Raw genomic sequence first — 55,131 nt, forward strand, 5'->3', positions numbered from 1 at the left:
TGGGTCGCGGCCGGCGTCCTGCTGACGATGATGGTCAACCGCTCCCACGACCTGCCCTGGCCGAAGGCGCTGGGCGCGTCCGCGATCCAGCTGGTGGCACTGCTGTCGATCGTGAAGCTGGGCACGTTCTAGCTCTCGGCACGAGGAAGGGGCTCCCGGCGCTGTGCAGCGCCGGGAGCCCCTTCCTTCTGCTGCCCTGATGGCTACTGGACGTCCACGTAGTCGCCCGCGGCGGCGACGGCCGGCGTGGTCGTCGTGCCGGCGAAGTGGAAGCGGTAGTAACCGTCGGCGGATGCGGTGACCGTCGTCTTCAGGGTGCCCGTCGAGGAGGTCGTGAGGCCCTTGACGTTGGTGTATGTGCTGGAGCCCTTCTTGCGGTACTGCAGCGTCACCTTCTGCCCGGCGTAGCCCGCGTACACGTTCGTGTCCCAGTTGGCCCGGGACAGCTTGCCGGTGACCGTGATGGTCCTGCCCTTCTTGACCGGCTCGGGCGAGGCGTTCACGGTGAGCTTGGACAGGCGCTGCACCTTGAAGGTGCCGGCCGCGTCCCGGTGGATGTAGTCGACGTCGTTGGCGGCGACCAGCGTGGCAAGACGCCAGTTGCCGGCCGCGCTGTTGCCGTTGATGGCGGAGCTCCACCCTTCCGGGTCGAACGTCAGCGTGCCGGTGCAGGTCGAGGTGGTCGCGCTCACCTCGGCGCAGGTGATCTCACCCTCGTCGTACCAGAGCTGGTCGTAGTTCGGGTTCGGGCCGTACGCGCTCATGTACGTGGTCTCTTCGATGCCCGAGTCGTCCGACGCGGTCACGGTGACCTTGGCCTTGACCACGTTGGAGATGCCGACGACGACCGGCTTGCCGCCGTTGATGACGACCTTGTCGATCGTGATGTCGCCACTGCCGCCGTCCTCAGCCTGAGCGGTGCCGGCACCGACACCGGTGGCGACGAGCGCGGCGCTGGTGGCGAGCAGGGCGAGGCGCATGGGTGTGCGCATGAAGTGTGTCCCCCCACGGGATGTAGTGCGCGACTGAAGACCGATCGAATACGACCGTCAGTTGATCGAAAAGGATCGTACGTGAGCCTCGATCAGAGCGCTTCCTTATTTGCCTTGGCCGCTTCCCCGGTCTTGTGGACGGGCGGAAGGACGGACCAGGGGAAGTTGATCCAGTCGTCGGTGCGCTTCCACACGTACTCGCACTTCACGAGGGAGTGGGACTTCTCGTAGATGACGGCGGAGCGGACCTCGGCGACGTGGTCGAGGCAGAAGTCGTGCACCAGCTTGAGCGTCTTGCCCGTGTCGGCGACGTCGTCGCAGATCAGGACCTTCTTGTCGGAGAAGTCGATGGCGTTGGGGACGGGCGCGAGCATGACGGGCATGTCGAGGGTGGTCCCGACGCCGGTGTAGAACTCGACGTTCACCAGGTGGATGTTCTTGCAGTCGAGGGCGTAGGCGAGCCCGCCGGCGACGAAGACACCGCCACGGGCGATGGACAGCACGATGTCGGGCGCGTACCCGTCATCGGCGATCGTCTGGGCCAGCTCACGTACGGCGGTGCCGAACCGCTCGTAGGTGAGGTTCTCGCGTACGGCGCTCATACCTGGGTCCTGTGGAAATTGAGGAAGGACCGGGAGGCGGTCGGCCCCCGCTGCCCCTGGTACCGGGATCCGTACCGCTCACTGCCGTAGGGGGACTCGGCGGGCGAGCTGAGCCGGAACATGCACAGCTGGCCGATCTTCATGCCGGGCCACAGCTTGATGGGGAGCGTGGCGAGGTTGCTCAGCTCCAGCGTGACGTGACCGGAGAACCCGGGGTCGATGAACCCGGCGGTGGAGTGGGTGACGAGCCCGAGCCGCCCGAGGGAGGACTTGCCCTCGAGCCGGGAGGCGAGATCGTCGGGCAGGGTGATGACCTCGTAGGTGGAGGCGAGGACGAACTCCCCGGGGTGGAGGATGAAGGGCTCGTCGCCCTCGGGCTCCACGAGCCGCGTCAGATCGACCTGCTCGACGGAGGGGTCGATGTGCGGGTACCGGTGATTCTCGAACACCCGGAAGTACCGGTCCAGCCGTACGTCGATGCTGGACGGCTGCACCATGGATTCGTCGTAGGGATCGATCCGTACCCGCCCGGCGTCGATCTCGGCCCGGATGTCCTTGTCTGAGAGAAGCACGTCCCGAGGATACGCAAGGCGCGCGGACCGACCACCATCGGACGGCACCGCGCGCCTGGCTGTCTTCGCCTGAGACCGCTCTACTGCTTCACCGATTCACCGCTTGACCGCTTCACCGGTTCGCAAGGTCACGGGAACGACACTGCGAAGCCGGGCACAGCGCGGACACCGGACGAGGCGTCCGGGACCGAGCCGCTCGGCCTGCTGCATCGGGAACGAAGCGGTGCTGAACACGTGCCCATCGGCACATCGGACGACGGTGCGCTCCATCAAGTCCTCTGAGTCCCTTCCCCAAGAGCCGCACCCGGCTGCTGCCCGCCGGGCGACGAAAGGCCACATTACGGGATGAAAGGGACGGCGCTCCAGGCGGCACTCCGGTCCCACCCGGACCCTCTCTCACCCCTCCACCGTACGCCCCAACTCCGGCCCCCCGCAGCCGCATCCCACCCCTGAAACACAGTCAGGCCCCCGGGCCTTGAACACCGGGGGCCTGCCATGAGGTACAGTGAGCGAGCATTCGGACACCGACTCCGGTCGGCGTCTTACGCGGGTGTAGTTTAATGGTAGAACATCAGCTTCCCAAGCTGAGAGCGCGAGTTCGATTCTCGTCACCCGCTCCAACACGAACCCCCAGGTCATGGACCCGGGGGTTGTTTGTTGTCTAGACCGGTGGGCGGGAAGCGCACCACAACCGCACCATTAGCTCTCGGCGACCTCCTTGCTGTGGTGCGCGGGGTCTCCCTTGTGGTGCTTCGCACGCTCGGCGCGGACCAGGTCGTCGAGGCCGGCGGCGACCTCGCGCTGCCGCTCTTGGTCGGAGTGCTGATAGATCAGCGCGGCTTTCTCGGAGGACTGTCCCGCGCGGACCATCGTGTCTTTGAGGGTGGCCCCGGACCGGGTCGAGAGGGTGTGTCCGGTGTGACGAAGGTCGTAGAAACGGAAGCCCTCCGGGAGACCGGCGGCGGCACGAGCGCGGCGCCACTTCCGGCCGAAGGAGGTGCGGCGGAAGGGCGCTCCCTTCTCACCGACGAACACCAGGCCATCAGGCCCCGTCTCGGCGTACCAGGCGAGGTGCCGCTTCACCTCCTTGTGGAGGAAGGCGGGGAGGACGACGGTACGAACGCCCGCATCGGACTTGGTCTCGCCGGGGGCGCGCTTGCCGTTGGTGCGTTCCGGCTCGGCAACGCGGACGCGGATGACGAGGTTGTCGGGGTCGACGTCTCGGCGGCGGAGGCCCGCGAGTTCTTCGGGGCGCATCGGGCCGTAGGCGCCGAGGTAGACCATCAGGCGCCAGCGGATGCCGATCGCGTCCGCGAGGGCGTCGACCTGGGCGACGGTGGCGATACGACGTTCGGCGGCTGACTCCTTCCCCGCGCCCTTGATACGGCACCCGCATTTCGTCGGCCGGCGTCGGTCTCCTCCTGGTCCAACACGAGTGCTTTCTCCAGGGGGCCATGCTGCCTGAGCGTCGCGGCGATGCTTCCGTCCCGCTCCCGGTGGTCGTACTTGGCGACCTCCTCCACCAGAGCCGACTGGTTGGCCAACTCGCGCCGCACGGCATCGTCCTGCGCCGGAGTGCCGTGTGCCCCGATCAGATGTCTGAGCAATGCGCTCGGCCTGAAGCGGGGCATGAGGCCAGGCGGGAACAACCAGCGCGCCTCGGCTCAGACCTTTTCCGCTCTCACGCGTGGATGCTCGGCGGTGAGCAGCCCGACGTCTTCTACATCGGAAGTCAGGATGGTCACCCGGCCGGGGTGCTGCAGGGCGGTCGCGCACAGCATGGCGTCGATGGCGTACTTGTGGCCGTGTAGCCCCGCTGCGCGCAGCAGGGCGGCAGCGGCTTGCGCGACGGCCTGGGTCACCGGCTCGACGCTCAGGCGGGACAGGGTCCACTTCAGTGCGGCTTCGTTGATGTTCGGGTGGATCACCTCGACCAGCACGGCGGCCGAGGTGATCACTGGCAGGTCCGCGTCTCGAGCCGCCGTCAGCCACTCGTGGATTTCCCGGTCACGCTGTACAGCCTTCGCCAGGCCCTCGCTGTCCAGGACCAGGGCACCGCTCACGCGGCTGCCCCAGCATTCGAAGCGCCACCGGTCAGCCGGGCACGCTTGGCCGCCACGGCCTCGGGGTCGGCCGGGCCGTGCACCTTGTCGAAGTCCGCGATCAGCTCGTCCAGGTTGTCCCGCTCGATCTGCCGCTGGGCCGCCTTCTCCAGGTACGCCGAGACGCCCCGCTTGCCGACCCGCTCACGGATCGCCTGCAGAGTTCCGGCAGTCAGGGTGACGGAGATACCGCTGGTCGGGCCGTCGCCTGGCGGGAAGTCAACGTCGTCATCAGCCACACCCCGAGTATGCCATTGAAAATGGCATAGCGGGCGGCAAGTGCACCACGAAGCTCTGGCCGGATGACAGAGGTACCCGGTGCCGGCGGCTCGTGGGTACGAAGCAGCCGCAACGCCCCTTCAACATCTGATCTCCGCACCGGGCGGACCGTGCGCAGTTGTCCCCTCAGCGGCGCCGGCCTCTGCCTTCCCGAGATTCCGTGGCCTCTGCGTGCCCGTAAGAGCGGGAAACCACGGTCAACATCGGTGCGATCCGACGCACAGGACCACCCCAAGGGCCAGGTATCCGGGCTGGTCTGAGAGCGCGAGTTCGATTATCGTCACCCGCTCCAACACGGACCCACAGGTCATGGACCCGGGGGTTGTTTGTTGTCTAGACCGGTGGGCGGGACGCGCACCACAACCGCACCATTAGCTCTCGGCGACCTGCAGCGCGGCCAACCTGCGCATGTGTTTCTCGCTGCGCTGTCGGGCCTTGTCGTCGTAGTAGTTCTCAAGAATGTCAAGGAACAGGTCACCTCCGGCATAGGCGGCGAAGCGCAGGGCAGGGCAGGGCAAATGCGAAGTCGCCGTGGAGGGTGGCCTCTTGAGCCACGTCCTCCAAGGCGTTCATCAACGGCTGCCCTTGCCGTACGACCCACCCAAGCCGCCCACGATGTGCAGCACCGCGTCGACGCGCTCCCGGACACGCGCATCCTCAGTCAGTTCCCTTGCTGCCCCGACCAGTTTTCAGAGCGGGCCGGGCACTGACGACCACGCGATGCCGCGGTCACCCGCGCACGCACTTTGCCCACCAGACTTCGCGCCCCGTTCCCATCTAGGACCCAGTCAGCAACCTGGTCCTTGCGGTTTTCCTGAGGTGGTCGGGACGGTCATCGTTCGCGGCTCTTCGGGCACCGGCGTAGCGTCGGGGGAGGGGATGGTCTTCGTCTGGGAATCGAGGAGCCCGGTCATGAGTGTTCTGGTGCAGAACTACGCAGCCAACTGGAACCAGGAGCTTTACCAGCAGGCGTTCGACCGGGCCATCCCGGATCCCTCGAATCCGCCCGCCGGGCTCATCGCGCACTTCGCCGCGCCGGGAGAGACCGGGGGCTGGCAGGTGGTCGACGTATGGGAGTCGGAGGAGGCCTTCCGGCGGTTCCTGGAGGAGAAGGTCATCCCCGCGGCGAAGGAGATCGGCGCCCCTCCCTTCGATTCGTCGGTCGTCGAGGCGCACAACATCCTGATTCCGTAGCGGAGTTACGGCTCCAGGCCGAGTTCGCGGCGGGTTCGGGGCTCATCCGTGTGGACCCGCCACTCGGAGACCAGGTCGCCCGTGACATGGGCGACCCACAGTGCCGGTCCCGCGAGTACCGGCGTCGAGCAGACGGAGTGTCCGACCGCCGTGACTACGTCCTCCCGTGCGGTGACCTCGGCGAACACGTTCCGGTAGTCCGGGAAGGCCGCGAAGAACCCCCGCCATGCCTCCACGCAGGCCCGTTTCCCCTGTACCGCCGTGCCTTCGGTGTCGACGAAGGTGTGGTCCTCGGACATCAACGAGGTCAGGGCGACGAGGTCCTGGCTGTTGATCGCGGCGTTGAAGCGCGCCACCACATTCACCGCTTCCATGTGGGCAACTCTTACTCGTGACCCGTGGGAACGGGAAACCCCAGGCCGGCCGTGGCCTGGGGTTTCGTGGGCTGCTGTGTGGTGTCGGTGATGGTGTCGGTGTCAGTGGTCGGTTTCCAGGTGGAGCTTGAGGAGGTCCACGCCGTAGTCGTTGCCGTTGGGGGTGCGGATGATGGTGTGGATGTGTTGTTGGGTGGGGGTGCCGTTCGGGCCGCCCATGCCTCCGCCGCCCGGGCCCGCCGACGCCGACGCGGAGGCCGTCGCCGATGCCGTGGGGGAGGCCGAGCTGGAGTCTTCGTCCTCGTGGTACGCCAGGGGGGACTCGGCGTCGTATTCGATCAGGACCACCGGGGAGTGCACGCGGTAGTAGAACGCCGAGTCGTCCTCGGTCTCGCCGATCCAGTAGAAGTACGTGTCGTCCAGGTGCTTCTCGATGTCCCGCAGCCACACCCGGGAGTGGGCCTCGTCGATGGTGCCCGTGTAGACCTCGACCAGGTCGAGGAGCAGCTTCTGCTGTCGGCGGGTGAGTTCCGAGCCCTTCAGGCCCTTGTAGGGCAGGACCGCGTTGTCGTTGCCCGCGCCTACGGTCAGGTTGGTGCCCGTCTTCTCTTCCGTGCCCGGTACCGCCGTGGCCAGTTGGGTGGCGGTCAGCGAGCGGACCATCTCGAGGCCGGCGGTGGTCTCCTCGCGGAAGAGGTGGTAGTCCACGCCGTCGTACGTGATCTTCGTGGGCTCGGAGCCGCGGAAGGTCGGGGTCGCGACGACCTGGTCGCCGAGGACGAAGTAGTTGATGACCAGGTGGTGGCCCTCGAACTGGAAGCCCCAGGGGTCGGTCGCCGACGGGGTGCCCATGATCGTGAACCAGTAGGCGTCGTAGTTGAGCGCCTTGGAGGTGTCGCCGCTGTACTCGCCGAGGAAGTGGTTGAGCTTGCGGATCTGGGTGGCGTTCTCCAGGCCGCGCGCGGACAGCGCGGCCTTCAGCAGCTTGATCGCGAGCTTGTACTGCTTCTCGGTCATGTCGCGGAGGGCGATGCCCTCGCGGTCGTTGGAGTCGACGTTGGTCCAGTCGAGCCACTGGTCGGCGTCGATGTCGAAGAGCGTGGCCGCCTTCTGCTCGTCGGTCAGGGCGTTGACGAAGGCCGCCCCGGCACGGACCACCGGCGTGGTGGAGACGCCGGTGCGGTGGATCGCGTACAGGTCGCCCACGACGGTCCCGTCCGTGGTGACGCCCACGAAGTCGTCGTACGCGATCGTCTGGCCGAAGCCGCCGCCGGCGGGCGGGCCGGAGGGGGAGGCGCTCGCCGTGGCGTCGGCGGTGGACGTTTCCGCGCCGGCCTGGGTGGCGGCGTAACCGCCCATCACCGCGACGGCGGAGACGCCGCCGGCGAGCAGGGCCTTGTTCATGAACCAGCGGCGGGAACGGTGGGCCGCTCGGGTCCTCGGCTTGTGTCCGTGCGTTGAGTTGACCATGTCACTGACGATTTCGTTGACAATTAGGCCCCGCATGGCAGACGGCTGTGAGCGGGATAGGAGTTCAGCCGTGCAAGGCGCGGTACGCCGCCTGCGCACCGGGGTGCAGGGGGATGCCACCCGTGCCGATCAGGCTGCCGACGTCGAGGAACTGGGTGCCGACGGCGTTGCCGGGGACGAGGGCCGTCGCGCGGCGGACCAGGAGGCGGGTGAGGGCGTCGACGACCGGGCGGGGGAGGTCGGGGCGGCACACCAGCAGGTTGGACACGCCGATGGTGGCGACACCGCCCGCGCCGCGGTACGCGCCCGGCGGCAACGAGACCTCCTCCAGGCCCGAACCGGCCCGGGCGTCGCGGTCACCGAGTCGCGGCAGCAGGCCGGCGAGCGGCAGGAAACGCAGGCCGGGGCGGGTGTCGAGCTCGGCCAGGACGGGCAGGGGCACGCCTCCCGCGACGAGCAGGGCGTCGACCGAGCCCGCCCGCATCGCCTCCGCCGCGTCCGCCAGCGGGAGGTGGAGCACGGGGACGTCGGTGCCGGGGGACAGGCCCGCGGCGTGCAGGACGCGTTCGCCGAGTTCGGCCGCGCCCGATCCGGCCGCGCCGAGGGAGACGGTGTGTCCGGCCAGGTCGGAGACCTCCCGCAGGGGCGAGTCGGCACGGACGACGAACTGGAGATACGTCTCGTAGACCCGGCCGATCGCCCGCAGGGGCACCGGATGCGGGAACAGCTCGGTGCCCTGGGCCGCGCGCGCGGTGTCGGTGAGGACGAGGGCGAGATCGGCACGGCCCTCGCGCAGCAGCTCGATGTTGGCGACGCTGCCCGCGGTGGTGCGGACGCGGCAGTGCAGGCGGGGGTACGCCGCTTCCACCTCGGCGGCGAGAAGGCGGCCGAACGCCTCGTAGAACGCCGTCGGCTCCCCGGTCGCGAAGCGCAGCACGCCGCCCGGCCCCGGCCGCTGCCGGGAGACGTCCCCGGTGAGCGCACCGCCGAGCACGGCGACCGCCGCCGAGCCGAGGGCGGCACGCAGGGCGGTACGGCGGTCGACGGGGAGGGAGCGGCCTGGGCGGCCCAAGGGGAAGGGGCGACCGGTCATGACGTACCGCCGTAGGGCGTGGGCCGGGCAGCGCCGCCGTCGTCGTCGCCGCCGTCGTCGCCCCACGACGTACCGCCGAGCGCCGTGGGCCGGGCGGCGTGGTCGTCGCCGGTGTCGCCCCATGACGTACCGCCACGGGCCGCGGCCGGGGCAGTGTCGTCGGCGTCCCGCGATGTACCGGCCCGGGCCGTGGGCGGCGCCGCGCGGTCGTCGGCCCGCCACCTCGGCAGCACCGCCCTCGCTCGCAGGCCGTGCGGGCTCGCCGGGGTCAGTCGCAGGTGGCCGGAGCGGCCCGTCAGGAGTTGTTCGGCGATGGCCAGGCCCAGGCCCGTGCCCGGGGTGTCGTTCTGGTGTGGGTGGCGTGCGCGCCAGAAGCGGGTCGTGGCCAGGGGCAGTTCCTCCGTTCCGAGGCCGGGGCCGTCGTCGGTCACCGTGAGGAGGGCGTGCGGGCCCTCGGTGCTGCAGGCGAGCGTGATCCGCGCGCCCCGGCCGGCGTACTTGATGGCGTTGTCCAGCAGGATGTCGGTGATCTGGGCGAGTTCCCGGTCCGTGCACGCGGCCGGGACCGGGGCCTTGGCCGGCTGGAGCGTGAGGCGCGCTCCGGCGCGCCGCGCGACCGGCTCCCACAGCCGGTACTGGGCGACCGCCACCGCCGCCGCGTCGCAGTGGGCGTCCGAGCCGTCGGTCACCGTCAGCTCCCCGGCCCGGTGTTCCGCGGTGGCGAGGGCCAGCATGTCGTCGAGGAGGGTCTCCAGGCGGTCGAGCTCGGTGGTGACGCCCGCGTAGGTGCGGTGGGCGGAGTCGGGCAGGTGGGTGTGCAGGGCGTCGACGCGCAGCCGGAGTGCCGCCATGGGGTTGCGCATCTGGTGGGAGGTGTCGGCGACGAGCCTGCGCTGCTGCTCCAGGGCCGCCGTGACCGTACGGGCCATGCGGTTGAAGCCGGTCGCGAGCTGGCGCAGTTCGGGCGGGCCGCCGGCCCGGGTCTGTTCGGGCGGGAGCCCCGCGGCGAGCTGGCCGACCGCCCGGTCGAGCCGCCGCAGCGGGCTGACCACCCACCTCGTCGCGGCCCGGGCGAGGACCGTGCAGGCGACGGCGACCACGGCGGTGCCCGCGAGCACGAGCGCCCAGCGCCGGGTGATGTCGTCGGCCGCGGTGCCCACCGAGGCCCGCAGCACCACCGCCCCGGAGACCCGGGTGCCCGTGCCGGCCGGCTCGGCGAACATCCGGTACCCGCGTGACCAGGGACGCAGCGCTCCTCCGGGATGCTCGGTCTGGTTGCGCAGGGCCGCGTCCAGGAGCCGGGCCACGGCGGGATCGGCGGCCCGCATGCCACCGGTCTGGACGACGGGACGGCGCCGGGTGTCGACGACGACGAGCGGCTCGCCGTACAGCTGGGTGTAGCGCCGCGCCTCGGCGGTGACGGCCGAGGTGTCCCCGGTGGCCGCCGCCTGGTCCATGAGGGCCGCGAAGCGGTCGAGGTCGGCGCTGCGGGCGAGGACGAGCTGCTGGGTGCGGTCGGACGCGGTGAACAGCAGCAACGGTACGGCGAAGGCGGCCACCGCGATCACGACGAACAGCAGCAGTGCGGCCTGGACCCGGGTGCGCATGCGTCGGCCCCTCAGTCCCAGGGATCCACGACGTCCCCGAAGCGGTAGCCGAATCCGCGGATCGTCGTGAGCAGCTCGGGGCGGCGCAGTTTGGCGCGCAGCTGGGTGAGGTGGACGTCGAGGGAGCGGGACACGGCGTGGGAGGTGTCGCCCCACACCTCGTCCAGGATCTGCTCGCGGCTGACCGCGGTACCGGCCCGGCCGGCCAGTACGGCGAGAACGGCGAACTCCTTGGTGGTCAGCTCGACGTCCGCCCCGCCGGCCCGGACGCGGCGCGCGTCGAGGTCCACCTCGACGTCACCGGCCCGGACCGTCCGGGTGCCGGCGCCGCCCTTGGCCGTACCCCGCCGGGTGACCGCGTCGATCCGGGCCAGCAGCTCGGCCAGCCGTACCGGCTTGACCAGGTAGTCGTCGGCCCCGAGCCGCAGTCCGCGGACGACCGAACGCTCGTCGCCGCGGGCGGTGAGCACCACCACGGCCATGTCGCTCACGGCCCGCAGCGCGCGCAGCACGTCCAGGCCGTCGGTGTCGGGCAGGCCGAGGTCCAGAAGCAGCAGGTCGGAGCTGCGGTGGTAGGTGAGCACGTCCCTGCCGTACCGGACCCGGCGGGTGGTGTGGCCGTGGTCGTACAGGACCTCCACGAGCGCCGCGGCCACGCCGTCGTCGTCCTCGGCCAGCAGAATCTGCACCTCGCCCACCTCCTCCCGGGCTCGACTTTCGGCCACTTCCTGGCACGTCCAGCCGAATGTAGACCACACCGGCCGGAGGTCCGCCGGAGTGTTAAGGGGAGGTTAGTTCTGCGTCCGCGGCTTCCCGGCGGCCCCGTGGGCGGGGCCAGGCTGCACGGCACCCACAGCCCGAGAAGGATGCCGTACCCCGAAGGACGCCGTACATGATCATCGACTGTCACGGTCACTACACGACCGCCCCGCCGGCCCTGGCCGAATGGCGCGAGAAGCAGATCGCCGCCCTCACCGACCGGTCCGCCGCCCCCGCCCCCACGGACCTGCGGATCAGCGACGACGAGCTGCGCGAGTCCATCGAGCCGAACCAGTTGCGGCTGATGGACGAGCGCGGCATCGACGTGACGGTCTTCTCGCCGCGGGCGTCGTTCATGGCCCACCACATCGGGGACTTCGCCACGTCCGCCGCCTGGGCCGCCCTCTGCAACGAACTCTGCCACCGCGTCAGCGAGTTGTATCCGGAGCGCTTCGTGCCCGCCGCGATGCTCCCGCAGTCCCCCGGTGTCGACCCGGCCACCTGTGTCCCCGAACTCACCCGCTGCGTCGAGGAGTTCGGCGCCGTGGCCCTGAACCTGAACCCCGACCCCTCGGGCGGGCACTGGACCGCGCCGCCGCTGACCGACCGCTCGTGGTACCCCGTCTACGAGAAGATGGCCGAGTACGACATCCCGGCGATGATCCACGTCAGTACGAGCGTCAACCCGGCCTTCCACACCACCGGCGCGCACTACCTGAACGCCGACACCACCGCGTTCATGCAGCTGGTGCAGGGTGATCTGTTCGCCGACTTCCCGACGCTGCGGTTCGTGATCCCGCACGGCGGCGGTGCGGTGCCGTACCACTGGGGCCGCTTCCGGGGCCTCGCGATGGCGCTCGGCAAGCCGCCGCTGGAGGAACACGTCCTCGGCAACGTCTACTTCGACACCTGCGTCTACCACCAGCCCGGCTCGGACCTCCTCTACGAGGTCGTCCCGGCCCGGAACATCCTGTTCGCCTCGGAGATGATCGGCGCGGTGCGGGACATCGACCCGTGCACCGGCCACCACTTCGACGACACCCGTCGCTACGCGGAGGCGGCCGAGCTGTCCGCGGACGACCTCGCCGCGGTCCAGGAGCACAACGCCCGCGCGGTGTACCCCCGGCTCGACGCCCTGCTGAAGCGCCAGGGCCGGTGAGGCGGATGACCACGGTCGCCCCCAAGACCCCCGGCTGGCTGGACTGGTACCGCGGCCCGTCCGAACCCGCCTTCCGGCTGCCGCCGGGGACCGTCGACGCGCACTGTCATGTCTTCGGCCCGCAGGCCGAGTTCCCCTTCGCTCCGGAACGGAAGTACACGCCCTGCGACGGCGGCAAGGAGGACCTGTTCGCGCTCCGCGACCACCTTGGCGTCGCCCGCAACGTCATCGTGCAGGCCACCTGCCACGGCGCGGACAACAGCGCCATGACCGACGCCGTCCGGGCGGCCGGCGGCAGGGCGCGCGGCATCGCGACCGTACGGCCGGACGTCGACGAGGGCGAGGTGCTGGCCCTCGACGCGGCGGGGGTGCGTGGGGTCCGTTTTAACTTCGTACGGCGGCTGGTCGACGCCTCGCCCGAGGACGACCTGCGCACGATCGCGAGGAAGGTCGCCCCGCTGGGCTGGCACGTCGTCCTCTACTTCGAGAGCGCCGACCTGCCCGAACTGGAGGACTTCTTCGCCTCGTTGCCCGTCCCGCTGGTCGTCGACCACATGGGGCGCCCCGATGTCACCCAGCCGGTGGACGGGCCGGAGTTCAGCCGGTTCCTGCGCTTCGTCGACCGCAACGACGTGCATGTGAAGGTGAGTTGTCCCGAGCGGCTCAGCGTGAGCGGGCCCGCGGCCCTGGACGGCGAACGGCGCGCGTACACCGACGTCGTCCCCTTCGCCCGCCGGGTCGTGGAGGAGTTCCCCGACCGGGTGCTGTGGGGCACCGACTGGCCGCACCCCAACCTCACCGACCACATGCCCGACGACGGGCTCCTCGTCGACCACGTGCCGCTGGTGGCGGTCACCGAGGAACTGCGGCACAAGCTCCTGGTCGCCAACCCGATGCGCCTGTACTGGCCCGGCGAAACCGTCTGAACCCCCATAGACCCCGCCAACTCGCCGCTTCCGAATCCCCCCTCCCCGAGGACCGCTCATGCAGCATGCCAATGCCCTGAACCGGCTGGACCGGCTTCCGGTCTCCCGGTTCCACAAAGTCACCCTGCTCGCCGTCGCCTTCGCCTACTTCTTCGAGTTCGCGGACATCAACAGCTTCGCCACCACCGCCCCGAAACTGATCAAGCTGTGGGGGGTGACGGTCGACCAGATCGCCTACGTCACCTCCCTGTCGTTCGTCGGCATGTTCGTCGGCGCGATCGTCGCCGGGTCCATCGCCGACCGGTGGGGCCGCAAGCGGGCGCTGCTGTGGACGACGCTGTTCTTCGGCTTCTTCTCGTTCGCGGCGACCTTCTCCTGGGACCTGGTCTCGCTGGGCGTGTTCCGCGTCCTGACCTCGGCCGGGCTGTCGGCGATGACCGTCGTGGGCGTCGTCTACATCAACGAGATGTACCCGTCGGCGGTCCGCGGCAAGTACCAGGCGTACGCCATCGTCATCGGCATCTGCGGCACGCCCGTCACCAACCTCATCGCCAGCGCGGTCGTGCCGCTGAGCGACTGGTCGTGGCGGCTGGTCTACCTCTGGGGCTCCCTGGGCATCCTGCTCGTCCTGTTCGCCCGGCACCTCAAGGAATCGCCGCGCTGGCTGGAGAGCAGGGGCGAGCACGAGCGGGCGGACGCGGTGCTGAAGGAGATCGAGGCGGGCGTCGCCGCGGAACACGGCCCCCTGCCCGAGGCCGCCCCTCCGGTCACGGAAACACCGTCGACCAAGGCCCCGCTCCGCCTGCTCCTGCAGAAGAAGTACCTGTTCCCGACCCTGCTGCTGTCGGTGCTGTGGATGACGCAGACCATCGGCTTCTTCGGCTACTCCAGCTGGGCCCCGACCCTGCTGGCCAAGGAGGGCTTCAGCGTCGAGAAGTCCGTCTTCTACGTCGCTCTGACCACGGTCGGCGCACCGCTCGGCTGCTATCTGGCGTCCCTGGTCACCGACCGCTTCGAGCGCAAGTGGTGCCTGGTCGTCTTCGGCTCGGTGATCGCGGCGTGCGGCCTGCTGTACGGGCTCACCTTCAACCCCGCCCTCATCATCGTGTTCGGCTTCCTGGTGAACCTCTTCGAGCGCGGCTACACGGCCCTCGCCTACGCCTACTCCCCCGAGCTCTTCGACACCCGCAGCCGCTCCCTGGGCACGAGCATCTCCTACGGCCTCGGCCGGCTGTCCAACGCGGCGGGCCCGCTGATCGTCGCGGCCCTCTACAACGGCCACGGCTACCGGAGCGTCTTCTACTTCATCGCCGGCACCTGGCTGTTCGGCGCGATCGTCCTCGCCGTCTTCGGCACCCGGACCCGCTCGGCCCGCCTCGCCGAGGCGGAGCGGCAGCGGGTGAGCGCCGCCGCCTGAGCGGGGCCGCCAGGCGCGGCGGCGCCGCGTGGGGTGCGGGTCGGCTTACGGTGATGCGGTGCGACGTGTGCCCAGGTGGGCCCTGTGCTCGTCGGTGTGTGCGCCGGTCCTGTTGATCGGGGGCTGGACGATCGCGGCACACCTCGAAGGGCCCGCCTACGACCCTGCTAGACAGACGATCAGCGTCCTGGCGGCCTACGGGTCGGCGGGATTCTGGGTGATGACCGCAGCACTGCTCGCCCTCGGGATCTGCCACTTGCTGACCGCCTGGGGTCTTCGGCCGGCGGCCCCCGCCGGACGGGTGGCGCTGGCCGGTGGTGGAGTGGCGGCGTTCGCGGTGGTTCTGCTTCCGGCGCCGAGCAGCGGGGGTTCGCTGCGCCACGGCTCGGTCGCCGCGGTCGGCTTCGTGCTCCTCGCGGTCTGGCCGGTACTGGCCGCCCATCGCAGCGCGGCGGCGCCGTGGGGGCTGCGGCCCGTGCCCTCCCGCACGGCGACCGCCGTGATGGGCGTCGGAGCGGCCTGGTTCATGTTCGAGATACAGCGTCAGGGCGCCGCCGGTGTCGCCGAGCGGCTCGTGACGTCCCTGCAGTCCCTGTGGCCCTTCGTGGTCGTGGTCTCCTGTCTGCGCCATCCGCGGCCGGGGCAGGGCGCGGACAAGGAGGTCAGCGAGGACAGCCAGGACAGGGAGGACATGGACCCCGACTCGGCCTAGGTCGGCCGGGGTTTCCACTCCTCCGCGAGGATCGCGTGGACCACCGAGTCCCGCCGACGGCCCGCCTTCTGCGGTGTTGAGGGGGGAGCGGGCGCACCCGGCCGCCCGGTGTGTTCTGGCGCAGGCCCCTGTGCGGCGACCGGGCGGTGTCACCGGCACCGCTGTACGACCTCTTCGACCGAACCCGCTGAGCGCGCGGACCCGACCCGGCCGGCCCCGTTGAGGGATCGGGGCCGACCGGGGTCGCGGCGCCGGGTCCTGCCTTCGGTGCCGCGTGGCGGTGTCCCGCTCGGGCGCGTCAGCGTGTCATGCCCGGGTCCTCCGGGCGGATGCGGCCGCGCCAGCCGCCCGTGTGGCTGCCGCCGCCCTCGATGTAGTCCTTGAAGCGGCGCAGGTCGCCCTTGACCCGGCGGTCGATCATGCCGAGGGCGTCCGCGCCCTTCTCCGCCATTCCGCTCGGCTCGACGTCCATCGTCAGCTCCACCCGGGTGTGGGTGTCGTCCATGCGCTCGAAGCGGACCGAGCCACGCTGCTGGGTGTCGCCGCCCACCGTCCGCCAGGTGATCCGGTCGTCCGGCATCTGGTCGACGATCTCCGTGTCGAACTCGCGGTGCACCCCGCCGATGCTGGTGGTCCAGTGGTTGTGCCGGTCGTCGAGCTGCCGGACCTCGTCGACGCCCTCCATGAAGTTCGGGAACTCCTCGAACTGCGTCCACTGGTCGTACGCCATGCGCACCGGGACCTCGACCTCGACCATTTCCTTGACCGTGCTCATCAGTGCCTCCTTGTCGGCTCGTCGCCGTTCCTCTGCGATGCGCCGGGTACCCGGAAGGGCGAACGTAAAAGATCGCCCGAGGGGAACTCGTTGGCCATGAGAAATACCGACGCGCAGTTTCAGGGGTCCTACTGGCTGGAGACCGCGCCCGCCGGGGAGCCCGCTCCCCCGCCCGCCGGTGATCTCACCGTCGACGTGGCCGTCGTCGGCGGGGGCATCGCCGGGCTCAGTACGGCCTGGGAGCTGGCGCGCCGGGGACGCGACGTCGCCGTGCTGGAGGCGGGGCGGATCGCCGCCGGGGTCACGGGGCACACGACCGCCAAGCTCACCGCGCTGCACACGCTGATCTACGACCGGCTGCGCCGCACCCGGGGTGCCGAGGGCGCCCGGCTGTACGCGCGCTCCCAGAGCGAGGCGATCCGGCATGCCGCCGGGGTCGTGGAGGAGCTGGGCATCGACTGCGAGTGGGAGGAGGCGGCGGCCTTCACCTACGCCGAGGACGCGCAAGGCGTCGAGGAGCTGCGGGCGGAGGCGGAGGCGGCGCGGGAGGCGGGGCTGCCCGCCGAGTTCGTCAAGGAGACGGGGCTGCCCTTCCCCGTGGCCGGGGCCGTCCGGGTCGGCGGGCAGGCTCAGTTCCATCCGCGGAAGTACCTGCTGGCCCTCGCGGACGATCTGCGACGCCGGGGAGGCTCGGTCCACGAGGGCACCCGGGTCGTGGGACTCACCGAGGGCAAGCCCTGCGTGCTGTCCACGGACGCCGGGGTCTCGGTGCGCGCCCGCGATGTCGTGATCGCCACCCACTACCCCGTCTTCGACCGGGCCCTGCTCTTCACCCGGCTGTCGCCGCGCCGGGAACTGGTCGTGGCGGGCACCCTCGACGAGGAGCGGGCCCCCCGCGACATGTACATCACGCCGGAGCAGGGCACACGCTCCGTCCGCTCGGCGCCCCTCGGTGACGGCAAGCGGCTGCTGATCGTCACCGGGGAGCACTTCACCCCGGGCTCCGCCGACGTCGACGAACGGTTCGCCCGGCTGACCGCCTGGGCCGAGGAGCGCTTCCCCGGGGTCTCCCTCACCCACCGATGGGCCACCCAGGACAACGACTCCACCGACTCCGTCCCCCTCGTCGGCCCCTTCCACCCCGGCAGCCGCCACACCTACGTGGCGACCGGGTTCGGCGGCTGGGGCCTGAGCGGCGGCATCATGGCGGGCCGGCTGCTCGGCGACCTCGTGACCGGACGCACGGTGGAGTGGAGCGACCTCTACGATCCCCGCCGGCTGGCCTCCGTGGTGCGCGAGGGCGGGACGTTCCTCAAGCACCAGGCCCAGGTGGCCCGGCACTTCGTCGGCGACCGGATCCCCCCGCTGAGCGGGCCCGCGCCGGAGGACATCCCGCCGGGCGACGGAGCCGTGGTGCGGGTGGGAGCGGCGCACCTGGCCGTGCACAAGGACGAGAACGGCCAGCTCCGGGCGGTCTCGGCCCGCTGCACCCATCTCGGCTGTCTGGTGGCCTTCAACCGCGCGGAACAGGCCTGGGAGTGCCCGTGCCACGGCTCCCGGTTCGCCCCGGACGGGGAGATCCTCCAGGGGCCCGCCGTACGACCGCTGAAGCGGCACGATCTCTGAGGCGCTTTTCATCCCGGAGCCGAGGGGAACCCGGTGCCCGAACATGAGAGGAGCGTGCGCGATGACGACTCCTGACCCCGAACCGAGGAGGACCCCGGGGCTCGAACCGGGTGGTGAGGTACCCCCGGGCGAGACACCGCCCTCCGAAGGAGGCACGTACGGCATCTCGCATCCCGAGCCGCCCGAGCTGCGCAAGGGATGGGGTGCCATGCCCCTCGCCCTGATCATGGTGCTGGTGTTGCTGGTGGTGATCGGGCTGATCGCGATGGCGATGCTGTTGTGAGACATCAAAGAGGCCCCCGGATCGAAGACCCGGGGGGCTCTCGGCCGTCACGGCACCGAGGCGGGAGTCAGCAGGTGCCCTGGATCCAGCGGTTGGCCTCGCCCTCGTCGTTGGCGACCTCGTCCCAGGTGTTGCCCCAGCCCTTGTCCAGGCAGAAGGAGTTGCCGCCGTAGCCGTTGTCCGCGTAGACCACCACGGAGCTCCACGAGCTGCCGGTGCCGTTGTTGAACCAGGACGAGTCCTCGTGGGCGATGAAGCGGTTCTCGGTGTCCGACCAGATGGGGTTGTCGTACTGGAACTTGGCGATGCCGACGTCCTCCAGCTGGTAGTTGATCCCCTTGTAGACGCACAGGAACCCGGACGGGCAGTTGCCGGGGTTCTGCGTGCTGTAGGTGGGGGTCGTGCCGCCGGCCTGGGCGGTGGTGGCGGCGATCGGGATGAGGGCGGAGGCGAGGGCCAGGCCCAGCAGGGCGCGCTTGCTCGTACGCATGGGTGTTCTCCTTGTGGTGGGTTCTCCCCGGGCGGCGGTATGCGCGCCGGGGCCCGCGCCCGGGCCGCCGAGGGCGGCCGGGCGCGAAGGCTGGGTGGTTCGTGCCGGATCAGGCGGGGCCGGTGACCGTGCGGGCCCGGTCCAGCGCCGTCGTGACGGCCTCGGTGTAGTAGCGCGTCTGGCGGGCGAACTGGTGCTGGGCCGCGTACCGCACGTGCCGCCGTTGCAGGCTCGCGCCGGTCCTGGCGAGGCCCGCGGCGCGGTTGCACTCGGCGTCGGCGACGGCGACGGTCACCTCCCGCTTCCAGGCCTTCTCCGCTGGGCGGTCCCGGTTCTCCTTCGCCACGGCGCCGATGGCCTCCGAGGAGCTCGGGTAGTCGAGGCCCCGCTCCCGCATGCAGGCGCGCCAGTCGTCCAGTGCCTCGGTGTACGGCTCCTCGGCGATCACGTCGTCGTAGGTGACGTACTCCAGGTTCACCACGGCCGCCTTGGCCTCGGTCCACCGGCGCAGATCGCCGTAGAGCTCCCGGCGGGCGTCGGCCAGGCAGCCGTCGGCGCTGGTGAAGATCCGACCGCGGCCGGGCGCCGGTACGACGATGGCGGCACGGTCGGTTCCGTTCAGGGCCCGGTCGAACGCGGCCTGGCGCTCGGGCGGGAGGGAGGCGAGGTAACGGGCCTGAGGGCCCTTCTCGGCCGTGGCCTTGCCGCCGGCTCCGTCCTCTGCCCGTGCCGCCTCGGCCAGGCCGTACCCGTGGCGGCGGGCCCAGGCGACGTCGTCCAGGCCGAAGCTGCGTTCGGGTGCCTGGGTGCGCGGGCCGCCCGGGTCGAGCCGGTACTGGAAGCCCTTGTCGCGCATGCAGCCGGCGGTCAGCCGCTCCTCCGCCACGCCGAGGAGCCTGCGTTCCCCGTCGGTCAGTTCGGTGCGCAGCGGGCCGCCGGTGTCGTCGGCCGGCCGGTCGGCGGCGGAGCAGGCGGTGACGAGCAGCAGGCCCGTCACGGCGAGCGTCCAGAGCAGTGCCTTCCCGCTCATCGGAACTCCATCCCGTGTCGTCGAGTGCGGTCGAACGCTGCGGAACGTATCCGGAGCGCGGCCCGGCGCGTCATCCGGAAGTTCGCGGAATGACGCCTCGCGGGACGGTGGGGTAGAGGCCTGCGGACCCCGTCCGGGCGGCACCGACCGGCCACGACACCCCGTCAACTTCCGGATGTCGCGCGCCCGGTCGGCGCCGTAGCGTCCCCACGCCACCTGCGGCCGTACGCGGCCCAGGACCCGGAGCCGAAAGGGGAACCCACTTGACCAGTCCCGCCGCCCGCCCGCGCCGACTCGGTGCCGTCGCCGCCGTCCTCGCGCTCGCCGCGACCGTGCCGTTCCTGACCGGGACGCCACAAGCCACCGCCGCCCCGGCACCGGAGACCGCCGCCTCCGCGCAGGCCGAGGTCCCCGCGGGTGTCACCGCCGGAGTCGCCGTCTTCGACCGCACGACCGGCACGTTCACCGAACGGCTCAACGAGAACCTGCAGTTCCGCTCGGCCTCGGTCGTGAAGCTGCTCATCGCCCTCGACCACCTGCGCGACCGCGACCCCCGCACCCTGCCCGCCGCCGACCGCGCCCGGCTCGACTCGATGCTCCGCAGCAGCGACGACAACGCGGCCAGTCACTACTGGAAGGCCGGCGGGCGTACGGCGATCATCGACCGGACGGTGTCGCGGCTCGGCCTGACCGACACCGCCAACCCGCCCGCCGGCTACGAGGACTACTGGGGCTACGTGGCCCTGTCGGCCGCCGACACCGTGCGGATCTACCGGTACGTCCTGGACACCGCCTCCGCGCCGGTGCGCGACTACGTCATGGGCAACCTGCGGCAGTCGACGCGCTGCGGAACCGACGGGTTCGACCAGCAGTTCGGCATCGCGGGCTCCTTCCAGCGGCCGTGGGCGGTCAAGCAGGGCTGGTCCGGGTTCGGCGACTCCGGCGGGTGCGCGCCGAAGCCCGCCACGACCGTCCCCTCCGCGTCGGCCCAGCGGTCCGCGCCTGAATCCGCGCCGGAGTCCGCGCCGCGCGCCGCCGCCGGGGTCGACCTCACCCGCGAGGCGCTGCACACCACCGGCACGGTCGGCACCGGCGACCGCACGATCGTCGCCGTGTTCACCCTGCACCCGGACGGCACCCCGTACGGGAAGGCCTACACGGACCTGGGCCGGCTCACCCGCTCCCTCGACGTGCCCGGCGCGGTCCGCCCGGCGGGCACCTGGTTCGGCACCTGGAGCTCGGGCGTGAACGTGCGTCCGCGGCCGACCACCGTCGACTCCGCACCGCTGACCACCCTGCCGGCGGGCGTCGAAGTCCTGGTGAGCTGCCAGAAGCCGGGCCAGGAGGTCAGCATTCCGCCATACACGAACGCGTGGTGGGCCTACCTTCCCCAGTACGGCGGGTACATGACCAACATTTACCTCAGCTCGCCCGGCAACCAACTGCCCGGCGTGCCCCTCTGTTCCTCGTAGAAGGCACTGGACAGCGGCCGCTGAGGCCCTCCGGCGGAATCCGGCCACCGGGCGCGTGACCGGGCCCCGCCGGATACCCCCCGGGGCTACGATGCGGCGCGGCCGCTGACCAGGCCGAAAGCGGGGAAGGAAAATCTGCCCATGAGCGGCATACTGATCCATCTGCCGTCAGCCCACCGCACCGAACCGGCGACGACCCTGCGTCTGGGACCGGGGGAGGCGGCGCGCTTCGGCCGGGGCACGAAGGCGCATCCGGTCGAACTGCTGCTGCCCGACCCGGCCGTCTCCCGGCTCGCCGGGGAGGTCCGGGTCACGGAGGACCACTGGCAGCTCACCAACTACTCCACCACCCACAGCTATCTCGTCGAGAACCCGGAGGGCGCCGGGGAGTACCTGCGGGTGCCGCCGCGCCGGTCGGGGGCGCCGATCCCTTTCGAGTTCGCCCGGGTCGTCCTGCCCACCCGGGGCTCCACGGTCAGCTTCCAGGTGTTCGCCCCGGACCACGTCTACCTCGACGCGGACGATCCCGGCGGCGCCTGGGGCACCCGTACCGTCAACGCGTACTCCCTGGACGAGACCGCCACGTACTTCCTCGTCCTGGTGGCCCTCTGCGAACCGCGGCTGCGCGACGAGTCGGCCGTCAGTGTGCCGACCACCCCGCAGGTCGTGGACCGCATCCGCAGCCACCCTGCCCTGTCCCGGCTGACCGCGCGGGCGGTCACCTCCCACATCGACTACCTGGCGGAGCAGAAGCTGCGGGTGCGCGGACCGCAGGACGCCGTCGACACGGGCGGCGCCCGGCGCACCGGCAAGCGTGAGGCCGTGGTCGGGGTCGCGCTGCGCTTCGGCCTGGTCCGCGAGGAGCACCTGGCGCTGCTGCCGCCCCGCTCCCCGGACCTCCCCCTCCCGGAACCGGCACCGTCGGGGGGCCACCGGTGAGCGGAACGGGAGAGACGTACGACGAGAAGACGGGCGAGACCGGCGGGACGGGCGGGACCGGCGACGGCGGGAGAACCGGCCGCATCCCCCGGGGCTTCCGCGTCGGCCGCTGGGAGGTCACCGAGCCCATCGCCGACGGGGGTTGGGGACGCGTCTACGAGGGCCGGGACACCGAGGACCCCGAGCCGGAGCGGCGGGTCGCGCTGAAGTTCCTGCCCACCTCGGGGCTCGCTCCCCGCCAGGCCGAGCGGATCGCGGAGACCGCGCGGCGGGAGATCGAGTTCGGCAGCCGGGCCCATCACCCCCGGCTGATGCGGCTGCTGGACTCCGTGGTGCTCGGCGACTGCGCGGTGCCCGGACTCGACGGTGCCGTCGTGCTGGTCATGGAGCGGGCGGAGAGCAGCCTCCAGGATCTGCTGGACGCGGCGGACGGCGAACCGCTGCCGGAGGCGGACCGGCTGCTCACCGAGATCTGCGAGGGCCTGGCCCATCTGCACCGGCTCGGCTGGGTGCACGGCGACCTGAAGCCGGACAACGTGCTGATCATGGCGGACGGTTCGGTACGGCTGTCCGACTTCGGCCTCACCGCCGAACTGGAGGGCACGCGAGGCACCCACGGCTACATCCCGCCCCTCGGCTCGCCCGACTACCTGCCGCCCGAGCGCTGGCGGGCCCCGCTCGACGAACGCGGGGTGCAGGTGCGACCCACGGCCGACGTCTGGGCCCTCGGCGTGATGATCCACCAGATGTTCACCGGTGGTGCCTCGCCCTTTCCCGGGGCCACCTTCACCTCCCGGGCCTCGGCGGTCCAGGAGTACGCCGAGGGCAGGGCGCCGCTCCGACTGCACGTCGTCGTACCGGAGTTCTGGCGCGCCCTGGCCGCCGACTGTCTGCTGCCCGCCCACACCGACCGGGCCGCGCACCCGGCCGAGAGCCTGCTGGACCGCGTCCGGGCCGCCGGGCCCGGCGACGGCCGCCCCGCCGGCCGTCCGCGCACCGCCAAGCGGACCGCCGCGCTCGCCGCGGGCGCCGCCCTGGCCCTGCTCGGCGCGGGCGGCGCCGCCTGGTGGCAGTGGGGCCCCTCCGACAACCGCGACTCCGGGCGTACGGCGCACCAGGCGCGGCTGACCGTGTACAACGCCGACGACAAGTGCCGCGCCCGCACCGACCGGCACCCCGAGTGCAGCCTCGGCCTCGCCATCGACCCCACCCTGCCGTACGTCCTTGACAACGTTGTGCGGACGCGGGTGTGGCACGGCGAGGCCCTGGGCGTCGAGTGCGCTCTGGAGCGCGGCGTCCCCATCACCGACGAGGCGGGCGTCCGCTCGTCCCGCTGGTACCGGGTGCGGCTGCCCAAGGCCGAGAAGGGCCCGGAGACCGTGCGCACCACGGCCTGGCTGCCCGACGTACGGACCAGGAGCCATCCGTCCGTCCCGGCCTGCGCCGGGTGAGCCTCAGGAGCACTTGGTGGTGACCCCGCCGGTCTCGTCGCCCTTCAGGTAGATGCCGCTGACGTAGCCGACCCCGCCCGCGTTCAGCGGCAGCCGGACCCACTTGTCGTTGGTGATGCCCTCCGCGGTCACGCTCTGCCCGACCACCCAGCAGTGCGCCGGGTACGACTCACCCGGGTACACCTTGCTCTTGGCCTCGCACGAAGTCGACGCACAGGAACGGACGTTGGCCTCCGCCCACGCCGTCACCGTCGTCGAACCACCCCCACCACCACCGCCGGGCGTGCACGGCAGGCCGACTCCGCGGTCGCGCAGATACGGGACCGGGTCGATGCCGCGGACCGAGGTGGAGGTCCCGACGCGCACCCGCAGATGCAGGTGGACGCCGGTGGAGTCGCCCTCGGAGCCCATCAGGGCGATGCGCTGACCGGCCGACACCTGCTGCCCGACGGACACGTCCCGCTGGTACATGTGGCCGTACTCGGTCACGGTGCCGTCGGGGTGCAGGATGCGGATCCACTGGCCGTAGCCCTGGGCCGGTCCGGAGGCGATGACCTCGCCCGCGCCGACCGCGTGGATCGGGGTGCCGAGACCATTGGCGATGTCGACCCCGTCGTGGGAGCCGCTGTAGCCCTGGGTGACGACGCCGGCGGCGGGGCAGGAGCCGGCGAAGGCGGTGGTGCCGCTCGTCGCCGCGTGGCCGGGGGCGGCCACCGCGAGGGGCATCAGCAGGGCCGCCGCGGCCAGCAGCCCCGCCCGCAGGTTCGTGCCGCGCAGACCAAGACGCATGGGGTTCCTCCCAGGGGACAGCGGCTTCCGACGAGCCGTGGGCCACGGACGCTAGCGGCGCCCATCTCCCTCGCGGCATCCGGAAGTTTGCGGAGAGACGGTGCCCGCGCCGGGCGGTAGTCCTGGACCGTCGTCCGCTTCCGGCCGCCGTCCGCATCCACCGAGGGGGAACCCGTGCGTGTCGCATCCGTGCGTGCCCAGTGGCACAAGCCGCTGTGGGCAACGCAGATCCTGTGTCTGCTGTTCGTCCTGACGGGCTTGTCGGCACCGTCCGCAGCCGCGCAGGACCAGAAGAGCTGGCGTATCGACCTGGCCGGGCCGGGGGCCGACCAGGGGAACGTGAGCCGTCGTGCGGACGGACTCACCGTCGAGGACAACGGGCACCGCACCCCGTCGGTGCCCGGCGCCTCCCACGCCGTCTACACCTCGCCCGGCCGCGGCCTCGGCCGCCAGCTCACCGCGTTCACCGTGAAGACGGAGGCGGACGTCCCCGCCGGGACCGAGGTGCTGACCGAGATCCGGGGCAGCAACCACCCGGACACCTGGACGCAGTGGCGGACCGTGGAAGGGGCGGGAGCGGTCCGGCTGCCGCAGGCGGTCTCCCTGCTCCAGGTCCGGCTCACCCTTCTCGGCGTCCCCGGCGGGGCGTCCCCGACCGTCCGCGCGGTCACCGTCACCGCCGCCGCCGTGCAGCCCAAGCCGCAGCAGACCCCGCAGAACGGCATGTCGGCGGCCGCGTCCGGGCCCACCTACCGGCTGTACGCCACCCGGGAGGGCCTCGTCGGGCAGACCACCGCCAACGGCCATGTCATCCAGCCCCGCGACCACTTCGTGGCCCTGCCCTCGCGCCGGATGCTGGCGACCAACGGCGGCCGCGAGTACCAGGTGCGCCTCTGCTACAAGGGCCGGTGCGAGACCGCGCCCGTGTGGGACGTCGGCCCGTGGAACACCCGCGACGACTACTGGAACCCGCCGTCGCAGCGCGAGATGTGGCGGGATCTGCCGCAGGGCACGCCCGAGGCGCAGGCGGCGTACCTCAACGGCTACAACGGCGGGCTCGACGAGTTCGGCCGACGGGCCGCCAACCCGGCCGGCATCGACGTCGCGGACGGCACCTTCTGGGACGGCCTCGGCATGACCGACAACGACTGGGTCGACGTCACCTTCATGCCGGACGGTGGTGGTGGGGGTGGTTCGACGACGGTGACGGCGTGGGCGGAGGCCAACGTCCGTGCCTGTGCGTCGACTTCGTGCGAGGCCAAGAGCAAGGTGTACCCGGGTGAGTCGTACCCGGCGCACTGCTGGGTGGTCGGGCAGAGCGTGACCGCGGAGGGCATCACCAACGACAAGTGGGTCCGGCTGCCGCTGAACGCGGGCGGGGTCGGCTACGTCAGCGGCATCTACCTGAAGGGCGACGAGACCGGCGGCGTCACCACCAAGTGCTCCTGATCAGCCGGTGCCCCGGACGTGGCGCGCGAGTCCGCAGGTGCCGGAACTCGTCGCCCCGTCCTGTCCCGTCAGTTCCACCACCAGCCGGCCGTCGGCGTCCTCGCCGTAGGCGATGGTGCAGATCAGCTGGCGGCGGGCGGTGTCGCTCAGGTCCTTCACGGCCAGGGGGAGGCGCGCGACGACCTTGCCGCTCGGGGCGCGGTCGACCTCCACGGTCGGGTGGGTACCGGCGACGGGCAGGTCGGTGCTCAGACCGACCGCCCGGTCCTCCTCCCGCGGACCGGTCAGCAGCGCGGAGATGACCTTCTCGGTCGGCACGGGTCCGGTCGGCTCGTCGGCGACCACCGCCTCGTCGCCCTCCGTGATGACGGTCGAGGGGCCGGTCGACCGGATCACCGGGACCACTCTCCCGTCCGGGGACCGGAAGAAGAGCAGCATGTCGTAGTCGCGGTTGAGGAAGGCCTGGAAGCTCGCGGGACCGCCCGCCTCGACGACGTCGGTGTCCTGGATGCCGCAGCCGCCGAGCAGCGGTACGGCCGCCGTGACGGCGAGGGCGAGGGCCGCCACCGTACGTCGGCGCGTCCACCCACGCCTCATGCCCCGGCCTCCTCCGCGTGAAGGGGTGTCTTCCCCGCTCGAAGCGGTGTCTCCCCCGTGGGTGTTCTCTCCCCGTGCAGCGGTATTTCCACGGTGAAGACGGCGCCGCCCCCGGGCAGGTTCCCCGCGCGGACGGTTCCGCCGTGCAGCTTCACGTTCTCCAGGGTGATCGCCAGGCCCAGGCCGCTGCCCGCCGAGCGGGTACGGGCCGCGTCGGCCTTGTAGAACCGGTCGAAGATGTGCGGCAGCGCCTCGGGCCGGATGCCGGGTCCGCTGTCCGCGACCTCGGTGATCAGCACGGGCGTGCCCGCGGAGGACGCCTCGGTGCGCAGCCGTACCGTGACGGGCGCGCTGCCGTGCCGCAGGGCGTTGCCCACGAGGTTGGCGATCACCAGGTCGAAGCGGCGCGGGTCGAGCCGGGCGCGGATGCCCTCGGGGAGTTCGGTCCGGACCCGGTCGTCGGTCCAGTGCCGGTTCTGGAGGGTCTTGCGGATGGCCTCGGCGACATCGACCTCGTCGGCGTTCAGCTCGGCCGCGCGCGCGTCGAAGCGGGAGATCTCCATCAGGTCCTCGACGAGCACGGCGAGCTTCCCGGTCTCCGCGCTGACCAGCCGGACCGCCCGGGCGGTGTCGGCGTCCAGCCGGTCGGCGTCCTCGTCGAGGACCTCGGTGACGGCGAGCATTCCGGCGAGCGGGGTGCGCAGTTCGTGCGAGACGTCGGAGGCGAAGCGGCGGGCGCGGGCCTCGGCCTCGCGCAGTTCGCGCACGGAGTCCTCCAGTTGGCCCGCGGACACGTTGAAGGTGCGGGCCAGGTCCGCCAGTTCGTCGCTGCCGCGCACCGGGATGCGGGTGTCGAGTCTGCCGCTGCCCATGTTCTGGGCCGCCTGGCTCAGTTCCCGTACCGGGCGCAGCACACTGCGGGCGGCGATCAGGCCGGGGATCAGCGCGATGGCGAGGCCGGGCAGGGCGCCGTCCCGGGCGGCCACGAGGAGGGCGTCGACGTTGACCTGCTCGTCGGTCATCCGCATGACGGCGTACAGGACGAGTCCGCTGGGCACCTCGCTGTCCGGGCTGGTCCTGAAGACCATGGGCATGGCGATGGTCAGGTAGGGGACGCCGTCCTTGACGACCCGCTCGAAGCTGCCGTGCGGGTCGGCCCGCGCGGCGCGCCGCAGTTCGGGGGTGATGACGGTGGAGACGGGGTTCTCGCCCGAGGAGGCGCGCAGCGAGCCGTACTCGGCGAACACCACCCACGGGTGCGGTTTACCCTTGCGGGCGATGTCCCGCAGGACCGCCTCCAGGTCCTCGCCGCCGCGCAGGGGCAGCCCGAAGCCGGTCTGCTGGACCTGGTCGCGGAACGAGGAGACCGCCGTGTCCTGGGCGGTCTGGAGCACCGCGTTGCGGGCCTCCCGGTAGGTCAGCGCGGCCGTCGTACCGGCGCTGACGGCGGCGACCAGCAGGAAGGCGAGCAGCAGCCGCGTCCGCAGCCCGAACGCCCGGACCCGGCGGGGCCGACGGCCCGTGGTCACAGGGGCCCGAAGCGGTAGCCGAAGCCCCGCAGGGTCTGGACGTAGCGGGGGCTGCCGGCCTCGTCCTCGATCTTGCCGCGCAGCCGGGCGACGCAGGCGTCGACCAGCCGGGCGTCGGCGTGGTAGCTGTGCTCCCAGACGTGCTCCAGCAACTGCTGCCTGCTGAAGACCTGTTCGGGTGCGGCGGACAGGTGCAGCAGGAGCTTGAGCTCCGAGGGGGCGAGCGTGAGCGGCCGGCCCGCCTTGGTGACGGTCAGCCCGACCCGGTCGATGGTGAGTTCGCCGTAGACCTCGATGGCCGGGCGGCCGGGCCCGCTGTCGTCGAGGCGGCGCAGTACGGCACGGATCCGGGCCTCGATCACCTCGGGGCGGGCGGGTTTGACGATGTAGTCGTCGGCGCCCGCCTCCAGACCGATGACCACGTCGAAGTCGTCGCCGCGCGCGGTGAGCATGATGATCGGCAGCTGGCTGTGGTCGCGGACCTGGCGGCAGACCTGGACGCCGTTCATGCCGGGCAGCATCAGGTCCAGGAGCAGCAGGTCGGGGCGGAACTCGGCCAGCGCGGCGAGGCCGGCCTCGCCGGTCGCCGCCGCCCGTACCTCGTGGCCGCGGCGGCGCAGACCGAGCTCGACCCCTTCGCGTACGGAGGGGTCGTCCTCGATGAGGAGCACGCGGGGCATCGGCAGTTCTCCCTCGGTGTGGTCAGGTCCGGGCCCGTCCGCGGCGCGGACCGGAGAGCAGCGCCTGGAGTTCGGCGAGGCGCAGCGGGCGGGCGAGCAGGGCGAAGGTGAGCACGACGGCGGCGGCCCCGGCGGTTGCGGCGGCGAGCGAACCGGCGGGTGCGGCCGCGCGGACCGCGAAGTGGCCGAGCGCGGTGGCGGGGACGGCGGCGAGCAGCAGCCGGGCGTGCGCGCCGGCGGCGGACGAGCGCAGCGGGCGGGCGACCGCCAGCCGGCGGCTCAGCACCCGGCCGGTCAGCGCCCAGCCCGCGCACAGCGCCAGCGAGTACGCCGCCGCCATGCCCGTCACGGCCCAGCGGGCCGGCAGCAGGTGGGCGGCGGCCAGGGACAGTCCCGCGTTGAGGGCGACGATCACCAGGTTGAGCAGGAACGGCGTACGGGTGTCGGAGAGCGCGTAGAAGGCGCGGGACAGGACGTACTGGCCGGACAAGGCGACGAGCCCGGGCGCGAAGGCCATCAGGATCCCGGCCATGGCGGCCGTGTCTTCGGCGCTGGTCCTGCCGTGTCCGAAGACGAGGGCCATCACCGGCTGGGCGAGGGCGAACAGCGCGCAGGCGGCGGGTACGACGGCCGAGGCGCTGACGCGCAGGGCGTGCGAGACGTCACGGCGTACGGCGGCGGTGTCGCCGTCGGTGGCGGACGCGCTCATCCGGGGCATCAGCGCGGTCACCACGGAGACGGTGATGATGCCGTGCGGGACGACCCACAGGGCGTAGGCGTTGTTGTAGGCGCCGAATCCGGGGCCGCCGTCCTGGCCCGCGGTCGTGGCCAGCCGGGTGGTGACCCAGTAGGCGGCCTGGTTGGCGAGGACCAGCAGCACCAGCCAGCCGGCCGAGCGCAGGGGGCGGGTCAGTCCGCTGCCGCGCCAGTCGAAGCGGGGCCGCCAGCGGAAGCGGGCCGCGCGCAGGGCGGGGACGAGGACGAGGGCCTGGGCGGCGATCCCGGCGGTCGTGCCCCAGCCGAGCACGGCGGTCTCGGTCGCGGTGAGCGTGTCCCCGCCGCCCAGGGAGAGTGCCAGGTACAGGCCGAACACGGCCATGACGACGAGGTTGTTGAGCACCGGCGCCCACATCATCGCGCCGAACCGGCCGCGGGCGTTGAGCACTTGCCCGAGCAGGGTGAACAGGCCGAGGAAGAAGATCTGGGGCAGGCAGTAGCGGGCGAACGCGGTGGTCATGGCCGCCTGTTCGCCGGTGTAGTCGGTGTACGCGTCGACGATGGCCGGGGCGAGCCACACGGCGGTCGCGGTGATCGCCAGCAGGGCCGCGACGCAGACGGTGACGAGCCGGTCGGTGTACGCCGCTCCCCCGTCGGCGTGCTCCTTGGCGGCCCTGACCAGCTCGGGCACGAAGACGGCGTTGAGCGCGCCGCCGAGGAGCAGCATGTAGACGATGGTGGGCAGGGCGTTGCCGACCGCGTAGCCGTCGGCGACCGGCCCGATGGTGCCGACCGCCGCCGCGACCACGGCGGAGCGGGCGAAGCCGGTGGCCCGGGAGACGAGGGACCCGGCGGCCATGACGGCGCTGCCGCGTGCGGGAGTCTCCGCGCTCTTGGTCGCCGTCCGGCTCATCGACGGTTCAGGTACGCCTGGAAGGCGCGGTAGAGCGTGTGGTTGGCGCTGCCGCCCAAGGGCCTCTCCCATTCCCCCAACGTCTCGACGACCTGTCCCCCGGTGCCGAGCTTCCACCGCAGCAGTCCGTACGCACGTTCGCCTGGATCGAGAGTGGAGGGTACCCCGCGCATGTCGTAGACGTCGGCGCCGAGGGCATGGGCGTCCAGCAGCATCCGCCACTGCAGGGCGTTGGAGGGCCGGACCTCGCGGCGGTGGTCGGCCGAGGCGCCGGTCTGGTACCAGGCCCGGCGGCCCACCGTGATCAGCGTGTGGGCGGCGAGGATCTCCCCGCGGTGCCGGGCGAGGTACAGCTTCATCCGGCCCGGTTCCTCGGCGTTGAGGGCCGCGTACTGCCGCTCGTAGTAGGCGAGCGAGCGGCCGAGCCGGAAGCCGTCGCGGCGCTCGGTGATGCCGAGCAGCCGGTAGAACTCGGGGAGTTCGGCCGCGCTGCCCACCACCACCTCCACGCCCTCCTTCTGCGCCCGGCGGACATTGCGCCGCCACTCCTGGTTGAGCCCGGACCACAGGTCCCGCTCGGTGCGTCCGGCGAGCGGCACATGGAAGACGTGCCGGGGCTGGGCGTCCCCGTCCTCGCCGGTGCCGTCCCCGCCGCAGCGGCGCCAGCCCCGGGCCCGCAGCCGCTCGGCGACGGCGGTGCCGAGCGGGTCGACCTCGCTGGCGAGGACGTCGCCGAGGCGCCGGCCCGGGCCGGAGAGCGGCTTGAGGTGGGCGGCGTCCCAGCGCCGGTAGGCGGGCGAGGGGCCGATGCGTACGGCGAAGGCGCCCGCGCGGCGCAGGTGTTCCAGCAGCGGGGCGAGCCAGCCGTCGAGGTCGGGGTCGCTCCAGTCGGCGACGGGCCCTTCGGGGAGGTAGGCGAAGTATCTGCGGGTGCCGGGGAACTGCCGTAGCAACACCAGGGCGACGCCCGCGAGTTGACCCGCCTCGGGGTCCGGCCCCCAGCCGAGGAGTTGGGAGCGCCAGCCCTCCTTGACGTCGGCCCAGGACGGGCACTGGAGGAACCCGGCGCCGAGCGCGGTGCCTTCGGGGGACGCGAGGAAGGCGCGGTAGGTTCCCGGGGTGATGGTGCGCAGGGCGAAGTCCCGGTTCCGTGCCTGGGGCACGCGGCTGGGCGGCACGAGCAGCGCTGACACAGTCTGAGCCTCTCCTTCTCCCCGGCCCTGTGGCGGGGACACGAAGGAGGCTCACAGCGGTCCATGACGGCGCCGTCCGGCGAATGTGACCGGACCATGACCATTCCGCACCAGACGCCGTCACGTAGCTCCACAGCGGCTGACCTCGGGTTTTCCGGCTCTACAGTCACGACATCGCCCCTTTTCGCCCCTCCCGGAGGTCCCGTTGTCGCGCATTCGTGTCCGCACCTACGGCTACGTGCTGGCCGCCCTGCTGGCCCCGCTCACCGCCTGCTCCTCCGGCGGCTCCAGTGGCTCCACGGGTGCCCCGGACGACAAAGCGGCGCCGAAGGGCGAGGTGACCGTCACCGTCACGCCCGAGGGAGAAGGGATCCCGGCGGGCCGGCCAGTGCGGGTCGAGGCCGCCGGCGGCACACTCACCTCGGTGACGGTCACCGACGCCGAGGGCCACCGGCTGCCCGGCCGGAGGGCCGCCGACGGCACGTCATGGACCTCCACCCGCAAGGCCGTCCCCGGCGCGGAGTACGAGGTGACGGCGGCGGCCCGGGCGACGGGCGGCGGACCTGCCAGGACGACGAAGTCCGCCTTCACCACGGCCCCTGCGGACAAGGTCAACAAGGTGGACTGGCGTCCGGGCGACGGCAGCACCGTCGGCGTCGCCCAGCCGATCTCCCTGGTCTTCGACCACCCCGTCGAGAACAAGGCCGAGGTGGAGAAGCAGCTCAGGCTGACCACCTCCAACGGCACCGAGGGCTCCTGGGGCTGGATCCGCGACTGGTCGGGCCGGGACCGGGTGGACTGGCGGCCCAAGGAGTACTGGAAGCCCGGCACCGAGGTCACGCTGAAGGCCGAGCTGAACGGCACCGACTCGGGCGCGGACGGCGGCTGGTTCGTACGCGACTACACGACCACGTTCACGATCGGCGCCCGGCAGATCGTCAAGGTCGACCTGGACAGCCACCGGCTCACCCTCGAACGCGACGGCGAGACCGTCCGCCGCATCCCGGTCTCCGGCGGCACCCCGGGCGGCGACAAGCGCTCCTGGCGCGGAACCGCGGTGCTCATGGCCAAGGAGGGCACGATCAACATGAACTCCGAGACGGTGGGCCTCGGCGACGCCTACGACAAGATGGTCGACTACTCGATGCGGCTCACCTGGTCGGGCATGTACGCCCACGCCGCGCCCTGGAACGCCCGCTGGTTCGGCAACGCGAACCAGAGCTCAGGCTGCATAGGCATGAGCACGGCGGACGCGTCCTGGTTCTACGCCCAGGTCCGCCCCGGTGACCCCTTCGAGATCACCGGCAAGGACACCAAGGGCGTGGTCGCCCCGGGGAACGGCTTCGGCGCGTGGAACCTCTCGTGGGAGGAGTGGCGGAAGCTGAGCGCGCTGCGGTGACGGGCGTCCGCGCGGGCACCCGGGCTCATCCCGCGATCACCGCCACCCCCGTCCTCCCCCCGTCGACGTCGACGACCGTGCCGTGGACGAAGGACGCCTCGTCGGTGGCCAGCCAGAGGGCGGCCTGGGCGATGGCGTCCGGGGTGCCGACCCGGCCCGCCGGGGTGCCCTTCATCATCACCTCGCCCGGGTGGGGCTCGCTGCCCTCCGGGGAGGGAGGAAGGATCACACCCGGGGAAACGGCGTTCACACGGACGCCCAGGGGGCCGAATTCGGCGGCCCAGGCTCGGGTGAGGGTCTCCATGGCTCCCTTGGTGGAGCTGTAGAGCGCGCCGACGGGGACGCCCAGGCGGGCGATCCAGGAGCCGAGGTTGATGATCACTCCGCCGCCGGCCTCCGTCATCGCCGGTGCGACCGCGGCGGTGAGGAAGAACGGCGCCTTGACGTTCACGCCGTAGACCTCGTCGAAGGTCTTCTCGTCGGTGGCGGCGGTCCCGGCGCCCGGGTAGATCCCGGCGTTGTTGACCAGGATGTCGATCCGGCCGCCCAAGGTCTCACGGGCCCGGGCCGCCAGCTCCTGGGAGGCGTCGGGGCTGCCGTCCAGATCCGCCGCGAGGAAGTCGGCGCGACCGCCCGCAGCGCGGATACCTTCGACGACCCGCGCGCCCCTCTCCTGGTTGCGGCCGGACACGATCACGTGCGCGCCCTCGGCGGCGAACAGTTCCGCGATCGCCTGACCGATGTTGCTGGTCGAGCCCGTGATCAGCGCCGTCTTGCTCCGCAGTCGTTCACTCATGACGTCGTCTCCCCTTCCGGTGGTGGTGCCGACCAGGGTGCTGCGGAGAAAATGGACCGGCAAGTCCAGAAAAGGAGGGCATGATGGCAGACGCGCTGACCGCCAAGGGGCGTGCCACTCGCGCCCGGATCGTCGAGGGCGCCGCTGAGGTGTTGCGCGAGCACGGCGTCGCCTTCGCCACGCTCGACGACATCCGTGGCCGGACCGGCACGAGCAAGAGCCAGCTGTTCCACTACTTCCCCGGCGGCAAGGACGAACTCCTGCTGGCCGTGGCGCAGTTCGAGGCGGACCGGGTGCTGGAGGACCAGCAGCCGCAGCTCGGGCGGCTGGACTCCTGGGAGGCCTGGCAGGAATGGCGGGACGTGGTCGTGGAGCGCTATGAACGGCTCGGTGACCACTGTCCGTTGGGGTCGCTGTTCCTTCAGGTCGGACGGTCGCGGCCCGGCGCCCGGGCGATCGTGACGGAGCTGATGCGGCAGTGGCAGGAGCAGCTCGCCCATGGCATGCGGGCCCTGCGGCGCAAGGGTCTGGTGTCGGCGGACCTGGACGTGGACCGTACCGCCGCCGCGCTGCTGGCCGGGGTCCAGGGAGGCGTGGCCATCATGATGTCCACGGGTGACTCGACCCACCTCAAGGCGGCGATCGACACCGGCATCGCGCATCTTCGGGGGGCGGCCGGATAGCCGCGCCATCCCTCACCGCCCTCCCCGTCGCGGTCAGCCCTCCTGGCACCGCGGGCACCACACCGTCCCGCGTCCCGCGACCCGGGTCCGGTTCAGGGCGGTGCCGCAGCGGGGGCAGGTGGGGGCGGGGTCGTCGCGGTGGCCGGTGAGCCAGGAGTCGCGGGGCGGGACGCGGCCGGTGGGGACCGCGGAGCGCAGGGTGCGGCGCATCTGCGTGTACAGGCGGCGGCGGTCGGCCTCGGTGAGGGCGCTCGTGGGGCTGGTGGGGCGCAGTCCCGAGCGCCAGAGGATCTCGTCGGCCAGCAGGTTGCCGAGTCCGGCCAGGACGGACTGGTCGGTGAGGGCGGTCTTGACGCTGCCGCGCCGGGCGGCGAGCGCGCTGTCGAACTCCCCCCGGCCGACGGTCAGCGCGTCGGGCCCCTGGCCCTCCAGGAGCCCCGCGACCTCCGACTCGTCGTGCGCCAGCCACAGGCCCTGGAGCTTGCGCTGGTCGCGGTAGCGCAGCTGACGGTCGCGGGACAGCGTGAACAGGACCCGGTCGTGCGGGGCGACCTCGTCGTCGGGGTGAGAGCACAGCAGTCGCCCGGTCATGCCGAAGTGCAGCAGCACGGTGGGACCGCCGGTGCGGGCGAGCAGCCACTTCCCGTGCCGTTCCGCCGCGGTGCACCGACGCCCCTGAAGCGCCTCCCGCAGCCCCCGCGCGCTCGTCCCGTGCAGGACGCCCGCGTCCCGCACCTCGACCCGCCGGACGACCCTGCCCTTCGCGCACTCCTCGAGCACCCTCCGGAACCCCTCCACATCAGGCAGCTCGGGCATGGGTACCTCCTCGTCCCATGGTCCTCCCGGGCAGGCGGTGCGGCACCTGACCGGGAGACCAAGAGGACGGGAGGACCAAGCGCGCTCAGATGGTGTCGAGGTCCCGGTCCTTCGTCTCGGGCAGGGCCAGCGCGCACAGCAGGGACAGCAGCGCCATCCCGCTCATGAACCAGCCGCCCACGGAGGCGCTGTAGTTCTCCGCCAGCGCCGTGACCACGAGCGGGGCGGCGGCGCCGCCGAGGACACCGCCGAGGTTGTACGAGAACCCGGCGCCGGAGTAGCGCATCCGGGTGCCGAACAGCTCGGGCATGTAGGCGCCCGCTGGGCCGTAGATGATGCCCATGCACAGCAGGGCGCCGCTCAGCGCCACGGCGACGAGGACGTAGTTGCCGGTGTCGAGCAGCGGGAACAGCACCGCGCCCCACACGACGCCGAAGGCCGCGCCGCCGATGATGAGCCGGCGCCTGCCCAGCCGGTCGGACCAGCGCGCGACGGCGTACGTGGACACGCCCAGCACGGTCACCGCGACGAGTGTCAGCAGGAGCATGTCGTTCTTGGGGATGCCCAGGTCGTCCGTCGTGTACGTCATGCAGTAGGTGGCCGCCGTGTAGAACATCACGTACACGACCGTGATCATCCCGGCCCCGAGCAGCATCTCCCTGGGGTGCTTGCGGAACGCCTCCGCCAACGGCGCCTTGGCGGTCTCCCGCCCGGCGGTGACCTTCGCGAAGGCGGGCGTCTCGGCGATCTTGAGGCGGATGACCAGGCCCACGGCGACCAGGACGAACGAGATCAGGAACGGGATCCGCCAGCCCCAGCTCTCGAAGGCGTCGTCGTCGAGGACCGAGGACATCAGCAGGAAGGTGAGGGTGGCGGCGAAGTAGCCGACGGGAGAGCCCATCTGGGGCGCCGCCGCGTACAGGCCGCGTTTCCCCTTCGGCGCGTGTTCGACCGCGAGCAGCGCGGCGCCGCCCCACTCGCCGCCGAGGCCGAGGCCCTGGACCAGCCGCAGCAGCACCAGCAGGACCGGGGCGGCGACGCCGAGGGTGTCGTAGCCGGGCAGGAGACCGATCAGGCCGGTGGACAGGCCCATCATCAGCAGGGAGACGACCAGGACCGCCTTGCGGCCCACGCGGTCGCCGTAGTGGCCGAAGATCGCGGCGCCCAGCGGGCGGGCGGCGAATCCGACGGCGAAGGTGGACAGGGTCGCCAACGTGCCCGCCGTCTCGGAGAGTTCCGGGAAGAAGGCGTCGTTGAGGACGAGGGCGGCGGCGGTTCCGTAGATGTAGTAGTCGTAGAACTCGATGGCCGTGCCGATGAAGCTGGCCGTGGCGATCCGGCGCAGGCCGGGCGGGGGCACGGCGGGGACGGTGCCCGACTGGGCGGGGCCGGGGGGTGCGGCTGAAGGCATGGCTGGCCTCCGGAAGGAGCGGTGAGGGACAAGGACGCCGTCGCAGAACGCGAACAGGGTGTGAACGTAAGCCGACGGCTGTGTCCCGCTCCTTGTCCGCCCGGACAGCTCTCGGGCGCGCGTTGTGTCCGCTACGACAGACTCGGCGCCGCCCCTCGCGTGCTCACGCCCCCGGGAAGGCCGTCGGGTCCTGCTCCCTGAGGTCCAGGCGGAGCTGGAGCACGGCCGCCAGCCGGTGCTCGGGGTCGTCGAGGTCGAGGCCGGTCAGCGCGACCGCCCTGCGGATGCGGTAACGCAGGGTGTTGGGGTGCACGTTGAGCCGCTTGGCCACGGCCCCGACGTCCCCGAAGCCGTCGAGGTACAGCAGCAGCGACCGGGCCAGCTCGGTGCCCTGGCCGCGGTCGCGGTCGGCGAGGGCGGCGACCGCCGGGAAGCGCAGCCGCGGCGCCTGGTCGAGCAGGTCCAGGGTGTCCCGGACGAGGAGGGCGGGGGCGAGCCGGGCGTGGGTGCCCACGGTCGTCTCGGGGGTACGGCTGAGCAGTTGCAGCGCGCGATGGCCGCGCAGCTTGACGGACGGGATGTCGGAGAGCCGTTCGGCGCGTCCGGCGACGACCGCCTGGACCGGCGTCCCGGTCAGCCGGCGCAGGGTGGTCACCAGCTCCTCGGCCCAGCGCACCAGGTGCGCTTCGTCGGCCGGGGTCGGCAGGACGGCGTAGAGCTGGCCGCAGGCATGGACGACGAGGGCGTTGTCGCGGTGGGCGGCGGCATGCACGGACATGACCCCCGCGGCCTCGGCGCGCCGGGCGTCCGACCGTACGGCGGTGGCGGCGCCGGCGTCCCGCTCGCGCAGGTCCACGGCGACGACGTCCGCCCCGGCCGCCGGGTCGATGCCCAGGTGGGCGGCGAGGGCGGCGGCCTCGAAGCGGCCGGTCAGCAGGGCGTGGCTGAGCTCCTCCCGGGAGGCGAGCCGGGCCCCGGCGTCGCCCTGGAAGTAGTGGTCCACGAGTTGGGTCGCGGCGATCCGGGCGGCGCCGCGCAGCAGTTCCGGCGCCCGCTCGGCGAGCGGGCGGTCGCCCTCCTGCACCCAGATGGTGCCGAGCGGTCGCCGTCCGGCGTTGATCCCGATCACCAGGCGTCGCCGCGCGCCCATGTCCGGCTGCTCGGCGACCGTCACGACCTCGTCCCCGGCCCGGACCCGCTCATAGACCCCGAGCCGCCGCAGCAACGCCAGATAGGGCTCCGGGCAACTGCGCCCGAGGATGGACCGCCGGCGCAGCTCATCGGCCTCGTCCCCGGACCCGGCGTACGCCACGACCCGGTGACCCCCGTCCTCGACACTGACCACGCCCTGCGTGAGCGTCGCCACGGTCTGAGCAAGCGAGAACAAGTCCCGCCCGCCCCCGAAGCCCTCACCGGACAGGCCGAGTTCCTCCCGAGGCGGCGGAACAGCAGCGCCCGAAACGAAGGCCCCGCCGACCGGCACGGGAGCGGCGCCCGGCACAGAAGCCCCCTCGGCCGGCACGAGAGCGGCGCCCGACACACAAGCCCCCTCGGCCGGCGCGAGAGCGGCGCCCGACACACAAGCCCCCTCGGCCGGCGCGAGAGCGGCGCCCGACACACAAGCCCCCTCGGCCGGCGCGAGAGCGGCGCCCGACACACAAGCCCCCTCGGCCGGCGGCACGACCGCATCCGGCACCGAAGCACCGTCGGACGAAGCCACGGCCACTCCCCGCCCGGAAGCACCGTCGGACGACGCCACAGCCCCACCCCGCACCGAAGCCCCACCGGACGACGCCACAGCCCCACCCGGCGCTGATGTGCCGTCCGGCGGCCCAGACGTGGCCGGGGCCGAGGCAAGGGTGGCCGTGGATGCCGTCAGGGTCGCTCGGATCTCCGTCTCCGCTCGGTTCCAGCGCAGGGAGTTCGGCAGGCCGAGGGCCGTGACCCCGGTGTGTTCCGCCGCCGCCCGTACGGCCTCCGGCAGTTCCTCGTCGGCGATCCGGAGCGCCACGGCCACCGCGCCCGCCGCCCCGGCCGCCGTCACCATCGCCGCCGCCTCCGCCCCGCGGGCCCCGACCGCGAGCACCAGGGCACCGGCCGCCCCGTCGAGCGGCTCGCCGGGCTCGGCGATGACCACGTCGGTGATCTCCGCGTCGAGGGGCCCGCAGCACACCGGGCCGGACGACAGGGCGGCGGCGAGCCGGCGCGCCACGGCACCGACGGTGGCCCGGGGCATGGCGCGGGCGGCGGTCTCCACGGGGATGTCAGTCACCCCGGCAGGGTAGACAGCGTCCCTGTCAGCCCGGCAGGTCCGGCGCCGGCTGCTCGGGCTTTCGTACCGCCCGCTCGGCGGCCACGACCACATGCCGCACATCACCGGCGGCCGCCCTGATCACTCCGGCGCCGATCCAGCAGTCCGCGTGGGCCCAGGCACGCTTCTCCTCGACGGCGTCCGCGAAGGGGACGAGGAGGGGCGTCCCGGTGTTCTCCGTCAGCGTCGGGTCGCTGTGGCCGCTCGTGGCCAGACTGCGCGAACGGGCGTACCTGCCGCTCAAGGCCGCGACGAGAGCGGGCAGGTCCGGTTCGGCGTCCGGCTCCAGGCACCGGTGCCCCGAACCGTGCCCAGGCCGGTCGCACCTCAGGGTCAGGGGCCACTGACACCACCCTCAGCGCGGCCGAGTTCCCTGACCCGGCCCGTCCAGTTCGCGCGCAGGCGGCGGTCGTGGGTCACGACGATCAGTGTCCCTTCGTAGGCGGTCAGGGCCGTCTGGAGTTCCTCCACCAGAGCCGGGGCCAGATGGTTCGTCGGCTCGTCCAGGAGCAGCGCGTCGTGCGGTTCCGTGAGCAGACGGGCCAGTTCCAGGCGGCGGCGCTGCCCGGTGGAGAGGTCGCGGACCGAGCGGGTCAGATCGGCCGCCCGGAACAGACCCAGGGCGAGCAGCTCCTCGGCACGCTCCTCGCCGAAGGCCGCCGCGAGCGAACGGCCCTCCTCCTCGTACGCCATCAAAGCGGCCACCTGGCGCAGGAAACCGACCCGCACGGGCCGTCGCACCAACCCGCCTGGTTCCGGCATCAGTTCACCGGCCAGCACGCGCAACAACGTGGTCTTGCCGACACCGTTGGGCCCGGTCACCAGCAGACGCCCACCCGCCGGGACATGGAGCGAGTCGAGGGCCAGCCGCCCGGGAACCCACAGGTCCGACACCTCCACCGCCCGGTCCGCCGCCCCCTCGATCACCGCCGCGAACCGCAGCGGCTCCGGCGGCGCGGGCACCGGGTTCTCGGTCAGCCGCTCCAGCCGCTCCCGCGCGTTGCGGATCCGGCTCATCGCGCCGTGCGCCCGGGAGCGCGCCCGGAAGGCACCCGCGCCGCTGAACGCCCAGGGCCCCTTGCGCGGGATCGCGTCGAGGCGGCCGATGTGGGAGTCGGCGAGCCGGGACTGCCGGGCCACGTCGGCGCGCCACTGCTCGTGCTCCCGCTCCTGGCGGGCGCGTTCGGCGGCCTTGGCGGTGAGGTAGCCCTGGTAGCCGTCGCCGTAGCGGCGTACGGATCCGGCGTCGACCTCCAGGATCGTGTCGGTGACCCGGTCCAGGAAGGTCCGGTCGTGAGTGACGGCGATCAGCGTGCCCCGGTGGGCGCGCAGCCGCTCCTCCAGCCAGGCCACGGCCTCGTCGTCGAGGTCGTTCGTCGGCTCGTCCAGCAGGAGCAGCTCCGGCGCGGAGGCCAAGGTCGCCGCGAGGGCGAGCCGGGAGCGCCGGCCTCCGGACAGGGTGCCGAGCCGGCGGGAACGGTCCAGTCCCGCCGGTTCGCCCAGGTGACGCAGGGCGACCTCGACCCCGCGGTCGGCGTCGTACCCGCCACGCGCCTCGAACTCTGCTTCCAGCGCGGCGTATCGGTCGTACGACACCGGATCACCCCTTTCCAGGGCGACACCCGCGCTGCGCAACTGGCCTTCCAGAGAGCGCAGTTCCGCGAGCGCCAGGTCGATGGCATCCCCGACGCGGGCGGAGTCCGGCAGGTCGAGCGTCTGCGCCAAGTGGCCGACTCCGCCGGGTGCGACGACGGTGACGTCACCGTTGTCCGGCCGCACGGCGCCCGCGAGCAGCCGCAGCAGCGTGGACTTGCCGGAGCCGTTGTCCCCGACGACTCCCACCCGCTCACCGGGCCGGACCGTGAACGACACGCGGTCCAGGACGAGTTGTCGGTCGTAGCACTTGCTGACGTCGGTGACGGTGAGCTGAGAGACGGTGGTGAGATTCATGAGTGAGACGATACGTCTCGTCTCGCACGAACGCAAGACGTATCGTCTCGCGAGGCCGAGAGCGTGTCGCGGCGGGGGCGTCGTCGGCTCCCCGCCGCGTCACCAGGTGGGGCCGAGCCGCAGCAAGAGGTCCCGCACCCGGGTGACATCCGGGTTCCCCGAGGCTCCCGGCCACTGGACCACGTACGCCGTGTTGATCGGCGGGTCCTCCGGCTCGTGCAGCGGGACGAGGGTGCCCGCGGCCAGCTCGGCCTCGCACAGGTAGCGCGGCAGCACCGAGAACCCCGCCCCGCCCGTCACCGCCGTCAGGACGCCCCGCAGATCGGGCATGGTGACGGCGGCCCGGCAGTTCAGGCGCTGCTCGAACACGTGCCGCCAGTAGCGCCGGACGATCGGCAGGTCCTCGGCGTACGCGACCAGCGGCACGGTGTGCAGGACCCCGGGCCCCTCCGTCGTGACCCGGTCGCCGATCCGGGACGCCCACTCCCGCCCGGCGACCAGGACGAACTCCTCGTCCAGCAGCGGGGTCGCCAGGAGGGTGCGGCCCCGGGGGCGGGTGGTGGCCAGCACCAGGTCGTGGCGGCCCGCCCGCAGTTCCTCCAGCAGCGGGTCCGTCAGACCGGGCGTGACCCTCAGCCGTACGCCCTCCGCGACCAGCGGGGCCAGCGCGGGCAGCACCCGCAGGCAGAGCACCTCGGCGGGGCCCGCCAGATGGACCGGCGCCGGCGGGCCCGGCTCGGCCGGGTCATGGCCGGTGGCCGCGAGGAGCGCGTCCAGCGGGGCGGCGACCCGCGCGGCCAGGTCATGGGCGTACGGCGTGGGCGTGACGCCCCTCGGCAGGCGGGCGAACAGCTCCCGGCCCGACTGCCGCTCCAGGGCCTTCACCTGGGTGGTCACCGTGGGCTGGGAGATGCCCAGCAGTTGCGCGGCGGCCGTGAAGGACCCGGAGCGGTAGACCGCGAGGAACGTACGGATCAGGTTGAGGTCCTGGGCTGCCGTCCCCGGCGGCGCGCTCAGGCCAGCTTCTTCAGGAGTTCGGCCGCGAGGGGGGCCGAGGAGGACGGGTTCTGGCCGGTCACGAGGTTGCGGTCGACCACGACGTGCGGCGCCCACGGCTCGCCCACCCGGACGTCCGCCCCGGCCTCGACCAGCCGCGTCTCCAGCAGCCACTTCGCCCGGTCGGCGAAGCCGGACTGGGTCTCCTCGGCGTTGGTGAAGGCGGTGATCCGGTACCCGGCGAAGGCGTTGCCGCCGTCCTCGCGGGTGGCGGCGAGCATCGCGGCGGGCCCGTGGCAGACCACGCCCAGCGGCTTGCCCGAGTCGAGCGCGTCGACCAGCAGCCTGCCCGAGGTCGCGTCGACGGCCAGGTCCTCCATCGGGCCGTGGCCGCCGGGGTAGAAGACGGCCGCGTAGTCGTCGAGGTTCACGTCCTCCAGGCTGATCGGGTGGTTCAGCTCGGTCATCTCGTTGATGGCCCGGGCCATCTGCTCGGCGCCCTCCTGCCCGCCCGCGAACTCGGGCGAGAGGCTGGCCTTGTCGGGGGTCGGCACGACTCCGCCGGGCGTGGCGACGACGATCTCGTGGCCCTCGGCCGTGAACCGCTCGTAGGGGGCGACGGCCTCCTCGGCCCAGAAGCCGGTGGGGTGCGGGGTGCCGTCGGCGAGGGTCCAGGTGTTGGCGCCGGTCAGGACGAAGAGGATCTTCGACATGGTGTGAACTCCAGGGGGTTCGGGAGGTCCGAGGCCTCGAACGTACGCCCGCCGACCCATAGGCTTCCAATGCGGAATCCGATCCCGGCCATTGGGATTCCAATGGGTTCGGGGGAATACGCCGGTCGCCTCCGAATCTACGTCCGCTCGCCCCCGTACGCCGCTCGGACGGCCGCCGCTCAGCCCTGCGGGCCCGCCTGCACCAGGCCCGACTGATACGCGATGACGACCAGCTGGGCCCGGTCGCGGGCGTTCAGCTTCGTCATCGCGCGGTGGATGTGGGTCCGTACCGTCAAAGGGCTGACCGTGAGCAGCTCGGCGATCTCCGCGTTGGACCGGCCCTCCGCCGCCAGTGCCATCACCTCCCGCTCCCGGCCGGTGAGTTCGGCCAGGCGCTCCGGGGGAGCCAGCTGGGTGCCCGGCGCGGGGGAGGTCAGGAAGCGGGTGATGAGGGTGCGGGTCGCGCCCGGCGAGAGCAGCGCGTCGCCGGACGCCACCGTCCGGATGCCGGCCAGCAGGGCGTCCGCGGTGACGTCCTTGCCGAGGAAGCCGCTCGCCCCGGCCCGCAGCGCCTGGGCGACGTAGTCCTCCGTCTCGAAGGTGGTGAGGATCAGCACCCGGGTGTCGGCGAGGTCGGGATCGGCACAGATCGCGGACGTGCCCGCGAGGCCGTCCGTGCCCGGCATCCGGATGTCCATCAGCACGACGTCCGGCCGGTGGGCGCGGGCCAGTTCCAGCGCCTCGGCGCCGTCGGAGGCCTCCCCGACGACCTCCAAGTCCTCGCAGGAGTCGATGAGGATGCGGAACGTGGCCCGCAGCAGCGCCTGGTCGTCGGCGAGCAGGATCCGGACGGTCACGAGGACTCCCCTTCCCGGGCTTCCCCGGCGGTCGGCTGGAGCGGCAGCGCGGTCGTGACCTCGAAGCCGCCCTCGGGCCGCGGGCCCGCGCACAGCTCGCCGCCGATGGAGTGGGCGCGTTCCCGCATCCCCGTCAGACCGAAGCCGCCGGTCCCCTGGGCGGTCGCGGGCGGTCCGTCGTTGCTGACGCTGATGAGCAGCCGGGCGTCGGCGTAGGTGAAGCGGACGTGGGCGGTGTGGCCGGTGGCGTGCTTGGAGACGTTGGTGAGGGCCTCCTGCACGATCCGGTACGCGGTCAGGTCCACCCCGGGCGACAGCGGCCGGGTCACGCCCTCGGTGAGGACGGTGACGTCGAGGCCCGCCGACCCGCACGCCGAGATCAGCTCGGGCAGCCGGGCGAGCCCGGGGGCGGGCTCCAGCTTCTCGCGGTCCGGGACGTCGTCCTGGCGCAGCAGACCCAGGGTGGCCTTCAGCTCGCGCAGCGCGGAGGAGGTGGTGCCGGTGAGGTCGGTGAGGATCTTCTCCGCCTGCCGGGGGTGGCTGCGCGCGAGGTGGGCGGCGGTGCCGGCCTGGGCGTTGGCCAGCGCCAGATGGTGGGCGACGACGTCGTGCAGCTCACGGGCGATGCGCATCCGCTCCTCGGTGACCCGCAGCCGCGCCTCCTCCTCCCGGGTGCGCTCGGCGTGCTCGGCGCGGGCCTGGACGGCCTCCAGGTAGGCGCGCCGGAACTGGGCCATGTTGCCCGCCGCGAGCGGCAGCGCCAGCCAGAAGACGGGCCCGATCACCCTGAGGACCAGGGAGAGGCCGTCCCAGGAGTCGATGACCACGTTCATCGTCACCAGCATGACCACGATGACGGCCCCGTAGACCCGGGTCGTCCTGCGGTCGCACAGCGCGGCCAGCCAGTACATCGCCGCCAGCAGCGGGGCCAGCAGCAGCGGGGTGAGCAGATAGCCGCGCACGATGGCGGCCGAGGTGACCACGGCGGTCACCACGACGACCTTGCGCGGGTAGGTGCGGTACTTCAGCAGGACCAGACAGCCCACGCCGAGCAGGACCTCGGTGGCCTTGCCCGAGTCCGGCGGGTCGGTGCCGGGCATGCTGAGCTGGGTACCGAGGACCGCGCACCCGATCAGGGCCAGGACCATCACCACGTCGATGGCACGGGGATAGCGCGCCGCGTACTGCTCGAAGCGGTCGGCGTGGCGCTCCAGACTTCTGCTCATGGTGCTCTCTCGGTCAGGTGCCGCTGTCCATGGTGGCCGACGGACGGGCCGCCCGTTGCTCCGGGCGGCCCGTCGGGAAGCCTCCGCTCAGGCGCGGGCGACCTCCTTCTGTCGGGGCGCCCGCTCCTCGGCCGGGGCCGGGCGGCTGAGCGCCTCGCCCTCGACGTCGACCCGGGGCAGGATCCGGTCCAGCCACTTCGGCAGCCACCAGGCCTTGTCGCCGAGCAGGGCGAGCACGGCCGGCACGATCGCCATACGGACGACGAAGGCGTCGAAGAGGACCGCCGAGGCGAGCCCGAACCCGATCATCTTGATCATGGAGTCGCTCTCGCCGATGAACCCGGCGAACACCGCGATCATGATCAGCGCGGCGGCCACGACCACCCGGGCGCTGTGCCGGAAACCGGAGGTCACGGCCTCGGCGGGGCTCTCGCCGTGGACGTACGCCTCCCGCATCCGCGAGACCAGGAAGACCTCGTAGTCCATCGCGAGTCCGAAGACGATGCCCACCAGGAAGATCGGCATCAGGCTCATGATCGGGCCGGTCTGCTCGACGCCGAAGAGCTCCGCGCCGTGCCCCTGCTGGAAGACCACCACGACCGCGCCGAGCGAGGCGAGGACCGAGAGCAGGAAGCCGAGGGCCGCCTTCAGCGGGACGAGGACGGACCGGAAGACGACCAGCAGCAGGATGACCGCGAGCCCGACCACGACGATCAGATACGGCACCAGCGCGGACTGCACCTTGTCGGAGATGTCGATGTTCAGCGCGGTGGTGCCGGTGACCTCGAAGGTCGCCCCGGTCTCCGACTCGACCCCCGGACGCTCCCCGCGGATCGTGTTGACCAGGTCCTTGGTCTTCTCGTCGGTCGGCGCGGTGGCCGGTACGACGGAGAAGACGGCCGTGTCTCCGGCCTCGTTGAAGCGGGCGGGCGACACCGACACCACGCCCTCCGTGGCGCCGATCTCCTTCGAGACCGCGGCCGCGGCGGCCTTCGGATCGTCGTTCCCCCGCGCGTCGACGACGACGGTCAGCGGCCCGTTGAAGCCGGGCCCGAAGCCCTCGGCGAGCGCGTCGTAGGCCCGCCGCTCGGTCGTCGACGTCGACTTGGCCTCGTCGCCGGGCATCCCGAGCTGGAGGTCGGTCATCGGTATCGCGAGGGCGCCGAGGCCCACGACCCCGAGCAGCAGCACCGGCAGCGGGCGGCGCAGCACGAAGCGGGCCCAGCGGGTGCCGCCGTTGTCCTTGGCGGCTTCCTCGGTACGGCCGCGGCGGCGGGCCTTGCGGGCCAGCACCGCGTTCGGCCAGAAGCCGAGGAAGGCCGGGACGAGCGTCAGCGCGATCAGTACGGCGATCACCACCGCCCCGGCTGCGGCCAGACCCATCTTGGTCAGCATCGGGATGCCGACGACCGACAGACCGGCGAGCGCGATGACGACGGTGAGCCCGGCGAAGACCACCGCGGATCCGGCGGTGCCGGTGGCGAGGGCGACGGCCTCCTGGGGCGCCCGTCCCCTGGCGCGTTCCTCTCGGTAGCGGGAAACGACGAACAGGGCGTAGTCGATGCCGACGGCGAGGCCCAGCATCATGGCCAGGGTGCCGGTGGTGGTGGACAGGCCGAGGGCGCTGGACAGCGCCGTGATCGCGGCCATGCTCACGCCGACGCCGATGAGGGCGGTCAGCAGCGGCAGTCCGGCGGCTGCCAGCGAGCCGAAGGTGACGAGCAGGACCACGGCGGCGATGGCCACACCGATGATCTCGGCCGCCCCGCCCGGCCCTCCGGTGTCCTCCATGGCGGTGCCGCCCGCCTCGACGGTGAGCCCGGAGTCCCGGGCCTCCTTCAGCGCGTCCTCGAGATGGGTCAGGCTGGCGTCGGTGAGGTCGTTGGCGCCGACCTTGTAGGTGACGGTGGTGTACGCCGTGGTGCCGTCCTGGCTGACCGCGCCGGCCTGGAAGGGGTCGACGGCGCTCGCGACCTGCGAGCCGTCCCCGAGTTCGGTGACGGCGGCCTCGACGGCCTGCTTGTTCTCGGTGGCGGTGACCTTCTGGCCGTCCGGCGCGACGAAGACGACGCGGGCGGTCGCGCCGTCGGCGGTGGTGCCGGGGAACCGCTCCTCCATGAGGTCGAACGCCTTCTGCGACTCGATCCCCGGCATGGAGAACTCCTCGTCCACCGCGCCCGGGGCCTTCATGGCGCCGAGCCCGACGGCGGCCAGTACGGCCGCCCAGACCAGGGCGACGTACCAGCGCCGCCGAAAGGCCATGCGGCCCAGTCGATACAGGAAAGTAGCCACGGGGGGAGGTCTCCACATCTGGACGGCTGGACGTCGAAGGTCCCTCCAGGCTCCCGGGGAGGGACCCCCTGTGTCGTCGTCCGGCTGCCGTCACTGCGCGGTACTGAAAACGCAGTACGCCCCGGTTCGCGGCTCCCTCCCGGGGACGAGCACGGATCAGCCCCAGGTCGTGACCGGCGTACGCCGTCCACACCCTGTGGATCCCTCGCGCCTCCTCCGGCGCGCCCCTCAACTCCCCTAGGTTGCCTCCTGGTTGGGCAGCACAGCCCTTCGAACACGGGAGCGGCCATGAGCACGAGGACAGGACCCCAGAGATATCCGGGCGCGAGCCGGATCAACTGGTACCAGGACGACTTCGGCGGCGACGCCATGCAGGTCAACGTCGTCGTCCTGCACACCACCGAGGGCCGCTCGCTGCCCGGCTACGGGGGCGGGTCCTCCGCGCCGAACCTGACCGCCGTGCCGGATCTCGGGGCGAAGAAGCTGAAGTGGTACCAGCACTTCGACATCGAGACCTCCTCCCGCGCGCTGGTCAACCTGGGCGGCGGCGTCGACACCAACACCCTGAACGTCTGCCAGGTCGAACTGGTCGGCACCTGCGACCCCAAGACACACGCCAAGTGGAAGAAGGCCGGCAACTCCCACGTCTACTGGCCGGAGGCCCCCGAGTGGGCACTGCTCGGCGTCGCCCGGTTCCTGGCCTGGATGCACGAGGAACACGGCGTGCCCCTGTCCGGCCCGCGCGCCTGGCCCGCCTATCCGTCGTCGTACGCCAACGGCGGCGGCCAGCGCATGTCCGGGTCGAAGTGGCTGGCGTTCAAGGGGGTGTGCGGCCACATGCACGTGCCGGAGAACGAGCACGGCGACCCCGGTGCGATCGACTTCGCCCGGCTCGTGAAGCATGCCAAGGCCGATCTGGACCTCGGGGACGACGCGGAGGAGCCCGCGGAGACCAAGCCCGGGACCCGGCCCCGGGTGCCGGCCTTCCCCGGGCGTAAGCACTTCCGCGAGGGCGCCTCCAGCGAGCATGTCCTCAAGCTCGGGAAGCAGCTGGTCGAGCGGGGTTTCGGCGACCACTACAAGGTCGGGCCCAGCAGGACGTGGGGAGAGGCGGACCGGCTGAACGTGCGGGACTTCCAGAAGTCGCGGGCGGAGCTGCGCGGGGACGCCGACGGGCATCCCGGGCCCCTCACGTGGCGGCTCCTCTTCGCGTGAGAACGATCTCGTGAGGATTTAAATTACTGAACCGTAACCTACCGACCAGTACCGCGGGTAACTCCCCGGTAGGTACGTTCCTGGCGAGCCTTTCCGCGGCCCCCGCCGCGCGCTTTTGGACGACTGCGCGCGCGGGGGCCGTCGTACCACCGCACCTTCCTGACCAGCCGCTTCAACAGGAGGTTCGCCATGCCCGTACGCAGACGGCTCCTGGCCGGGGGCGTCATCACCGCCGCCTGTCTCGCCACCCAGGCCCTCACCGGCACCGCCGCCACGGCGGCCGACGAGGTCGTGTCCCGAGGCGTCACGATCCCGGCCTTCTACACCCCGCCCACCACCCTGCCCGCCGCCGACGGCGCCCTGGTCCGCACCGAACCGCTCAAGCTGGCCCTGAGCCTGCCGAGCCTGGACGGCCCCCTGCCGGGCAGGGCGACCCGGCTCATGTACAAGTCGACCGATTCCAACGGCCGTCCGATGGCCGTCACCGGCGCCTACATCGAACCCTCGGCCGCCTGGCGGGGCGAGGGCCCGCGCCCGCTGGTCGCGCTCGCCCCCGGCACGATGGGCCAGGGCGACCAGTGCGCCGCGTCGATGGGCTTGGAGCACCCGCTGCGGTTCAACGGCGAGACGGTCTCCGTCGGTTACGAGGACCTGGCGATCTACCGCCTCCTCGCCAAGGGCGCGGCCGTCGTCGTCACCGACTACGCGGGTCTCGGCACGACCGACCGGCTGCACACCTACGTCAACCGCGTCGACGAGGCGCACGCCCTGCTCGACGCCGCCCGTGCCGCCCGCGCGGTCACCGGCGCCTCGGTGACCGCCGAGTCCCGGGTGGGCCTGTTCGGCTACAGCCAGGGCGGCGGAGCGAGCGCGGCGGCGGCCGAGCTGCAGCCGTCGTACGCCCCCGACGTCCACCTCGCGGGCGCCTACTCCGGTGCCCCGCCGGCCGACCTGACCGAGGTCACCCGGGCCATCGACGGCAGCGAACTGGCGGGCGCCCTCGGCTGGTCGCTCAACGGCTTCCTGCAGTCGGACCCGACGCTGAGGCCGATCGCGGACGCCCACCTGAACGCGGCGGGCAAGGCGGCGCTGGCCGATCTGTCGACGATGTGCGTCGGGGACGCGCTGTTCGCGTACGGCAAGGCCAAGAGCACGGCGTGGACGAGCGACGGCCGCTCGGTCAGTGACATCATCGCCGCCACGCCCGCCCTGAAGTCCTTCCTGAACAGCCAGCGCATCGGCTCCCTGAGGCCGACGGCCCCGGTCCGGGTGGCCACCGGCGTCAGCGACGACCTGGTCCCGCACGGCCAGGCCCGCGAGCTGGCGAAGCAGTGGTGCGCCAAGGGCGTGAACGTGACCTACGACGCCGAGATCCTGCCGAACACGGGCAGCCCGCTCCTCAACCACTTCACCCCGCTCCTCACGGACCAGGGCAAGGCGGTCGACTGGCTGACGGACCGGCTGAGCGGCAGGTCCGCCCACTCCAATTGCTGGAGCATGCCGCTTCAGCCGTGAAGGTCGAGCAGTTCACCGAGTCCGGCCTCGGTGAACGCGCTCACCAGCTCCTCGCGCCCCTCGGTGAAGTGGTCCCAGCTGTCGTAGTGCACCGGGACCACCCGGCGGGCGCCGAGGAGGCGGGCCGCCTCGGCCGCCTGTGAACTGTCCAGCACCAGCGGGGCTCCCGCGAAGAGGACCGGGAAGCGCGGGGCGCCCGCGAAGAGGACGGCGGTGTCGACCGGGCCGAAGCGGTCCGCGATCTCCTTCACCGCGTCCAGCGAGGCGTTGTCGCCGCTGACGTACACCGACGGCAGGCCCTCGCCCGTCAGCACGAACCCGACCACCTCGCCGGTGACCGGCTCCACGGCCTCCTTCGGCCCCGGGCCGTGGATCGCCGGTACGGCCGTGATCGTGACCCTTCCCTCGCCGTCCGGGCGGTCCAGTTCGAGGGTCTCCCAGTCGGCCATCCCCTTGGCGTTGCCGCCGAGGCGTCCGCCGCCGCCGGGCGTGGTCAGGGTGAGCGGGACCTCGGCGAGCAGCGCGCGGCCCGAGTGGTCGAGGTTGTCGGCGTGCTCGTCGTGGGAGAGCAGCACGACGTCGATACGGCCCAGTTCCTCGGGAGTGGCCCGGGTCGGGGCGTTCTTGCGCAGGGTCGGGCGGCCCGGGCTGCCGTACTCGCCGGGGGCGTCGAAGGTCGGGTCGGTCAGGAAGCGCAGTCCGCCGTACTCGAAGAACGCGGTGGGGCCGCCGAGGACGCGTACGGGCAGGGGTGTGGGCATGGAACAGGGCTCCTCACGGATGGGATGTCGGTCATCCGTGAGAGAAGGTAGCCCGTTCTCACGGATGGACGCAATAGATCCGTGAGAGTCGCGGCACCTCATGGATGAGGGCAAGCCGTACCATGAGGTCCATGACTGAGACCGTGGCCGTCGACGGCGGCACCCCGCCGCCCGCCCCGGGGGCGGAGCAGTACCCGGCGCTCGACTTCGCCAACAGCGCCGTCGCCCTGCCCGGCGGCCACTACATCGACCTCCTCGGCACCCCCGACGGCGCCGGACAGTGGCTGGAGCGGCACGGGCTCGCCCCCGCCGACGCCGGGATCCGGGAGATGTGCGCGGCGCAGCTGCGGTCGCTGCGCGAACAGGTCCGCGCGCTGCTCGCCGCCCGCCTCGACGGGGCGCCGGCGCCGACCGGCGCGCTGGCCGCCGTGAACGACGCGCTGACCCGCGCCCCGGCGGCGTCCCTCCTGCACTGGGACGCCACCCGCGGCCTGCACCGCGCCCCCGTCCACCCCACCGACCAGATCCTCGAGCACGCCTTGGCCGCGCTCGCCGCCGACGCCGCCGACCTGCTGACCGGCCCCGACGCCGACCGCCTCACGGCCTGCGGCTCCCCGCCCTGCAACCGCTACCTGCTCCGGCACGGCCGCCGCCACTGGTGCTCCACCCGGTGCGGCGACCGCGCCAGAGCGGCCCGCGCGTACGCGCGGCGCAGCGGCTCGGTGGATCAGTAGCGCACCGCGCGCTCCACGTTCGCCCTGACGTCTCCGGTCAGGTCGCGTCTGCCGGTGGCGGTGGCCTTCTTCGACTGGTTCGCCGGGACGTCCGAGATGGTGACGACGACCGGTTCCAGGAGATTGCCGTTCGGGTCGGAGAGGTTGATCTGCACCACGAAGGACTTGGTGGAGTCCGTGGTGTTCTCGGCGGTGGCCTCGACGCTCACCCGGCCGTCGGAGCCGATGTCCGGGTCGCCCAGGGAGACCGCGTCCTTGGCGTTCACGCCGCCCTTGATGTCGCCGAACCTGCGTTCCGCCTCGGACGCCAGCGACTGGGCGGCCGACGCCGCCTCGCTGACCGCGCTCGAGGGGGTGTCGTCGTCGGAGCAGCCGGTCAGCACGGCGGAACCGGCCAGCGCGAGGGCAGCCACCGCCGTCAGACAGCGGAGCCGGGAGCGGGGCATGACGCCTCCAGATGTGCGCGGGGGTCAGGGCTTCGGGTTCCTTCATTGAAGGTCCGCGCACGCCGTCCCGCACGCCGGAGGTTCACCCGGACGGCTCAGCCCCCGTGGTGGAGGCGTGCGCCCGATCGGAGGGTGGTCGCAACGACCACACGAGGAAGCGGAGTAGGTCCATGACCCAGCAGCCGCACGCGACACAGCCTCCGACCGGGGAAGGGCAGAAGTTCCCCCACGACCCCCAGGCCCCCGTGTGGGGCGAGGGCCACCGCGCGGCCGGCCCCGCCCCCGGCCAGGCGGGCCCCACCGGCACCGACTGGCAGACCGGCGGCATGGTCTTCGCCGGTGTCCTGATGATGGTCTACGGCGTCGTGGCCATCCTCCAGGGCATCTCCGCCATCGCCACGGACGGCGTGTACGAGGCGATCAACGACTACGTCTACGAGATCAGCCTCACCGGCTGGGGCGTCATCCTGCTCTGCCTCGGCGTCCTCGCCACGGCCGTCGGCTACGGCATTCTCAAGGGCTACTGGTGGGCGCGGATCACCGGTATCTTCCTGGCCTCGCTCAGCATGGTGGCGCACTTCATGTTCCTGCCCTACCAGCCCGTCTGGTCGGTCCTCATGGTCGCGCTGGACTTCTTCGTGATCTGGGCCCTGGCCACCGCGCCGGGCAAGCCGAAGACGTCCGCGCCCACAGCGCCGTAACCCCAGGAGAAGGGGCTGCCCCCGTGGCGGGGCAGCCCCTGATCCGCGGGCCGACCGGAACCCGGACCTCAGACGTGCCCGAGGCCTCCGCTGCCGAAGGATCCACTGGACCCCGGCAGCCACCGCTTTCGGTTCTGGTCCTCGCCGGTCTTGCTGCCCGCGTGGTGGAGCTCATGGGGCAGTACCCGCTCGCGGCCCTCCGACCGCGGCAGCTCGTTCGGCTCCCGCATTTCCCTGACCTCGTGCACCGCCCCGCCCTCCGGCAGCTTCGGCTGCTCCTCGGGGCTGGGGTGCGGAAGCTCGCGGTCCATGACCCGCATCCCGAACTGCACCGCCCACACCAGTGCACCGGCGATGATCAGGCCGCCGACAAACGCTGCGGTCACGTTGAGCACGTCGCTCCCCGATGCCGCCAGAACAACCGTCGTAGCACTCATGCCCTAATTATCACCTAATCAGCCGAATAGGCTCCTTGTGTGGGAGGCGACACCCCATGACCGAAACACCCGGAGCCTTCACCGAGCAGGATCACGCCGAGCGCATGGCGCGGGCCACCCGCGACGCCGTCGCCGCCGGCCTGGCCGGGCTGCTGGTCACCCCGGGACCCGATCTGGCCTGGCTGTGCGGCTACCGCCCGACCGCGATCACCGAGCGGCTCACCCTGCTCGTCCTCACCCCCGAGTCCGAGCCCCGGATGCTGGTCCCCGCCCTGGAACGCCCCGACGCCGAGGCCGCCCCCGGCGCGGGCGCGCTGCGCCTGTCGGACTGGCGGGACGGCCAGGACCCGTACGCGGCGGCGGCCGGCCTGCTGCGCCCGCAAGGCCGCTACGGCGTCTCCGACTCCACCTGGGCCCTGCACCTGCTGGGCCTCCAGGAGGCGCTGCCGCTCACCACGTACCGCGCCCTGACGACCGTGCTGCCGATGCTCCGCGCGGTGAAGGACGAGCACGAGGTGGCCCGGCTCGCGGCGGCGGGCGCGGCGGCGGACGCCGTGTACGAGGAGATCCTCTCCGTCCGCTTCTCCGGCCGCCGCGAGCGGGACGTGGCCGCCGACCTGGCCCGTCTCCTGCGCGAGCACGGGCACTCCCAGGTCGACTTCACGGTGGTCGGATCCGGCCCGAACGGCGCCGACCCGCACCACGAGGCCGGCGCCCGGGTCATCCAGCGGGGTGACATGGTCGTCCTGGACTTCGGCGGCCTGCTGAACGGCTACGGCTCCGACACCACCCGCACGGTCCACGTCGGCACCCCCACGGACGAGGAACGCCGGGTCCACGACCTCGTGCGGACGGCCCAGCAGGCGGCCTTCGAGGCGGTGCGCCCCGGAGTGGCCTGCCAGGAGATCGACCGGATGGCCCGGACGGTGATCGAGACCGCCGGGTACGGCGAGTACTTCGTGCACCGCACGGGCCACGGCATCGGCGTGACGACGCACGAGCCGCCGTACATGGTGGCGGGCGAGGAACTGCCGCTGGTCCCGGGGATGTGCTTCTCGATCGAGCCGGGGGTCTACCTGCCGGGCCGGTTCGGGGTCCGGATCGAGGACATCGTGACGTGCACGGAGGACGGCGGCAGGCGCCTGAACAACACGGCACGCGAGATGGCGCTGGTGGAATGAGGCTCAGGGCCCGTTGATGCCGTCCTGCGGCGCGACAGGCGTCCCGATGGCGGCCGGTGGCGGCCCGTCCACCGTCACGGCGATCTGCTCGCTCATGGCGGAGACCCCGTTCAGGGTGGCCGTCGCCTGGAGCAGGCCCGGGCCCGGGGTGAGGGGGAGGGCCGGGACGCAGGACCAGGTGCCGTCGGCGGCGGTGGTCGTGGAACAGACCTCGTTCTCCAGGGCGTCCCGCACGCTGACCTGCGCGCCGGGGTAGGCGGTCCCGGACGACTCCGGCCGCGTGCCGAGCGGTACGCCCGACGGGGGGCGCAGCAGCGCCGGGGCGGGCAGGCCGACGGTGACCTCGCAGGCGCCCCGGTCCCTCGGCTCGTCCTCGGCGTCCGCCAGCACCAGCGCGCAGCCGCTCAGCCGGGTGCCGGGCACGGCGTCCGCGGGCACGGCCAGCACGAACGGGAAACCGCGCCCGCTCCACGACTGCTTCTCGGCGCCCCCGGCAAAGGTGTACGACCCACCGCGCCCGCCGTCCAGAACGGCACCGCGGTACCCGTCGGCGGCGAGGGGCGTGCCGGTGACGCGGGCGGACCGAGGGGCCACCAGGGTGAGCGTGGACCCGTCGCCGAGCCCCGGTCCCTCGTACCCGGCGACCTCGACGACCCCCTCCCGCCCCGGCTCGATGACGGCGGCGCCCCACAACTCGCCTTCGTGCCGGGCCGAGGCCGTCCCCGAGAGCACCAGAACGAGCCCACAGAGGGCAAGGCCCCCTCCGATCCACCTCATCACCGGCACAGCGCCTCCCGGACACAGGGGTTCGAACACCCACCCGCGATTCTTCCGGCCCCCCGCTCCCGGGACGCCCCCGGTTCGGCCGTACGGCTCAGGTGAGCCACACGGTCGTGTCCGGCGCGAGCCGGCCGTCCGACGCCAACGGCGCGCTGCTGATGACCACTTCACCGGCAGGAAGTGCCACCGGACCGCCGGACAGGTTGGCCACGCACCGCCAGCCGTCCGAGCGGATGAAGTGCAGGACGCCCTCCGGCGCGTCGTCGGCCCAGGTCAGGGTCTCCCCCTCCAGCAGCTTCCGGCGCAGCCGCAGCGCGCGGCGGTACAGCTCCAGCGTGGACCCCTCGACCCCGTCCTGGGCCTCGACGGACAGGCCGCCGAACCAGTCCGGCTGGGGCAGCCACGCCCCGCCCACGCCGAAGCCGTACGAGGGGCCGCCCACCGTCCACGGCAGCGGCACCCGGCAGCCGTCACGCCCCTTGCGCACCCGTCCCGTCTGTTCCCAGATCGGGTCCTGGAGCACCTGTACGGGCAGGTCGGCGACCTCGGGAAGGCCGAGCTCCTCGCCCTGGTAGACGTACGAGGAGCCGGGCAGCGCCAGCATCAGCAGCGTCGCGGCCCGGGCCCGCCGCAGCCCCGCCTCCCGGTCCACGGAGGGAGCGCGACCGCCGGAGAGCAGCCAGGCGTTCTCGTCCGTCCCCGGCGGCAGCAGCAGCCGGG

General features: G+C 72.3%; 54 protein-coding genes, 1 tRNA gene and 1 pseudogene (2 of these 56 only partly in view). 20 read left to right on the plus strand and 36 right to left on the minus strand.

Annotated elements, in window-relative coordinates; genetic code table 11:
• Window positions 1-132: the 3' end of a Yip1 family protein gene (locus tag AC068Z_RS10240; RefSeq protein ID WP_478554185.1), read on the plus strand. It extends 843 nt beyond the left edge of the window; only the last 132 of its 975 coding nucleotides appear in the window; the start codon falls outside the window, past its left edge; it ends in the stop codon at window positions 130-132.
• Window positions 133-203: 71 nt separating this feature from the next.
• Here AC068Z_RS10240 and AC068Z_RS10245 read toward each other — a convergent pair whose 3' ends face one another.
• From AC068Z_RS10245 to dcd, 3 genes are all read right to left on the minus strand, one after another.
• Window positions 204-992: a calcium-binding protein gene (locus tag AC068Z_RS10245; protein WP_478554186.1), complete on the minus strand. Its 789-nt coding sequence runs from the start codon at window positions 990-992 to the stop codon at window positions 204-206.
• A 92-nt stretch (window positions 993-1,084) separates the two neighbouring features.
• On the minus strand, window positions 1,085-1,594 hold the full coding sequence (locus AC068Z_RS10250) for a phosphoribosyltransferase (RefSeq protein ID WP_478554187.1): 510 nt from the start codon (window positions 1,592-1,594) through the stop codon (window positions 1,085-1,087).
• On the minus strand, window positions 1,591-2,166 hold the full coding sequence (dcd, locus tag AC068Z_RS10255; protein ID WP_164424640.1) for a dCTP deaminase: 576 nt from the start codon (window positions 2,164-2,166) through the stop codon (window positions 1,591-1,593). Before dcd ends, AC068Z_RS10250 begins: the two co-directional genes overlap by 4 nt.
• 546 nt (window positions 2,167-2,712) lie before the next feature.
• On the opposite strand from dcd, the gene AC068Z_RS10260 reads away from it, so the two are divergent.
• Window positions 2,713-2,786: transfer RNA gene (locus tag AC068Z_RS10260), tRNA-Gly, on the plus strand.
• 79 nt (window positions 2,787-2,865) lie between these two features.
• Here the strand turns inward: AC068Z_RS10260 and AC068Z_RS10265 are convergent.
• The 3 genes and pseudogenes from AC068Z_RS10265 to AC068Z_RS10275 form a co-directional block, all read right to left on the minus strand.
• A pseudogene (locus AC068Z_RS10265) lies at window positions 2,866-3,555 on the minus strand (tyrosine-type recombinase/integrase); the annotation flags it as partial.
• Window positions 3,556-3,830: 275 nt separating this feature from the next.
• Window positions 3,831-4,229, minus strand: coding sequence for a PIN domain-containing protein (locus tag AC068Z_RS10270; RefSeq protein ID WP_478554188.1), 399 nt, complete (start codon window positions 4,227-4,229; stop codon window positions 3,831-3,833).
• Window positions 4,226-4,507: a hypothetical protein gene (locus AC068Z_RS10275; protein ID WP_478554189.1), complete on the minus strand. Its 282-nt coding sequence runs from the start codon at window positions 4,505-4,507 to the stop codon at window positions 4,226-4,228. The genes AC068Z_RS10270 and AC068Z_RS10275 overlap by 4 nt, the downstream gene beginning before the upstream one ends.
• 952 nt (window positions 4,508-5,459) lie before the next feature.
• Here AC068Z_RS10275 and AC068Z_RS10280 point away from each other — a divergent pair.
• Window positions 5,460-5,741, plus strand: a complete 282-nt coding sequence (locus AC068Z_RS10280; RefSeq protein ID WP_478554190.1) for a hypothetical protein — start codon at window positions 5,460-5,462, stop codon at window positions 5,739-5,741.
• A gap of 5 nt (window positions 5,742-5,746) precedes the next feature.
• Here the strand turns inward: AC068Z_RS10280 and AC068Z_RS10285 are convergent, their stop codons facing one another.
• From AC068Z_RS10285 to AC068Z_RS10305, 5 genes are all read right to left on the minus strand, one after another.
• Complete coding sequence (locus AC068Z_RS10285) at window positions 5,747-6,115, minus strand: nuclear transport factor 2 family protein (protein WP_478554191.1); 369 nt, start codon at window positions 6,113-6,115, stop codon at window positions 5,747-5,749.
• A 102-nt stretch (window positions 6,116-6,217) separates the two neighbouring features.
• Complete coding sequence (locus AC068Z_RS10290) at window positions 6,218-7,585, minus strand: DUF3500 domain-containing protein (RefSeq protein ID WP_478554192.1); 1,368 nt, start codon at window positions 7,583-7,585, stop codon at window positions 6,218-6,220.
• 64 nt (window positions 7,586-7,649) lie between these two features.
• On the minus strand, window positions 7,650-8,678 hold the full coding sequence (locus AC068Z_RS10295) for a TAXI family TRAP transporter solute-binding subunit (protein WP_478554193.1): 1,029 nt from the start codon (window positions 8,676-8,678) through the stop codon (window positions 7,650-7,652).
• Complete coding sequence (locus AC068Z_RS10300) at window positions 8,675-10,285, minus strand: sensor histidine kinase (RefSeq protein ID WP_478554194.1); 1,611 nt, start codon at window positions 10,283-10,285, stop codon at window positions 8,675-8,677. The genes AC068Z_RS10295 and AC068Z_RS10300 overlap by 4 nt, the downstream gene beginning before the upstream one ends.
• Window positions 10,286-10,296: 11 nt before the next feature.
• Window positions 10,297-10,974: a response regulator transcription factor gene (locus tag AC068Z_RS10305; protein ID WP_478554195.1), complete on the minus strand. Its 678-nt coding sequence runs from the start codon at window positions 10,972-10,974 to the stop codon at window positions 10,297-10,299.
• A 203-nt stretch (window positions 10,975-11,177) separates the two neighbouring features.
• Between AC068Z_RS10305 and AC068Z_RS10310 the strand changes: the two genes are divergently transcribed.
• From AC068Z_RS10310 to AC068Z_RS10325, 4 genes are read left to right on the plus strand one after another with little or no spacing between them, the layout of a single operon-like run.
• Window positions 11,178-12,203 carry an amidohydrolase family protein gene (locus tag AC068Z_RS10310; RefSeq protein WP_478554196.1) on the plus strand — a complete coding sequence of 342 codons (1,026 nt, stop codon included), beginning with the start codon at window positions 11,178-11,180 and terminating at the stop codon, window positions 12,201-12,203.
• Window positions 12,204-12,208: 5 nt separating this feature from the next.
• Window positions 12,209-13,129, plus strand: coding sequence for an amidohydrolase family protein (locus AC068Z_RS10315; RefSeq protein ID WP_478554197.1), 921 nt, complete (start codon window positions 12,209-12,211; stop codon window positions 13,127-13,129).
• A gap of 58 nt (window positions 13,130-13,187) precedes the next feature.
• Window positions 13,188-14,546: an MFS transporter gene (locus AC068Z_RS10320; protein ID WP_478554198.1), complete on the plus strand. Its 1,359-nt coding sequence runs from the start codon at window positions 13,188-13,190 to the stop codon at window positions 14,544-14,546.
• 58 nt (window positions 14,547-14,604) lie between these two features.
• Window positions 14,605-15,258 carry a DUF998 domain-containing protein gene (locus tag AC068Z_RS10325; protein WP_478554199.1) on the plus strand — a complete coding sequence of 218 codons (654 nt, stop codon included), beginning with the start codon at window positions 14,605-14,607 and terminating at the stop codon, window positions 15,256-15,258.
• Window positions 15,259-15,556: 298 nt separating this feature from the next.
• Here AC068Z_RS10325 and AC068Z_RS10330 read toward each other — a convergent pair whose 3' ends face one another.
• Window positions 15,557-16,033 carry an SRPBCC family protein gene (locus AC068Z_RS10330; protein ID WP_478554200.1) on the minus strand — a complete coding sequence of 159 codons (477 nt, stop codon included), beginning with the start codon at window positions 16,031-16,033 and terminating at the stop codon, window positions 15,557-15,559.
• Window positions 16,034-16,129: 96 nt separating this feature from the next.
• Here AC068Z_RS10330 and AC068Z_RS10335 point away from each other — a divergent pair, with 96 nt between their 5' ends.
• Window positions 16,130-17,659 carry an FAD-dependent oxidoreductase gene (locus AC068Z_RS10335; protein WP_478554201.1) on the plus strand — a complete coding sequence of 510 codons (1,530 nt, stop codon included), beginning with the start codon at window positions 16,130-16,132 and terminating at the stop codon, window positions 17,657-17,659.
• A 61-nt stretch (window positions 17,660-17,720) separates the two neighbouring features.
• Window positions 17,721-17,942 carry a DUF6480 family protein gene (locus AC068Z_RS10340; RefSeq protein ID WP_478554202.1) on the plus strand — a complete coding sequence of 74 codons (222 nt, stop codon included), beginning with the start codon at window positions 17,721-17,723 and terminating at the stop codon, window positions 17,940-17,942.
• Between the two features lie 67 nt (window positions 17,943-18,009).
• Here the strand turns inward: AC068Z_RS10340 and AC068Z_RS10345 are convergent, their stop codons facing one another.
• Both AC068Z_RS10345 and AC068Z_RS10350 read right to left on the minus strand, forming a co-directional pair.
• Complete coding sequence (locus AC068Z_RS10345) at window positions 18,010-18,432, minus strand: peptidase inhibitor family I36 protein (RefSeq protein ID WP_478554203.1); 423 nt, start codon at window positions 18,430-18,432, stop codon at window positions 18,010-18,012.
• A gap of 109 nt (window positions 18,433-18,541) precedes the next feature.
• Entirely contained in the window at window positions 18,542-19,462 is a 921-nt protein-coding gene (locus tag AC068Z_RS10350; protein ID WP_478554204.1) for a hypothetical protein, read from the minus strand.
• A 263-nt stretch (window positions 19,463-19,725) separates the two neighbouring features.
• On the opposite strand from AC068Z_RS10350, the gene AC068Z_RS10355 reads away from it, so the two are divergent.
• From AC068Z_RS10355 to AC068Z_RS10365, 3 genes are all read left to right on the plus strand, one after another.
• A complete protein-coding gene (locus tag AC068Z_RS10355) occupies window positions 19,726-20,934 on the plus strand; it encodes a serine hydrolase (RefSeq protein ID WP_478554205.1) in 1,209 nt (402 codons plus the stop codon).
• 141 nt (window positions 20,935-21,075) lie between these two features.
• Window positions 21,076-21,873, plus strand: a complete 798-nt coding sequence (locus AC068Z_RS10360; protein WP_478554206.1) for a serine/threonine protein kinase — start codon at window positions 21,076-21,078, stop codon at window positions 21,871-21,873.
• Entirely contained in the window at window positions 21,870-23,324 is a 1,455-nt protein-coding gene (locus AC068Z_RS10365; protein ID WP_478554207.1) for a serine/threonine-protein kinase, read from the plus strand. Before AC068Z_RS10360 ends, AC068Z_RS10365 begins: the two co-directional genes overlap by 4 nt.
• Window positions 23,325-23,327: 3 nt before the next feature.
• Here the strand turns inward: AC068Z_RS10365 and AC068Z_RS10370 are convergent, their stop codons facing one another.
• Window positions 23,328-24,113, minus strand: a complete 786-nt coding sequence (locus AC068Z_RS10370; protein ID WP_478554208.1) for a peptidoglycan DD-metalloendopeptidase family protein — start codon at window positions 24,111-24,113, stop codon at window positions 23,328-23,330.
• A gap of 174 nt (window positions 24,114-24,287) precedes the next feature.
• On the opposite strand from AC068Z_RS10370, the gene AC068Z_RS10375 reads away from it, so the two are divergent.
• On the plus strand, window positions 24,288-25,562 hold the full coding sequence (locus AC068Z_RS10375) for an SH3 domain-containing protein (protein WP_478554209.1): 1,275 nt from the start codon (window positions 24,288-24,290) through the stop codon (window positions 25,560-25,562).
• On the opposite strand, the gene AC068Z_RS10380 is transcribed toward AC068Z_RS10375, so the two are convergent.
• The 5 genes from AC068Z_RS10380 to AC068Z_RS10400 are packed head-to-tail and all read right to left on the minus strand — an operon-like array spanning window position 25,563 to window position 31,191.
• Complete coding sequence (locus tag AC068Z_RS10380) at window positions 25,563-26,159, minus strand: hypothetical protein (protein WP_478554210.1); 597 nt, start codon at window positions 26,157-26,159, stop codon at window positions 25,563-25,565.
• Complete coding sequence (locus AC068Z_RS10385; RefSeq protein ID WP_478554211.1) at window positions 26,156-27,688, minus strand: ATP-binding protein; 1,533 nt, start codon at window positions 27,686-27,688, stop codon at window positions 26,156-26,158. Before AC068Z_RS10385 ends, AC068Z_RS10380 begins: the two co-directional genes overlap by 4 nt.
• Entirely contained in the window at window positions 27,685-28,368 is a 684-nt protein-coding gene (locus tag AC068Z_RS10390; protein WP_478554212.1) for a response regulator, read from the minus strand. The genes AC068Z_RS10385 and AC068Z_RS10390 overlap by 4 nt, the downstream gene beginning before the upstream one ends.
• 22 nt (window positions 28,369-28,390) lie before the next feature.
• Window positions 28,391-29,998: a murein biosynthesis integral membrane protein MurJ gene (gene murJ / locus AC068Z_RS10395; protein ID WP_478554213.1), complete on the minus strand. Its 1,608-nt coding sequence runs from the start codon at window positions 29,996-29,998 to the stop codon at window positions 28,391-28,393.
• Window positions 29,995-31,191 carry a lipid II:glycine glycyltransferase FemX gene (locus AC068Z_RS10400; RefSeq protein WP_478554214.1) on the minus strand — a complete coding sequence of 399 codons (1,197 nt, stop codon included), beginning with the start codon at window positions 31,189-31,191 and terminating at the stop codon, window positions 29,995-29,997. Before AC068Z_RS10400 ends, murJ begins: the two co-directional genes overlap by 4 nt.
• 205 nt (window positions 31,192-31,396) lie before the next feature.
• Here AC068Z_RS10400 and AC068Z_RS10405 point away from each other — a divergent pair, with 205 nt between their 5' ends.
• Window positions 31,397-32,590 (plus strand): L,D-transpeptidase, encoded by a 1,194-nt coding sequence (locus AC068Z_RS10405; RefSeq protein WP_478554215.1) that lies wholly within the window; start codon window positions 31,397-31,399, stop codon window positions 32,588-32,590.
• Between the two features lie 25 nt (window positions 32,591-32,615).
• Here the strand turns inward: AC068Z_RS10405 and AC068Z_RS10410 are convergent, their stop codons facing one another.
• The gene (locus AC068Z_RS10410) at window positions 32,616-33,386 is read right to left on the minus strand and encodes an SDR family NAD(P)-dependent oxidoreductase (RefSeq protein ID WP_478554216.1); all 771 of its coding nucleotides are present in this window, start codon (window positions 33,384-33,386) and stop codon (window positions 32,616-32,618) included.
• An 83-nt stretch (window positions 33,387-33,469) separates the two neighbouring features.
• On the opposite strand from AC068Z_RS10410, the gene AC068Z_RS10415 reads away from it, so the two are divergent.
• Window positions 33,470-34,069: a TetR/AcrR family transcriptional regulator gene (locus AC068Z_RS10415; RefSeq protein ID WP_478554217.1), complete on the plus strand. Its 600-nt coding sequence runs from the start codon at window positions 33,470-33,472 to the stop codon at window positions 34,067-34,069.
• 33 nt (window positions 34,070-34,102) lie between these two features.
• Here AC068Z_RS10415 and AC068Z_RS10420 read toward each other — a convergent pair whose 3' ends face one another.
• The 10 genes from AC068Z_RS10420 to AC068Z_RS10465 all read right to left on the minus strand — a co-directional run bounded on the left by AC068Z_RS10420 (window position 34,103) and on the right by AC068Z_RS10465 (window position 46,641).
• Window positions 34,103-34,885, minus strand: coding sequence for an Fpg/Nei family DNA glycosylase (locus AC068Z_RS10420; protein WP_478554218.1), 783 nt, complete (start codon window positions 34,883-34,885; stop codon window positions 34,103-34,105).
• A gap of 85 nt (window positions 34,886-34,970) precedes the next feature.
• Complete coding sequence (locus AC068Z_RS10425) at window positions 34,971-36,296, minus strand: MFS transporter (RefSeq protein ID WP_478554219.1); 1,326 nt, start codon at window positions 36,294-36,296, stop codon at window positions 34,971-34,973.
• Window positions 36,297-36,459: 163 nt separating this feature from the next.
• Window positions 36,460-38,568: a PucR family transcriptional regulator gene (locus tag AC068Z_RS10430; RefSeq protein WP_478554220.1), complete on the minus strand. Its 2,109-nt coding sequence runs from the start codon at window positions 38,566-38,568 to the stop codon at window positions 36,460-36,462.
• Between the two features lie 25 nt (window positions 38,569-38,593).
• A complete protein-coding gene (locus tag AC068Z_RS10435) occupies window positions 38,594-38,851 on the minus strand; it encodes a hypothetical protein (RefSeq protein WP_478554221.1) in 258 nt (85 codons plus the stop codon).
• Window positions 38,852-38,940: 89 nt separating this feature from the next.
• Entirely contained in the window at window positions 38,941-40,557 is a 1,617-nt protein-coding gene (gene abc-f / locus AC068Z_RS10440) for a ribosomal protection-like ABC-F family protein (RefSeq protein ID WP_478554222.1), read from the minus strand.
• 99 nt (window positions 40,558-40,656) lie between these two features.
• A complete protein-coding gene (locus AC068Z_RS10445; protein ID WP_478554537.1) occupies window positions 40,657-41,574 on the minus strand; it encodes a LysR family transcriptional regulator in 918 nt (305 codons plus the stop codon).
• On the minus strand, window positions 41,571-42,266 hold the full coding sequence (locus AC068Z_RS10450; RefSeq protein ID WP_478554223.1) for a type 1 glutamine amidotransferase domain-containing protein: 696 nt from the start codon (window positions 42,264-42,266) through the stop codon (window positions 41,571-41,573). The genes AC068Z_RS10445 and AC068Z_RS10450 overlap by 4 nt, the downstream gene beginning before the upstream one ends.
• Window positions 42,267-42,445: 179 nt before the next feature.
• Complete coding sequence (locus tag AC068Z_RS10455) at window positions 42,446-43,123, minus strand: response regulator transcription factor (protein WP_478554224.1); 678 nt, start codon at window positions 43,121-43,123, stop codon at window positions 42,446-42,448.
• The gene (locus tag AC068Z_RS10460) at window positions 43,120-44,349 is read right to left on the minus strand and encodes a sensor histidine kinase (RefSeq protein WP_478554225.1); all 1,230 of its coding nucleotides are present in this window, start codon (window positions 44,347-44,349) and stop codon (window positions 43,120-43,122) included. Before AC068Z_RS10460 ends, AC068Z_RS10455 begins: the two co-directional genes overlap by 4 nt.
• An 87-nt stretch (window positions 44,350-44,436) precedes the next feature.
• Window positions 44,437-46,641 carry an MMPL family transporter gene (locus tag AC068Z_RS10465; RefSeq protein WP_478554226.1) on the minus strand — a complete coding sequence of 735 codons (2,205 nt, stop codon included), beginning with the start codon at window positions 46,639-46,641 and terminating at the stop codon, window positions 44,437-44,439.
• A 288-nt stretch (window positions 46,642-46,929) separates the two neighbouring features.
• On the opposite strand from AC068Z_RS10465, the gene AC068Z_RS10470 reads away from it, so the two are divergent.
• Window positions 46,930-47,856 (plus strand): peptidoglycan-binding protein, encoded by a 927-nt coding sequence (locus AC068Z_RS10470; protein WP_478554227.1) that lies wholly within the window; start codon window positions 46,930-46,932, stop codon window positions 47,854-47,856.
• 189 nt (window positions 47,857-48,045) lie between these two features.
• On the plus strand, window positions 48,046-49,371 hold the full coding sequence (locus tag AC068Z_RS10475; RefSeq protein WP_478554228.1) for an alpha/beta fold hydrolase: 1,326 nt from the start codon (window positions 48,046-48,048) through the stop codon (window positions 49,369-49,371).
• Here AC068Z_RS10475 and AC068Z_RS10480 read toward each other — a convergent pair.
• The gene (locus AC068Z_RS10480; RefSeq protein ID WP_478554229.1) at window positions 49,362-50,132 is read right to left on the minus strand and encodes an MBL fold metallo-hydrolase; all 771 of its coding nucleotides are present in this window, start codon (window positions 50,130-50,132) and stop codon (window positions 49,362-49,364) included. The two genes, AC068Z_RS10475 and AC068Z_RS10480, sit on opposite strands and share 10 nt — an antisense overlap.
• A 122-nt stretch (window positions 50,133-50,254) precedes the next feature.
• On the opposite strand from AC068Z_RS10480, the gene AC068Z_RS10485 reads away from it, so the two are divergent.
• Entirely contained in the window at window positions 50,255-50,866 is a 612-nt protein-coding gene (locus AC068Z_RS10485; protein ID WP_478554230.1) for a CGNR zinc finger domain-containing protein, read from the plus strand.
• Here AC068Z_RS10485 and AC068Z_RS10490 read toward each other — a convergent pair.
• Window positions 50,860-51,312 carry an FxLYD domain-containing protein gene (locus tag AC068Z_RS10490; protein ID WP_478554231.1) on the minus strand — a complete coding sequence of 151 codons (453 nt, stop codon included), beginning with the start codon at window positions 51,310-51,312 and terminating at the stop codon, window positions 50,860-50,862. The genes AC068Z_RS10485 and AC068Z_RS10490 overlap by 7 nt on opposite strands.
• 170 nt (window positions 51,313-51,482) lie before the next feature.
• Between AC068Z_RS10490 and AC068Z_RS10495 the strand changes: the two genes are divergently transcribed.
• Window positions 51,483-52,013, plus strand: a complete 531-nt coding sequence (locus AC068Z_RS10495) for a DUF7144 family membrane protein (RefSeq protein ID WP_478554232.1) — start codon at window positions 51,483-51,485, stop codon at window positions 52,011-52,013.
• Window positions 52,014-52,081: 68 nt separating this feature from the next.
• Here AC068Z_RS10495 and AC068Z_RS10500 read toward each other — a convergent pair whose 3' ends face one another.
• Window positions 52,082-52,450, minus strand: coding sequence for a DUF6479 family protein (locus AC068Z_RS10500; protein WP_478554233.1), 369 nt, complete (start codon window positions 52,448-52,450; stop codon window positions 52,082-52,084).
• 56 nt (window positions 52,451-52,506) lie between these two features.
• Between AC068Z_RS10500 and AC068Z_RS10505 the strand changes: the two genes are divergently transcribed.
• Complete coding sequence (locus AC068Z_RS10505; protein WP_478554234.1) at window positions 52,507-53,631, plus strand: aminopeptidase P family protein; 1,125 nt, start codon at window positions 52,507-52,509, stop codon at window positions 53,629-53,631.
• A gap of 3 nt (window positions 53,632-53,634) precedes the next feature.
• On the opposite strand, the gene AC068Z_RS10510 is transcribed toward AC068Z_RS10505, so the two are convergent.
• Window positions 53,635-54,363: an Ig-like domain-containing protein gene (locus AC068Z_RS10510; RefSeq protein ID WP_478554235.1), complete on the minus strand. Its 729-nt coding sequence runs from the start codon at window positions 54,361-54,363 to the stop codon at window positions 53,635-53,637.
• 142 nt (window positions 54,364-54,505) lie between these two features.
• Window positions 54,506-55,131, minus strand: the 3' end of a protein-coding gene (locus AC068Z_RS10515; RefSeq protein ID WP_478554236.1) for a glycoside hydrolase family 13 protein. Its footprint extends 1,039 nt past the window's final position; 626 of the gene's 1,665 nt are visible here — the last part of the coding sequence; its start codon lies beyond the right edge, outside the window; its stop codon occupies window positions 54,506-54,508.

The organism is Streptomyces sp. NPDC043726 (assembly GCF_056436565.1).

What these genes read in the sequence shown, in the direction of transcription:
- AC068Z_RS10245 (WP_478554186.1), bottom strand. Translation starts at nt 992, where the DNA reads ATGCGCACACCCATGCGCCTCGCCCTGCTCGCCACCAGCGCCGCGCTC.
- AC068Z_RS10250 (WP_478554187.1), bottom strand. Translation starts at nt 1,594, where the DNA reads ATGAGCGCCGTACGCGAGAACCTCACCTACGAGCGGTTCGGCACCGCC.
- AC068Z_RS10280 (WP_478554190.1), top strand. Translation starts at nt 5,460, where the DNA reads ATGAGTGTTCTGGTGCAGAACTACGCAGCCAACTGGAACCAGGAGCTT.
- AC068Z_RS10285 (WP_478554191.1), bottom strand. Translation starts at nt 6,115, where the DNA reads ATGGAAGCGGTGAATGTGGTGGCGCGCTTCAACGCCGCGATCAACAGC.
- AC068Z_RS10290 (WP_478554192.1), bottom strand. Translation starts at nt 7,585, where the DNA reads ATGGTCAACTCAACGCACGGACACAAGCCGAGGACCCGAGCGGCCCAC.
- AC068Z_RS10295 (WP_478554193.1), bottom strand. Translation starts at nt 8,678, where the DNA reads ATGACCGGTCGCCCCTTCCCCTTGGGCCGCCCAGGCCGCTCCCTCCCC.
- AC068Z_RS10300 (WP_478554194.1), bottom strand. Translation starts at nt 10,285, where the DNA reads ATGCGCACCCGGGTCCAGGCCGCACTGCTGCTGTTCGTCGTGATCGCG.
- AC068Z_RS10310 (WP_478554196.1), top strand. Translation starts at nt 11,178, where the DNA reads ATGATCATCGACTGTCACGGTCACTACACGACCGCCCCGCCGGCCCTG.
- AC068Z_RS10315 (WP_478554197.1), top strand. Translation starts at nt 12,209, where the DNA reads ATGACCACGGTCGCCCCCAAGACCCCCGGCTGGCTGGACTGGTACCGC.
- AC068Z_RS10320 (WP_478554198.1), top strand. Translation starts at nt 13,188, where the DNA reads ATGCAGCATGCCAATGCCCTGAACCGGCTGGACCGGCTTCCGGTCTCC.
- AC068Z_RS10330 (WP_478554200.1), bottom strand. Translation starts at nt 16,033, where the DNA reads ATGAGCACGGTCAAGGAAATGGTCGAGGTCGAGGTCCCGGTGCGCATG.
- AC068Z_RS10335 (WP_478554201.1), top strand. Translation starts at nt 16,130, where the DNA reads ATGAGAAATACCGACGCGCAGTTTCAGGGGTCCTACTGGCTGGAGACC.
- AC068Z_RS10340 (WP_478554202.1), top strand. Translation starts at nt 17,721, where the DNA reads ATGACGACTCCTGACCCCGAACCGAGGAGGACCCCGGGGCTCGAACCG.
- AC068Z_RS10345 (WP_478554203.1), bottom strand. Translation starts at nt 18,432, where the DNA reads ATGCGTACGAGCAAGCGCGCCCTGCTGGGCCTGGCCCTCGCCTCCGCC.
- AC068Z_RS10350 (WP_478554204.1), bottom strand. Translation starts at nt 19,462, where the DNA reads ATGAGCGGGAAGGCACTGCTCTGGACGCTCGCCGTGACGGGCCTGCTG.
- AC068Z_RS10360 (WP_478554206.1), top strand. Translation starts at nt 21,076, where the DNA reads ATGAGCGGCATACTGATCCATCTGCCGTCAGCCCACCGCACCGAACCG.
- AC068Z_RS10370 (WP_478554208.1), bottom strand. Translation starts at nt 24,113, where the DNA reads ATGCGTCTTGGTCTGCGCGGCACGAACCTGCGGGCGGGGCTGCTGGCC.
- AC068Z_RS10380 (WP_478554210.1), bottom strand. Translation starts at nt 26,159, where the DNA reads ATGAGGCGTGGGTGGACGCGCCGACGTACGGTGGCGGCCCTCGCCCTC.
- AC068Z_RS10390 (WP_478554212.1), bottom strand. Translation starts at nt 28,368, where the DNA reads ATGCCCCGCGTGCTCCTCATCGAGGACGACCCCTCCGTACGCGAAGGG.
- murJ (WP_478554213.1), bottom strand. Translation starts at nt 29,998, where the DNA reads ATGAGCCGGACGGCGACCAAGAGCGCGGAGACTCCCGCACGCGGCAGC.
- AC068Z_RS10410 (WP_478554216.1), bottom strand. Translation starts at nt 33,386, where the DNA reads ATGAGTGAACGACTGCGGAGCAAGACGGCGCTGATCACGGGCTCGACC.
- AC068Z_RS10415 (WP_478554217.1), top strand. Translation starts at nt 33,470, where the DNA reads ATGGCAGACGCGCTGACCGCCAAGGGGCGTGCCACTCGCGCCCGGATC.
- AC068Z_RS10420 (WP_478554218.1), bottom strand. Translation starts at nt 34,885, where the DNA reads ATGCCCGAGCTGCCTGATGTGGAGGGGTTCCGGAGGGTGCTCGAGGAG.
- AC068Z_RS10425 (WP_478554219.1), bottom strand. Translation starts at nt 36,296, where the DNA reads ATGCCTTCAGCCGCACCCCCCGGCCCCGCCCAGTCGGGCACCGTCCCC.
- abc-f (WP_478554222.1), bottom strand. Translation starts at nt 40,557, where the DNA reads ATGAATCTCACCACCGTCTCTCAGCTCACCGTCACCGACGTCAGCAAG.
- AC068Z_RS10450 (WP_478554223.1), bottom strand. Translation starts at nt 42,266, where the DNA reads ATGTCGAAGATCCTCTTCGTCCTGACCGGCGCCAACACCTGGACCCTC.
- AC068Z_RS10460 (WP_478554225.1), bottom strand. Translation starts at nt 44,349, where the DNA reads ATGAGCAGAAGTCTGGAGCGCCACGCCGACCGCTTCGAGCAGTACGCG.
- AC068Z_RS10470 (WP_478554227.1), top strand. Translation starts at nt 46,930, where the DNA reads ATGAGCACGAGGACAGGACCCCAGAGATATCCGGGCGCGAGCCGGATC.
- AC068Z_RS10475 (WP_478554228.1), top strand. Translation starts at nt 48,046, where the DNA reads ATGCCCGTACGCAGACGGCTCCTGGCCGGGGGCGTCATCACCGCCGCC.
- AC068Z_RS10480 (WP_478554229.1), bottom strand. Translation starts at nt 50,132, where the DNA reads ATGCCCACACCCCTGCCCGTACGCGTCCTCGGCGGCCCCACCGCGTTC.
- AC068Z_RS10485 (WP_478554230.1), top strand. Translation starts at nt 50,255, where the DNA reads ATGAGGTCCATGACTGAGACCGTGGCCGTCGACGGCGGCACCCCGCCG.
- AC068Z_RS10490 (WP_478554231.1), bottom strand. Translation starts at nt 51,312, where the DNA reads ATGCCCCGCTCCCGGCTCCGCTGTCTGACGGCGGTGGCTGCCCTCGCG.
- AC068Z_RS10495 (WP_478554232.1), top strand. Translation starts at nt 51,483, where the DNA reads ATGACCCAGCAGCCGCACGCGACACAGCCTCCGACCGGGGAAGGGCAG.
- AC068Z_RS10500 (WP_478554233.1), bottom strand. Translation starts at nt 52,450, where the DNA reads ATGAGTGCTACGACGGTTGTTCTGGCGGCATCGGGGAGCGACGTGCTC.
- AC068Z_RS10505 (WP_478554234.1), top strand. Translation starts at nt 52,507, where the DNA reads ATGACCGAAACACCCGGAGCCTTCACCGAGCAGGATCACGCCGAGCGC.